The 57671-nt window shown below is 74.1% G+C and carries 52 protein-coding genes and 1 pseudogene (1 of these 53 running past the window's edge); 34 read left to right on the top strand and 19 right to left on the bottom strand.

All coding sequences use genetic code 11. The features are described from left to right. Positions 1 to 384, top strand: partial view of an SDR family NAD(P)-dependent oxidoreductase gene (locus P3H78_RS00265; RefSeq protein ID WP_276106638.1) — the 3' portion only. 363 nt of this gene lie to the left of the window's left edge; only the last 384 of its 747 coding nucleotides appear in the window; its start codon lies beyond the left edge, outside the window; the stop codon is at positions 382 to 384. Between the two features lie 56 nt (positions 385 to 440). Here P3H78_RS00265 and P3H78_RS00260 read toward each other — a convergent pair whose 3' ends face one another. Further along, positions 441 to 1556, bottom strand: a complete 1116-nt coding sequence (locus P3H78_RS00260) for a mechanosensitive ion channel family protein (protein ID WP_276106637.1) — start codon at positions 1554 to 1556, stop codon at positions 441 to 443. Positions 1557 to 1706: 150 nt separating this feature from the next. Between P3H78_RS00260 and P3H78_RS00255 the strand changes: the two genes are divergently transcribed. Beyond that, positions 1707 to 2282 (top strand): dienelactone hydrolase family protein, encoded by a 576-nt coding sequence (locus P3H78_RS00255; RefSeq protein WP_276106636.1) that lies wholly within the window; start codon positions 1707 to 1709, stop codon positions 2280 to 2282. Between the two features lie 533 nt (positions 2283 to 2815). Here P3H78_RS00255 and P3H78_RS00250 read toward each other — a convergent pair. From P3H78_RS00250 to P3H78_RS00230, 5 genes are all read right to left on the bottom strand, one after another. Further along, positions 2816 to 3154, bottom strand: a complete 339-nt coding sequence (locus P3H78_RS00250) for an STAS domain-containing protein (RefSeq protein WP_276106635.1) — start codon at positions 3152 to 3154, stop codon at positions 2816 to 2818. A gap of 370 nt (positions 3155 to 3524) precedes the next feature. After that, entirely contained in the window at positions 3525 to 5195 is a 1671-nt protein-coding gene (locus tag P3H78_RS00245) for an alkaline phosphatase D family protein (protein ID WP_276106634.1), read from the bottom strand. Positions 5196 to 5286: 91 nt separating this feature from the next. Then, positions 5287 to 6096, bottom strand: a complete 810-nt coding sequence (locus tag P3H78_RS00240) for a thioredoxin domain-containing protein (protein ID WP_276106633.1) — start codon at positions 6094 to 6096, stop codon at positions 5287 to 5289. Between the two features lie 70 nt (positions 6097 to 6166). Then, positions 6167 to 6862: a hypothetical protein gene (locus tag P3H78_RS00235; RefSeq protein ID WP_276106631.1), complete on the bottom strand. Its 696-nt coding sequence runs from the start codon at positions 6860 to 6862 to the stop codon at positions 6167 to 6169. A gap of 69 nt (positions 6863 to 6931) precedes the next feature. Next, a complete protein-coding gene (locus P3H78_RS00230; protein ID WP_276106630.1) occupies positions 6932 to 8257 on the bottom strand; it encodes a DUF2252 domain-containing protein in 1326 nt (441 codons plus the stop codon). Positions 8258 to 8525: 268 nt separating this feature from the next. On the opposite strand from P3H78_RS00230, the gene dnaE reads away from it, so the two are divergent. Beyond that, positions 8526 to 12065, top strand: coding sequence for a DNA polymerase III subunit alpha (gene dnaE / locus P3H78_RS00225; RefSeq protein WP_276106629.1), 3540 nt, complete (start codon positions 8526 to 8528; stop codon positions 12063 to 12065). 110 nt (positions 12066 to 12175) lie between these two features. On the opposite strand, the gene P3H78_RS00220 is transcribed toward dnaE, so the two are convergent. Further along, entirely contained in the window at positions 12176 to 12349 is a 174-nt protein-coding gene (locus P3H78_RS00220; RefSeq protein WP_276106628.1) for a hypothetical protein, read from the bottom strand. 224 nt (positions 12350 to 12573) lie between these two features. Here P3H78_RS00220 and P3H78_RS00215 point away from each other — a divergent pair, with 224 nt between their 5' ends. The 4 genes from P3H78_RS00215 to P3H78_RS00200 all read left to right on the top strand — a co-directional run bounded on the left by P3H78_RS00215 (position 12574) and on the right by P3H78_RS00200 (position 16589). Then, positions 12574 to 13818 carry an NYN domain-containing protein gene (locus tag P3H78_RS00215; RefSeq protein ID WP_276106627.1) on the top strand — a complete coding sequence of 415 codons (1245 nt, stop codon included), beginning with the start codon at positions 12574 to 12576 and terminating at the stop codon, positions 13816 to 13818. Positions 13819 to 13892: 74 nt separating this feature from the next. After that, complete coding sequence (locus tag P3H78_RS00210; protein ID WP_276107303.1) at positions 13893 to 14867, top strand: ABC transporter ATP-binding protein; 975 nt, start codon at positions 13893 to 13895, stop codon at positions 14865 to 14867. A 119-nt stretch (positions 14868 to 14986) separates the two neighbouring features. Then, positions 14987 to 15808, top strand: coding sequence for an ABC transporter permease (locus tag P3H78_RS00205; protein ID WP_276106626.1), 822 nt, complete (start codon positions 14987 to 14989; stop codon positions 15806 to 15808). Positions 15809 to 15842: 34 nt separating this feature from the next. Further along, entirely contained in the window at positions 15843 to 16589 is a 747-nt protein-coding gene (locus P3H78_RS00200; protein WP_276106625.1) for a hypothetical protein, read from the top strand. A 296-nt stretch (positions 16590 to 16885) separates the two neighbouring features. On the opposite strand, the gene ybaK is transcribed toward P3H78_RS00200, so the two are convergent. From ybaK to P3H78_RS00180, 4 genes are all read right to left on the bottom strand, one after another. Continuing rightward, the gene (ybaK, locus tag P3H78_RS00195) at positions 16886 to 17386 is read right to left on the bottom strand and encodes a Cys-tRNA(Pro) deacylase (protein ID WP_276106624.1); all 501 of its coding nucleotides are present in this window, start codon (positions 17384 to 17386) and stop codon (positions 16886 to 16888) included. A gap of 42 nt (positions 17387 to 17428) precedes the next feature. After that, the gene (locus tag P3H78_RS00190) at positions 17429 to 18169 is read right to left on the bottom strand and encodes an LON peptidase substrate-binding domain-containing protein (RefSeq protein ID WP_276106623.1); all 741 of its coding nucleotides are present in this window, start codon (positions 18167 to 18169) and stop codon (positions 17429 to 17431) included. 11 nt (positions 18170 to 18180) lie between these two features. Continuing rightward, entirely contained in the window at positions 18181 to 19194 is a 1014-nt protein-coding gene (locus P3H78_RS00185) for a hypothetical protein (RefSeq protein WP_276106622.1), read from the bottom strand. Between the two features lie 156 nt (positions 19195 to 19350). After that, positions 19351 to 20928, bottom strand: coding sequence for an oxidoreductase (locus P3H78_RS00180; protein ID WP_276106621.1), 1578 nt, complete (start codon positions 20926 to 20928; stop codon positions 19351 to 19353). Positions 20929 to 21123: 195 nt separating this feature from the next. On the opposite strand from P3H78_RS00180, the gene hisD reads away from it, so the two are divergent. The 10 genes from hisD (at position 21124) to P3H78_RS00130 (ending at position 29139) form a co-directional block, all read left to right on the top strand. Beyond that, a complete protein-coding gene (gene hisD, locus P3H78_RS00175; RefSeq protein ID WP_276106620.1) occupies positions 21124 to 22449 on the top strand; it encodes a histidinol dehydrogenase in 1326 nt (441 codons plus the stop codon). Then, positions 22446 to 23555, top strand: a complete 1110-nt coding sequence (locus P3H78_RS00170) for a histidinol-phosphate transaminase (protein ID WP_276106619.1) — start codon at positions 22446 to 22448, stop codon at positions 23553 to 23555. Before hisD ends, P3H78_RS00170 begins: the two co-directional genes overlap by 4 nt. Beyond that, positions 23552 to 24154, top strand: coding sequence for an imidazoleglycerol-phosphate dehydratase HisB (gene hisB / locus P3H78_RS00165; protein ID WP_276106618.1), 603 nt, complete (start codon positions 23552 to 23554; stop codon positions 24152 to 24154). Before P3H78_RS00170 ends, hisB begins: the two co-directional genes overlap by 4 nt. 4 nt (positions 24155 to 24158) lie before the next feature. Further along, a complete protein-coding gene (locus tag P3H78_RS00160) occupies positions 24159 to 24323 on the top strand; it encodes a CG2302 family histidine operon protein (RefSeq protein ID WP_276106617.1) in 165 nt (54 codons plus the stop codon). Continuing rightward, positions 24314 to 24961: an imidazole glycerol phosphate synthase subunit HisH gene (gene hisH, locus P3H78_RS00155; RefSeq protein ID WP_276106616.1), complete on the top strand. Its 648-nt coding sequence runs from the start codon at positions 24314 to 24316 to the stop codon at positions 24959 to 24961. Before P3H78_RS00160 ends, hisH begins: the two co-directional genes overlap by 10 nt. 4 nt (positions 24962 to 24965) lie before the next feature. After that, a complete protein-coding gene (gene priA, locus P3H78_RS00150) occupies positions 24966 to 25691 on the top strand; it encodes a bifunctional 1-(5-phosphoribosyl)-5-((5-phosphoribosylamino)methylideneamino)imidazole-4-carboxamide isomerase/phosphoribosylanthranilate isomerase PriA (protein ID WP_276106615.1) in 726 nt (241 codons plus the stop codon). After that, positions 25688 to 26098: a RidA family protein gene (locus P3H78_RS00145; protein ID WP_276106614.1), complete on the top strand. Its 411-nt coding sequence runs from the start codon at positions 25688 to 25690 to the stop codon at positions 26096 to 26098. Before priA ends, P3H78_RS00145 begins: the two co-directional genes overlap by 4 nt. Beyond that, on the top strand, positions 26095 to 26850 hold the full coding sequence (gene hisF, locus P3H78_RS00140) for an imidazole glycerol phosphate synthase subunit HisF (RefSeq protein WP_276106613.1): 756 nt from the start codon (positions 26095 to 26097) through the stop codon (positions 26848 to 26850). Before P3H78_RS00145 ends, hisF begins: the two co-directional genes overlap by 4 nt. 133 nt (positions 26851 to 26983) lie before the next feature. Beyond that, the gene (locus P3H78_RS00135) at positions 26984 to 27574 is read left to right on the top strand and encodes an ArsR/SmtB family transcription factor (protein ID WP_276106612.1); all 591 of its coding nucleotides are present in this window, start codon (positions 26984 to 26986) and stop codon (positions 27572 to 27574) included. Between the two features lie 320 nt (positions 27575 to 27894). After that, positions 27895 to 29139, top strand: a complete 1245-nt coding sequence (locus tag P3H78_RS00130) for an MFS transporter (protein ID WP_276106611.1) — start codon at positions 27895 to 27897, stop codon at positions 29137 to 29139. Between the two features lie 249 nt (positions 29140 to 29388). Here P3H78_RS00130 and P3H78_RS00125 read toward each other — a convergent pair whose 3' ends face one another. Continuing rightward, entirely contained in the window at positions 29389 to 30024 is a 636-nt protein-coding gene (locus P3H78_RS00125; protein WP_276106610.1) for a TIGR03085 family metal-binding protein, read from the bottom strand. A gap of 140 nt (positions 30025 to 30164) precedes the next feature. On the opposite strand from P3H78_RS00125, the gene hisI reads away from it, so the two are divergent. The 11 genes from hisI (at position 30165) to lgt (ending at position 39275) form a co-directional block, all read left to right on the top strand. Further along, positions 30165 to 30557, top strand: a complete 393-nt coding sequence (gene hisI / locus P3H78_RS00120) for a phosphoribosyl-AMP cyclohydrolase (RefSeq protein WP_276106609.1) — start codon at positions 30165 to 30167, stop codon at positions 30555 to 30557. A gap of 11 nt (positions 30558 to 30568) precedes the next feature. Beyond that, the gene (locus tag P3H78_RS00115; RefSeq protein WP_276106608.1) at positions 30569 to 32077 is read left to right on the top strand and encodes an anthranilate synthase component I; all 1509 of its coding nucleotides are present in this window, start codon (positions 30569 to 30571) and stop codon (positions 32075 to 32077) included. 75 nt (positions 32078 to 32152) lie between these two features. After that, positions 32153 to 32800: a TIGR02234 family membrane protein gene (locus P3H78_RS00110; RefSeq protein WP_276106607.1), complete on the top strand. Its 648-nt coding sequence runs from the start codon at positions 32153 to 32155 to the stop codon at positions 32798 to 32800. Between the two features lie 218 nt (positions 32801 to 33018). Next, positions 33019 to 33267, top strand: coding sequence for an HGxxPAAW family protein (locus tag P3H78_RS00105; protein WP_276106606.1), 249 nt, complete (start codon positions 33019 to 33021; stop codon positions 33265 to 33267). Positions 33268 to 33374: 107 nt separating this feature from the next. Next, positions 33375 to 33875: a DUF2752 domain-containing protein gene (locus P3H78_RS00100; RefSeq protein WP_276106605.1), complete on the top strand. Its 501-nt coding sequence runs from the start codon at positions 33375 to 33377 to the stop codon at positions 33873 to 33875. 174 nt (positions 33876 to 34049) lie between these two features. After that, positions 34050 to 34859 carry an indole-3-glycerol phosphate synthase TrpC gene (trpC, locus tag P3H78_RS00095; RefSeq protein WP_276106604.1) on the top strand — a complete coding sequence of 270 codons (810 nt, stop codon included), beginning with the start codon at positions 34050 to 34052 and terminating at the stop codon, positions 34857 to 34859. Between the two features lie 50 nt (positions 34860 to 34909). Then, complete coding sequence (gene trpM, locus P3H78_RS00090) at positions 34910 to 35116, top strand: tryptophan biosynthesis modulator TrpM (RefSeq protein WP_276106603.1); 207 nt, start codon at positions 34910 to 34912, stop codon at positions 35114 to 35116. Between the two features lie 79 nt (positions 35117 to 35195). Continuing rightward, on the top strand, positions 35196 to 36482 hold the full coding sequence (gene trpB / locus P3H78_RS00085; protein ID WP_276106602.1) for a tryptophan synthase subunit beta: 1287 nt from the start codon (positions 35196 to 35198) through the stop codon (positions 36480 to 36482). Further along, the gene (trpA, locus tag P3H78_RS00080) at positions 36479 to 37297 is read left to right on the top strand and encodes a tryptophan synthase subunit alpha (protein WP_276106601.1); all 819 of its coding nucleotides are present in this window, start codon (positions 36479 to 36481) and stop codon (positions 37295 to 37297) included. The genes trpB and trpA overlap by 4 nt, the downstream gene beginning before the upstream one ends. Before the next feature lie 100 nt (positions 37298 to 37397). Next, positions 37398 to 38168: a DsbA family protein gene (locus P3H78_RS00075; protein WP_276106600.1), complete on the top strand. Its 771-nt coding sequence runs from the start codon at positions 37398 to 37400 to the stop codon at positions 38166 to 38168. A gap of 102 nt (positions 38169 to 38270) precedes the next feature. After that, entirely contained in the window at positions 38271 to 39275 is a 1005-nt protein-coding gene (lgt, locus tag P3H78_RS00070) for a prolipoprotein diacylglyceryl transferase (protein ID WP_276106599.1), read from the top strand. Positions 39276 to 39377: 102 nt separating this feature from the next. Here lgt and P3H78_RS00065 read toward each other — a convergent pair whose 3' ends face one another. From P3H78_RS00065 to P3H78_RS33260, 6 genes and pseudogenes are all read right to left on the bottom strand, one after another. Next, positions 39378 to 40292, bottom strand: a complete 915-nt coding sequence (locus P3H78_RS00065; RefSeq protein ID WP_276106598.1) for an HpcH/HpaI aldolase/citrate lyase family protein — start codon at positions 40290 to 40292, stop codon at positions 39378 to 39380. Beyond that, positions 40289 to 41506, bottom strand: a complete 1218-nt coding sequence (locus tag P3H78_RS00060; RefSeq protein WP_276106597.1) for a CaiB/BaiF CoA transferase family protein — start codon at positions 41504 to 41506, stop codon at positions 40289 to 40291. The genes P3H78_RS00065 and P3H78_RS00060 overlap by 4 nt, the downstream gene beginning before the upstream one ends. A 37-nt stretch (positions 41507 to 41543) precedes the next feature. Further along, positions 41544 to 42908, bottom strand: a complete 1365-nt coding sequence (locus P3H78_RS00055; RefSeq protein ID WP_276106596.1) for an ADP-ribosylglycohydrolase family protein — start codon at positions 42906 to 42908, stop codon at positions 41544 to 41546. Continuing rightward, positions 42896 to 44071, bottom strand: coding sequence for an ADP-ribosylglycohydrolase family protein (locus P3H78_RS00050; RefSeq protein WP_276106595.1), 1176 nt, complete (start codon positions 44069 to 44071; stop codon positions 42896 to 42898). The genes P3H78_RS00055 and P3H78_RS00050 overlap by 13 nt, the downstream gene beginning before the upstream one ends. Before the next feature lie 8 nt (positions 44072 to 44079). Next, the gene (locus tag P3H78_RS00045) at positions 44080 to 45195 is read right to left on the bottom strand and encodes an ADP-ribosylglycohydrolase family protein (protein ID WP_276106594.1); all 1116 of its coding nucleotides are present in this window, start codon (positions 45193 to 45195) and stop codon (positions 44080 to 44082) included. Between the two features lie 782 nt (positions 45196 to 45977). Next, positions 45978 to 47018 (bottom strand): annotated as a pseudogene (locus P3H78_RS33260) (ADP-ribosylglycohydrolase family protein); the annotation flags it as partial. Between the two features lie 274 nt (positions 47019 to 47292). Here P3H78_RS33260 and P3H78_RS00035 point away from each other — a divergent pair. The 4 genes from P3H78_RS00035 to P3H78_RS00020 all read left to right on the top strand — a co-directional run bounded on the left by P3H78_RS00035 (position 47293) and on the right by P3H78_RS00020 (position 55388). Continuing rightward, entirely contained in the window at positions 47293 to 48024 is a 732-nt protein-coding gene (locus P3H78_RS00035; RefSeq protein ID WP_276106592.1) for a VIT1/CCC1 transporter family protein, read from the top strand. A 457-nt stretch (positions 48025 to 48481) separates the two neighbouring features. After that, on the top strand, positions 48482 to 52993 hold the full coding sequence (gltB, locus tag P3H78_RS00030; RefSeq protein ID WP_276107302.1) for a glutamate synthase large subunit: 4512 nt from the start codon (positions 48482 to 48484) through the stop codon (positions 52991 to 52993). After that, complete coding sequence (locus P3H78_RS00025; RefSeq protein ID WP_276106591.1) at positions 52986 to 54449, top strand: glutamate synthase subunit beta; 1464 nt, start codon at positions 52986 to 52988, stop codon at positions 54447 to 54449. Before gltB ends, P3H78_RS00025 begins: the two co-directional genes overlap by 8 nt. Positions 54450 to 54662: 213 nt before the next feature. Further along, positions 54663 to 55388, top strand: coding sequence for a vWA domain-containing protein (locus tag P3H78_RS00020; protein WP_276106590.1), 726 nt, complete (start codon positions 54663 to 54665; stop codon positions 55386 to 55388). Between the two features lie 67 nt (positions 55389 to 55455). Here the strand turns inward: P3H78_RS00020 and P3H78_RS00015 are convergent, their stop codons facing one another. Beyond that, complete coding sequence (locus tag P3H78_RS00015) at positions 55456 to 56355, bottom strand: hypothetical protein (protein WP_276106589.1); 900 nt, start codon at positions 56353 to 56355, stop codon at positions 55456 to 55458. A gap of 111 nt (positions 56356 to 56466) precedes the next feature. Here P3H78_RS00015 and P3H78_RS00010 point away from each other — a divergent pair, with 111 nt between their 5' ends. Beyond that, positions 56467 to 56817, top strand: coding sequence for a chorismate mutase (locus tag P3H78_RS00010; protein ID WP_276106588.1), 351 nt, complete (start codon positions 56467 to 56469; stop codon positions 56815 to 56817). Positions 56818 to 56952: 135 nt separating this feature from the next. Beyond that, positions 56953 to 57651, top strand: coding sequence for a response regulator (locus tag P3H78_RS33455; protein ID WP_438827884.1), 699 nt, complete (start codon positions 56953 to 56955; stop codon positions 57649 to 57651). Positions 57652 to 57671 lie beyond the last annotated feature (20 nt).

Raw genomic sequence — 57671 nt, 5'->3', positions numbered from 1 at the left:
GAGGCCCTGCGGCACCGGCTCGCCGAACCGGGCGGCCGGGTGCTCTTCCTCGGCTCGATCGCCGCCTACCGGGGCTCGGGCAGCGGCGCCTACGCGGCGTCCAAGGCCGCCCTGCACCCGTACGCCCACGACCTGGCCCGCCGGCTCGGGCCCCACGGCATCACCGTCAACGTCGTCGCGCCCGGGTACGTCGAGGACACCGAGTTCTTCGGGGAGACGATGTCCGAGGAGCGGCGCGCCCAGCGGATCGCGGAGACCTCCACCGGGCGCGCCGGGACGCCCGGCGACGTGGCCGCGACCCTGCACTGGCTCGCATCGCCGGGCGCGGGCCACATCACCTCGCAGATCATCCAGGTCAACGGCGGGGCCGAGCGCGGGCACTGAGCCGTCCGGCCGCGCCCCGGCCGGTCCGGGCGGCCCCGCGTGGCGGCCGGCAGGTGTCAGCCGCGGTCGGAGGCCGGCTTGTCGAAGGAGAGCCAGGCCGCCGCCTCGTCGGAGGAGCGGTGGCCGTCCCCGCGGCCCGGCGGCGGGACCGCCTCGGCGGTGTTGACCCGGGGCAGCGCGTACGGGTGCTCCGCGTACAGCCAGCGGATCATCTCCTCGCGCACCGCGACCCGGACCGTCCAGATGTCGTCCGCGTCCTTGGCGGTCACCAGCGCCCGCACCTGGAGGGTGTTGGGGGTCGCGTCGGTGACGACGAGCGAGTAGGAGCGGCCGTCCCAGGCCTGGCAGGAGCGCAGCACGTCGCGCAGCTTCTCCCGCATCGCCTCCACGGGGGCGCTGTGGTCGAGGTGCCAGAAGACGGTGCCGGTCATCTGCGGGGTGCCGCGGGACCAGTTCTCGAACGGCTTGGACGTGAAGTACGACACCGGCATGGTGAGCCGCCGCTCGTCCCAGGTCCGCACGGTCAGGAAGGTCAGGGTGATCTCCTCGACCGTGCCCCACTCGCCGTCCACGACGACCGTGTCCCCGATCCGCACCATGTCGCCGAAGGCGATCTGCAGCCCCGCGAACATGTTGCTGAGGGTCGACTGCGCGGCGACACCGGCGACGATGCCGAGCAGTCCGGCGGACGCCAGCAGCGAGGCGCCGGCCGCGCGCATCGCGGGGAAGGTCAGCAGCATCGACGCGATGGCCACCACGATGACGATCGCCGAGACCACCCGCATGATCAGCTCGACCTGGGTGCGCACCCGGCGCACCCGGGCCGGATCGCGGTGTATCCGGGCGTAGCGCGAGTACGACGTCTCGACCACGGCCGCCGCGATCCTGATCACCAGCCAGGCGGCCGACCCGATGAGCACCAGCGACAGGGTCCGGCCGACGCCGACCCGGTTCTCCTGCAGCAGGCGGGCCTCGGCGTAGGAGCCTCTCAGGAGGGCGGAGCACAGCACGAGTTGGTAGGGGACCCGGGCGCGGCGCAGCAGTCCCCACAAGGGTGTCTCGTGGTGCCGCTCGTCGGCCTTGCGCAGCAACAGGTCCGTGGCCCAGCCGACGACCAGCGTGAGGACGACCGAGCCGCCGAGCACGATCAGCGGGCGGAGTACGTTCTCCATGTCTGCGAACCTAACCAGCCGCGGGCCGGGATGAACATGAATGTTCAGGGCGTCAGTGGGAAGGGGCCCGCGCGGTGTGGCGAGGCTCTCGACGGCACCCGCTCCCGGCGGCGGCCGGGCGGTGCCGTACCCGCCTGGCACCATGGCCTCATGAACATCATGCTCTTTCACTCGGCCTACGGCCTCAGACCCGCCGTGCGCGCGGCCGCGGACCGGCTGCGCGCCGCCGGGCACGAGGTGTGGACCCCGGACCTCTTCGAGGGCCGCACGTTCGACACGGTCGAGGAGGGCATGGCCTTCAAGGACGAGGTCGGCAAGGACGAGCTGCTCAGGCGGGCCGTGCTCGCCGCCGCGCCCTACTCCGACCGCGGGCTGGTCTATGCCGGCTTCTCGCTCGGCGCCTCCGTCGCGCAGACCCTCGCTCTCGGCGACGAGAAGGCCCGCGGCCTGCTGCTCCTGCACGGCACGTCCGACATCGCGCCGAACGTCACCGCCGACGACCTCCCCGTGCAGCTGCACGTGGCCGAGCCCGACCCGTTCGAGACGGACGACTGGCTGAGCGCCTGGTACCTGCAGATGCGCCGGACCGGCGCCGACGTGGAGGTCCACCGGTACGCCGGGGCCGGGCACCTGTACACCGACCCCGACCTGCCGGACTGGGACGAGGAGGCCGCCGAGGCCACCTGGCGCGTCGCGCTCGGCTTCCTGGACGAGCTGCAGGCCTGAGCCTCACGCGACGCGGACACGGGGCGGCGACCATCGCCCCGACCGCCGCCGGCCTGATCGACACACGTGACGCCCGCCGCAGGGCGGTCGGCCGCCTCCGCACCGGGGAGGTGCGGTGCGGCACGGTTTCGTGCCGGGGACGTGCCGTACCGGACGGGACCGACTCGGTCGGGCCCGGCGCGTGCGGCCTCGGCGGCGTCGGTGAGGTCGTCGGGTCGGGCCACCGTCGCAGCGGCGCGCCGCAGCCTCGCGCGAGGCTGCGGGCAGTGGGAGCAGAGGCTGTTGTCGCCCGCGGCGCTGTGCGCCGGACGCCTGGCGAAAGTCCGGGAAGCCGGCGGCGTACGCGGGCCGACGCGGCGGTCGGCGGCGGTGCCGCGGCCGGGGGGACTGAGGGCCGGATCCGCCGTCGAGACTGTCTGCGGCACCGGCACCGGCACGGCACCGACACCCACCCTCCGGGCCTGTCGCCGTCGGGCACGTCACCGCGCGGAAGTCGCGGTGCGGGGCGCCGGTGCTCGGTTCGTCCTCAGCCGTCAGGCGGCCTGGTCGAGGGGTGCTCCGGGGAGCAGTTGGTCGAAGCCCATGGCGGGGAACAGGTCGGAGGCCAGGCGCAGGAGCCTGTCGGGCTGGGCGGTGAGACCCGTGACGGCTGCGGTGCGGTGCGGGTGCCCGGTCTCCGTGAGGTGGTCCGTGAGCAGGTGAAGGCCGGCGACGTCCATGAAGGCGGCGTCGTGCAGGTCCCAGGTCACCGTGGTGACCTCCGGCGGGAGGGCGGCGCGGCTGGCGCGCAGGTCGGCCAGTGCGGTGAAGTCGATGTCGCCGTGCGGGACGATCCGGGCGGTGCTGCCGTCGATGGTCGTGGTGCTGTGCATGGTGGGCGTGCCCCCTTCCAGGGGGTGATGAGCCCAAAGACGAAACGTCCCCGAGGGGTACGCGCCGACGATGGCGGAGCTGAATGCCCGAGGAAGGGGCGATGTCCAGCGTCCATGGGCGACCTCGAGGGTCGGCCAGTCTCTTCGTCCCCCTACTGTTGCACACCGACAACGGTATGCGCCACGGGCTGCCGGGGTGTGGTGCGTACCACCCGCAGGCCGGGCCCTCCGCCACAGGGGCCCACCCGGTGCCGGGCCGGCGAGTGAGCGCATCTCCTGACGCGGGCTCCGCCAGGTGGTGGCGAGCGGCAGACGCCGGCGGCGTCCGGGGCCGCCCGGCCCGGTGGCGCGGGCGGCCCCGGAGCGGGGCTCACACCGGGTCGTAGGTCCGCTCGACCTTCTGCGTGCCCGAGCGGGTGCGGTACGAACGCTCCCAGGACGAGGTCGCGTTCGGATGCGTGCGGTCGGAGAGCACGTAGTAGTCCATCTGCGCGCGCTCGGCGGTGATGTCCAGGACGCCGTAGCCGTGCCGGTCGGTGTCCACCCAGTGCACGTGCCGGTTGGCGGCGCGGATCACCGGGGCGGCGACCGCGGAGACGGTGCCCTCGGGGACCCTGACGATGTCGTCGAGGTTGTCCGAGGTCATGGAGGTCACCACGAACTCGGTGGCGGCCGACGCCGACAGCGGGTACGTGCCGGCGTCCACGGGCACGTCGTTGGCCCAGGCCATGTGGATGTCGCCGGTCAGGAAGACGGTGTTGCCGATCGCGTTCGACCGCAGGTGGGACAGGAGTTCGCGGCGGTCGTCCGTGTAGCCGTCCCACTGGTCGGTGTTGACGGCGAGTCCCTCCTGCGGCAGCCCGAGCAGCTTGGCCAGCGGCTTGAGCAGGTCCGCGGAGAGCGAGCCGACGACGAAGGGGGAGATCATCACCGAGTTGCCGATCAGCCGCCACGTGGTGTCGGAGGACTTCAGGCCCGCCTTCAGCCAGTCGAGCTGCGCGCGGCCGGTGATCGTGCGGTTCGGGTCGTCGACGGAGCCGCCGGCGCCGGACACCTGCTGGGAGCGGAAGGAGCGCAGGTCCAGCAGGGACAGGTCCGCGAGCCGGCCGAAGCGCAGCCGCCGGTACGTGGTGCCCGCGAGGGCCGGGCGGACCGGCATCCACTCGAAGTAGGCCTGCTTGGCGGCCGCCTGACGCGCGGTCCAGGTGCCCTCGGCGCCCTCGGTGTGGTTGACCGCGCCGCCCGACCAGGCGTTGTCGGCGAACTCGTGGTCGTCCCAGATCGCGACGACCGGCGCCTTGTGGTGCAGCGCCTGCAGGTCGGGGTCGGTCTTGTGCTCGGCGTGCCGCATCCGGTAGTCGGCGAGCGTGATGGTCTCGTTGGCGGGTGCGTGCGGGCGGACCACCGTGCCCCGCGCCGCGTACTCGCCGGACTTGTACTCGTAGATGTAGTCGCCGAGGTGCAACCACGCGTCGAGGTCGTTGCGGGCGGCCAGGTGGCGGTAGGCGGAGAAGTAGCCGGCCTCCCAGTTGGAGCAGGAGACCACGCCGAAGCGCAGGCCGGGCACGCGTGCGTCGGCCGCCGGTGCGGTGCGGGTGCGGGCCACCGGGGAGTCGACGCCGCCGGCCGTGAAGCGGAACCAGTAGTCGGTGGCCGGGGCGAGGCCGCGGATGTCGGCCTTCACGGTGTGGTCGGAGGCGGCCGTCGCGGTGGTGGAACCCCGTGAGGCGATGTCGGTGAACGCCTTGTCCCGGGCGACGACCCAGATCACCTCGGTGTCCGGGCCGGTCCCGGAGCCGGGTATCGCCTCCGGGACCGGCGTGACGCGGGTCCACAGCAGGATGCCGTCGGGCAGCGGGTCGCCGGAGGCGACGCCGTGCAGGAAGGCGGGGGTGTCCGAGGCGGCGCGGGCCGGAAGGGCGGCGGCGAGCGGGCCTGCCAGGACAGCGGTCGCCGCCGCGGCCTTGACGACCGTACGGCGGCGGGGCGGGAGGGAGCCGAGGCGCTGGAGTGCCTCGGACGATCTGATTCGACTGGTCACGACCGATCAGGTTACTGATCGGTATGCGCACGAGCGGGCGAACCCCGAAAGTTCGCCCGCTCTTCACGTGCACGCCGGAGGTGGCGCGGTGTCAGCCCTTGAGGGCTGCGCCGACCACCCGGTTGAAGTCGGCCACCGTCAGCAGCGGCTGACCCCCGTTGAGCTGCTTGCCGTCCATGACGAGGCCCGGAGTGCCCTTCACCCCGTCCTTGTTGGTGTCGAAGGTCTTCGACATGGCCATCGCCCAGGCGTCGTAGGTGCCCTTCTTCACCGCGTTCCGGAAGGCCGTGTCGCCCTTCAGCGCGGGCACGGTGTCCGCGACCTGGAGGAGGTACGCGTCGTCCTTGAACTTGTCGGTCGTCTCGTCCGGGTGCCACTTCGCCGAGTACAGCGCGGACTTGTACGCGAGGAACGCGTCGGGGCTGACGTTCAGCGCGGCGCCCAGGGCGCTCAGCGCGTTCTTGGAGCCCTCGCCGTTGTCGTGGTCGTCGATGAAGGTGGCGCCGACGTACTGGATCTTGAACGTGCCGTCGTCCAGGTCCTTCTTCACCGTCGTGCCGACCGACTGCTCGAACGCCGCGCACACGGGACAGCGCGGGTCCTCGTAGAGCTTGAGGGTCTTCTTGGCGGTGTCCTTGCCGAGGACGACGGTCGTGCCGTCGGTGCCCGTGGTGTGGGCGGGCGCGACGACCTTCTCGCTCTTCACGGCCTCCCAGTGGCCGGGCTTGTTGGCCTGGACGACGGCGTAGCCTATGCCGCCGGCCGCCGCCAGCACGGCGACGACCGCGCCGGCGACGACGAGCTGCCGCCGGGTCCTGGCCCGCTTGGCGTCGCGCTCGCGTTCGGCGCGCAGCCGCTCACGGGCCGCCGTCTTCGCCGACTGACTGTTCCGCTGGCTCATGGTGGTCTTCTCCTGTGGGACGCGCAGCTCTCGTGCGCGGGGGGTACGTGCGGGGGACGGGGCGTGCCGCTCAGACGAGGGCGGCGACGGGGCGGGGCGGTCCGCGGCGTCCCAGGGTGTGCACGAACAGGCGGGCGCGCAGAGCGGCGGCCCGCGGTGCGGGAGCGGCCGGCCGGCGGGTGGCGGGGGCGGGGCGCACGGCTCCGGCGGCGACCGCGAGCAGCAGCGGCCGGAAGGTGCTCGCGGCCACCGCGCGCAGCAGCTGGGCCAGCGCCCGCTCGCCGCGGCGCAGCCACGCGGCCGCGAGGAGGCCGACGCCCACGTGCGCGGCGAGCAGCAGCCAGGCGGTGGCCGGGGCGGCGTGGGCGAGGGTGGCGGCGAGCCGGTCGGTGTCCGTCCCGGTCACATGCGCCAGCGGCATGCCGACGTCCGGGCCCCCGCCGCACAGCACGTCGAATCCGACGGAGCGCAGCGGTCCCGCGACCGGGCCGCCCGCACGGCCGTAGCAGACGTGCTGGCCGGTGGTGAAGACGGTGTCGGCCGCCAGCTCCAGCGGGATCAGCAGGGCGGCGATCCGCCCGAAGCCGCGCTCGCGGCCCGCGAGGGCGAAGGCGAGCGCGAACACGGCGGCCGCGACGGCGGCCACCGTGTTCACCGGCAGGGGGACCCGGGACAGCAGTACGTGCGACGCGGTGCTGAGCGTCACGACCACGGCCGTGAACAGCGCCGCGCGCACGGCTCTGAGCTGGGTCCCGGATATGTCCATAGCGAGAGGAGAGTCTGTCACGGGCTGCGGTAAGGGGCCCTTAAAGGGTGCCCTGCGCGGCCCGTTCCGTCACAGACCCGGAATGCTGCCGTTGCGGAAGAGGTCCAGGAAGATCTGGTGGTCGGCCCGGGCGCGGGCGCCGTAGTCGTGCGCGAAGGCGACCAGCAGCGGCGCGAAGCCGTCCTCGTCGGCGGCGATCGCCGCGTCGATGGCCCGCTCGGTGGAGAAGGGCACCAGCGACTCGCCGGACTGGTCGTCGGCCGCCGCGTGCATCGTCGCCGTGGCCCGGCCGAGGTCCGCGACCACCTGCGCGATCTCCTCCGGGTCGTCGATGTCGCTCCAGTCCAGGTCGACCGCGTACGGCGAGACCTCGGCGACCAGCTGGCCGGAGCCGTCCAGCTCGGTCCAGCCGAGCCACGGGTCGGCGTGCGCCTGCAGCGCGCGCTGGGAGATCACCGTGCGGTGGCCCTCGTGCTGGAAGTAGCCCCTGATCGCCGGGTCGGTGATGTGCCGGGAGACCGCCGGGGTCTGGGCCTGCTTGATGTAGATGACGACGTCGTTCTCCAGGGCGTCGCTGTGGCCCTCCAGCAGGATGTTGTACGACGGCAGGCCGGCCGAGCCGATGCCGATGCCGCGGCGGCCCACGACGTCCTTCACACGGTAGGAGTCCGGGCGGGCCAGGGAGGTCTCGGGCAGCGTCTCCAGATAGCCGTCGAAGGCGGCGAGGACCTTGTACCGGGTGGCCGCGTCCAGCTCGATGGAGCCGCCGCCGCCCGCGAAGCGGCGCTCGAAGTCGCGGATCTCCGTCATCGAGTCCAGCAGCTCGAAGCGGGTCAGGGAGCGCGCGGCGCGCAGCGCGTCCAGCAGGGGGCCCTCGGCGGTCTCCAGGGTGAAGGGCGGCACCTCGTCGCTCTTGGCCCCGGTGGCCAGGGCGTGCACCCGCTCGCGGTAGGCGGCGGCGTAGACCGCGACCAGCTCGCCGATCTGCTCGTCGCTGAGCGCCTTGGCGTACCCGACGAGGGCGATCGAGGCGGCGAAGCGCTTCAGGTCCCAGGTGAAGGGGCCGACGTAGGCCTCGTCGAAGTCGTTGACGTTGAAGACCAGGCGCCCGTTCGAGTCCATGTAGGTGCCGAAGTTCTCCGCGTGCAGGTCGCCGTGGATCCACACGCGCGAGGTGCGCTCGTCCAGGTAGGGTCCGCCGCGCTTCTCGGCCTCCAGGTCGTGGTAGAAGAGGCAGGCCGTGCCGCGGTAGAACGCGAAGGCCGAGGCCGCCATCTTCCGGAACTTCACGCGGAACGCGGCCGGGTCGGCGGCCAGGAGCTCGCCGAAGGCGGTGTCGAGGACGGAGAGGATCTCCTCGCCGCGCTGCTCGTCGTTGAGCTGGGGTACCGACATCGCTGGGTGCCTCCTGGTACGGGGTGGTACGAGACGTTTCGAGACGTTGGGGCGGATCCGGCCGGACGCCTCCCCCACGCCCAACGTCCGGCGGCGCGGGGGAGTGCCCGCCGATTCCTCGCACCGAAGGTACGCGGCGGACGCCGCCGAGTGTCAGTGCCGGGGCATAGACTTCGACGCTGTCCCCCCGAGACCCGTCCGGAGCCCGTCGGCACCCGCCCTCCCGCCGCCCGAGCGCCGTGGCACCCGAACCCTGGAGGCCGCCACCGTGTCCAAGCCGCCGTTCACGCACCTGCACGTCCACACCCAGTACTCGCTGCTGGACGGTGCCGCGCGGCTGAAGGACATGTTCAACGCGTGCAATGAGATGGGCATGACGCACATCGCCATGTCCGACCACGGCAACCTCCACGGGGCGTACGACTTCTTCCACACCGCGCAGAAGGCCGGAGTCACCCCGATCATCGGGATCGAGGCCTATGTCGCCCCGGAGTCCCGGCGCAACAAGCGCAAGATCCAGTGGGGCCAGCCGCACCAGAAGCGGGACGACGTCTCCGGTTCCGGCGGCTACACGCACAAGACCATCTGGGCGGCCGACCGGACGGGCCTGCACAACATCTTCCGGCTCTCCTCGGACGCCTACGCCGAGGGCTGGCTGCAGAAGTGGCCGCGGATGGACAAGGAGACCATCGCCCAGTGGTCCGAGGGGCTCATCGCCTCCACCGGCTGTCCCTCGGGCGAGCTGCAGACCCGGCTGCGCCTCGGCCAGTACGACGAGGCGCTGAAGTCCGCCGCCGAGTACCAGGACATCTTCGGCAAGGACCGCTACTTCCTGGAGCTGATGGACCACGGCATCGACATCGAGCGCCGGGTGCGCGACGGGCTGCTGGAGATCGGGAAGAAGCTCGGCATCCCGCCCCTGGTCACCAACGACTCGCACTACACCTACGCGCACGAGGCGACCGCCCACGACGCCCTGCTGTGCATCCAGACCGGCAAGAACCTCTCCGACCCCGACCGCTTCAAGTTCGACGGCACCGGCTACTACCTGAAGTCCACGGACGAGATGTACGCCATCGACTCCTCGGACGCCTGGCAGGAAGGCTGCCGCAACACGCTCCTGGTGGCCGAGCAGATCGACACCACGGGCATGTTCGAGAAGCGCGACCTGATGCCGAAGTTCGACATCCCCGAGGGCTACACGGAGGTCACCTGGTTCCAGGAGGAGGTCCGCCGCGGCATGGAGCGCCGCTTCCCCGGCGGCGTCCCCGACGACCGCCAGCGGCAGGCCGAGTACGAGATGGACGTCATCATCCAGATGGGGTTCCCGGGCTACTTCCTCGTGGTCGCCGACTTCATCATGTGGGCCAAGAACAACGGCATCGCGGTCGGCCCCGGCCGAGGCTCCGCGGCCGGCTCGATCGTCGCGTACGCCATGGGCATCACCGACCTCGACCCGATCCCGCACGGCCTGATCTTCGAGCGGTTCCTCAACCCCGAGCGCGTCTCGATGCCCGACGTCGACATCGACTTCGACGAGCGCAGGCGCGTCGAGGTCATCCGGTACGTGACCGAGAAGTACGGCGCCGACAAGGTCGCCATGATCGGCACCTACGGCACCATCAAGGCGAAGAACGCGATCAAGGACTCCGCGCGCGTGCTGGGCTACCCGTACGCGATGGGCGACCGGATCACCAAGGCGATGCCGGCCGACGTCCTCGGCAAGGGCATCCCGCTGTCCGGCATCACCGACCCCGCGCACCCCCGGTACTCGGAGGCCGGCGAGGTCCGCGGCATGTACGAGAATGAGCCGGACGTGAAGAAGGTCATCGACACCGCGCGCGGTGTGGAGGGCCTGGTCCGGCAGATGGGCGTGCACGCCGCGGGCGTGATCATGTCCAGCGAGACCATCACCGAGCACGTCCCGGTCTGGGTGCGGCACACCGACGGCGTGACCATCACGCAGTGGGACTACCCGAGCTGCGAGTCGCTCGGCCTGCTGAAGATGGACTTCCTGGGCCTGCGCAACCTCACGATCATGGACGACGCCGTCAAGATGGTGAAGGCCAACAAGGGGATCGACATCGATCTCCTGAGCCTGCCGCTGGACGACCCCAAGACCTTCGAACTGCTCCAGCGCGGCGACACCCTCGGCGTCTTCCAGTTCGACGGCGGCCCCATGCGCTCGCTGCTGCGGCTGATGAAGCCCGACAACTTCGAGGACATCTCCGCCGTGTCGGCCCTGTACCGGCCGGGCCCGATGGGCATGAACTCCCACACCAACTACGCCCTGCGCAAGAACGGCCAGCAGGAGATCACCCCGATCCACCCCGAGCTGGAGGAGCCGCTCAGGGAGGTCCTGGACGTCACCCACGGCCTCATCGTCTACCAGGAGCAGGTGCAGAAGGCCGCCCAGATCATCGCGGGCTACTCGCTCGGCGAGGCCGACATCCTCCGCCGCGTGATGGGCAAGAAGAAGCCCGAGGAACTGGCGAAGAACTTCGTCCTCTTCCAGGAGGGCGCCCGGAAGAAGGAGTTCAGCGACGAGGCCATCCAGGCCCTGTGGGACGTGCTGGTCCCCTTCGCCGGCTACGCCTTCAACAAGGCGCACTCCGCCGCGTACGGCCTCGTCTCCTACTGGACCGCCTACCTGAAGGCGAACTACCCGGCCGAGTACATGGCCGGCCTCCTCACCTCCGTCAAGGACGACAAGGACAAGTCGGCGATCTACCTCAACGAGTGCCGCCGCATGGGCATCAAGGTGCTCCCGCCCAACGTCAACGAGTCCGAGTCCAACTTCGCCGCCCAGGGCGACGACGTGATCCTCTTCGGCCTCTCCGCCGTCCGCAACGTCGGCACCAACGTCGTCGAGTCGATCATCAGGTGCCGCAAGGCCAAGGGGAAGTACGCCTCCTTCCCCGACTACCTCGACAAGGTCGACGCCGTGGTCTGCAACAAGCGCACCACGGAGTCGCTGATCAAGGCCGGCGCCTTCGGCTCCATGGGCCACACCCGCAAGGGCCTCACCGCGCAGTACGAACCGATGATCGACAACGTGGTGGCGGTCAAGCGCAAGGAGGCCGAGGGGCAGTTCGACCTCTTCGGCGGGATGGGGGAGGAGGCCGCGGGCGAGCCCGGCTTCGGGCTCGACGTGGTCTTCGGCGAGGACGAGTGGGACAAGACCTACCTGCTCGCCCAGGAGCGGGAGATGCTCGGCCTGTACGTCTCCGACCACCCGCTCTTCGGCCTGGAGCACGTGCTGTCCGACAAGGCGGACGCGGGCATCGCCCAGCTGACCGGCGGCGAGCACGCGGACGGCGCGGTCGTCACCATCGGCGGCATCATCTCCGGCCTGCAGCGCAAGATGACCAAGCAGGGCAACGCCTGGGCCATCGCCACGGTCGAGGACCTCGCGGGCTCCATCGAGTGCATGTTCTTCCCGGCGACCTACCAGCTGATCTCCACGCAACTCGTCGAGGACGCGGTGGTGTTCGTCAAGGGCCGCCTGGACAAGCGGGAGGACGTGCCGCGCCTGGTCGCGATGGAGCTGATGGTCCCCGACCTGTCGAACGCCGGCACCAACGCGCCGGTGGTCCTCACCATCCCGGCCACCCGGGTCACCCCGCCCATGGTCAGCCGCCTCGGCGAGATCCTCGGCCACCACAAGGGCGACAGCGAGGTCCGCATCAAGCTCCAGGGCCCGCGCAAGACCACGGTGCTGCGCCTGGACCGGCACCGGGTCAAGCCGGACCCGGCGCTCTTCGGCGACCTGAAGGTGCTCCTCGGCCCGGCCTGCCTCGCGGGCTGACGGGCCTCCGCGGACCCCGCCAGGGGCCCCGCGGAGCGCACGAGGGGCGTGCCCGCAACCGGGTACGCCCCTCGCACCTGCCCCGGCCCACAACGGCCGGGGCGCCGCCGTCAGTTGTGGCCGAAGCGCTTCTGACGGCCCTTGCGCGCCATATCAGCGGGGGCCACCGGCCCGGCGTGGTGCTCGGGCTGCGGCTCCATCGCGGACCGCTCCGACTCGCGGGGGGCGCTCGCGCCCACCGACGCCTTCGGACGGGTGCGGTCCTGCTTGCGGTTCTTGGCCATGGTGATCAACCTCCTGGGGGGGATCTAGGGGCCAGGGCCGCGACCAGATTCACATAGCCCGACAAAGAACGCATGTCGGACAATTACCGTATGTGACAGGCATGCTCGGCCACGCCGGGCCCGGAAACGCCACGCCGAAGATCGAGTTCAGGCCCCAACCCCGGCGCCGTCGGGCAGACTCGAAGCAAGCCCGAAGCAAACCTCCCGGAGAGAGGGTGGAACGCGTGGACCGCTGCATCGTCCTGGTGGACGCCGGGTATCTGCTGGGGGCCGCCGCCAGTCTCCTCGCCGGGGAGCCGTCGAGGTCCCGGATCGCCGTCGACCACAACGCCCTCGTCCAGGGCCTGCGCGACCAGGCCGAGACCGACACGGAACGGCCCCTGCTGCGCATCTACTGGTTCGACGGCGCCCCCGACCGCGTCCCCCAGCCCGAGCACCGGCGGCTGCGCGTGATGCCCCGGGTCACCGTCCGGCTGGGCGCCCTGACCCGCAGCGACGGCCGCTGGGCGCAGAAGGGCGTCGACGCCGCCATGCACGCCGAGCTGACCGAACTGGCCCGCAACCGCGCCTGCTCCGACGTCGTCCTCGTCACCGGCGACGGCGACCTGCTGCCCGGGATGATGGCCGCCAAGGAACACGGCGTCGCCGTCCACCTCTGGGCCGTCCAGGCCGCCGACGGCGACTACAACCAGTCCGAGGACCTGGTGGCCGAGGCCGACGAGCGCCGCGTCCTGGACCGCACCTGGATCACCAAGGCCGTCCGGGCCAGGGAACTCACCGGCGTCTGCGCCCCGCCGCCCGCGCCCCGCCCCGAGATCGCCGCCATCCTCTCCGCACCCCTGCCCGAGTCCGCGCCCGGCTCCGCGGAGCGCCCCGCCGAGGAGCAGCACCACCCCGCCGGGGACGCCACCCGCAACGGCGTGGCGGAGCGGGCCCAGACCCCCAAGGGCGTCCCCACCCCCAAGGACCTCGCCGCCCTGCGCTCCCACGGCGTCCCGCCCGCCGCGCACCCCGCCACGGCCACCCTGCGCTGGTCCTCCGACCGCGGCTGGGTGGACCGCCCGGGGACGGCCGCCGAGCCGGCCGATGCGGCCTCGATGCCGACGCTGGCCCAGCTCACCACGGCCGAGCAGCGCTGGGCCGACCGCGAGGAGGACATCACCACGGTCGGCGGCGACCCCTACGAGGTCGGCCAGGTCTTCGCCCGCCGCTGGGTCGAACGGCTCGGCGAGCAGGCGCACCTCCAGAGGCTGTCGGCGATGTACCCGCGCGTCCCGCACCGCATCGACGGGGAGCTGCTGCGGTACGCGGCCCGCTTCGGGCTCCTCGCCCACAAGGACGACCAGATCGACGAGCACGACCGCTACGCCATCCGGGCCGGCTTCTGGCGCGAGATCGACGTCCGCACGGCGACCGAGCACGTCCCCGCCGGCGAGGCGGGCCCGACGGGACGCCCCAAGGACGAGTAAAGGCCCCGGACCCCGTAGTCTCGTCCTTTGTGAGTACGCGCGCGGCACAGGCACTTCGGCACCAGCACGACGTGGTGTGCGCGGTGCGCGGGCTGACCAAGACCTATCCCGCCCTGCGCGCCCGGCGCGGCACCCCCGGCGCCCCCGAGGTGCGGGCCACCGACGAGGTCGCCCTCGACGTCCGCCGCGGCGAGATCTTCGGCCTGCTCGGGCCGAACGGTGCCGGCAAGTCCACGGTCGTCCGCCAGCTCACCGGGCTGATGCGGCCGGACGGCGGCAGCATCGAGATCCTCGGTCACGACATCGTGGCGCACCCCGAGCGGGCCGCCCGCATCCTCGCCTACCTGGGCCAGGAGTCCACCGCCCTGGACGAGCTGACCGTCTCCCTGGCGGCCGAGACCACCGGCCGGCTGCGCGGCCTGGACGCCCGCAGCGCGCGGGCCGAGCGGGACGCCGTCCTCGACGAGCTGGGTCTCGCGCCGATCGCCGGGCGCCCGCTGAAGAAGCTCTCCGGCGGCCAGCGGCGGCTCGCCTGCTTCGCCGCGGCGCTGGTCGGCGAGCGCCCGCTGCTGGTCCTGGACGAGCCCACCACCGGCATGGACCCGGTGGCGCGCCGCGCGGTGTGGTCCGCGGTCGACCGCCGGCGCGCCGAGCGCGGCACCACGGTCCTGCTGGTCACCCACAACGTCATCGAGGCCGAGACCGTGCTGGACCGGGTCGCCGTGCTCGACCGAGGCCGGGTCATCGCCTGCGACAGCCCGGCCGGCCTGAAGGAGCGGGTCTCCGGCGAGGTGCGGGTCGAGCTGGTGTGGCGCGAGGGCGCCCCGCTGGACGTGGCCGAGGTCGCCGCGCTCCGGGAGCGGGCGGTGGAGTCCGGCCGGCGCTGGACCCTGCGGCTCGCCCCCGAGGAGGCCCGGGCGGCGGTCGCCACGGTCACCGGCGGCGCCGCCTTCGAGGCCCTGGACGACTTCACCCTCGCCACGCCCAGCCTGGAGGACGTCTACCTGGCGCTCGGCGGCGCGGCCCGGCAGGGTTTGGTGAAGGCATGAGCACGCGGGCCCGGGGATCCGTACGGGACGACGCGGGCGGCGGGGGTGAAGCCCCCGGCGCCGGGAACGCGACCGGGGTGCGGAACACGTTCGCCGCAGGGAATGAGGAGCAGTTCGACGTGAGTGCCGTACCCGCCGGTGTGCTGTCCGGCGCCAGGACCGCCGGGGGCGTTACCGGCCGGGACGCCGCCGTGCTCGCACCGCGGGCCCGGCTCTGGCCGTCCCTCGCGGCCGTGTACCGGGCCCAGCTGTCCCGGGCCCGCGTGGCGCGGATCCCGCTGCTGTTCGTGGCGACCTTCCAGTCCGTCGGCATCATGGTCATGATGCGCGGGGTGGTCGGCGGCGGCGGGGAGGCCCGCTCCGTGGTGGCCGGCGCCTCGATCGTGGTCGTCGCCTACGTGGCGCTGAACCTCCTCGCCCAGTACTTCGGGCATCTGCGGGCGAGCGGCGGCCTCGACCACTACGCGACGCTGCCGGTGCCGCCCGCCGCCGTGGTGCTGGGCGCCGCCGCCGCGTACGCGTCCTTCACGGTGCCGGGGACGGTCGTGACCGCCGTCTTCGGCTGCGTGCTGTTCGGGCTCCCGCTGGGCAACCTGTGGGTGCTGCTGGCCGTGGTCCCGCTCGCCGGTGCCGCGCTGTCCGGGCTCGGGGCCGCCTGCGGCCTGCTCGCGCCGCGTCCGGAACTGGCGACCCTGCTCGGCCAGCTCGGCATGTCCGCGGCGCTGCTGCTGGGCGTGCTGCCGCCCGACCGGATGCCCGAGGCCGTGCGCCTGGCCCGCGACCTGCTGCCCTCCACCTACGGCGTGGAGGCCTACGCCCGCTCCTTCTCCGCCCACCCCGACTGGGCGCTCGTGGCCGGTGACATGGCCGTGTGCGCCGCGGTCGGGGTGGTGTCCCTGGCCGCTGCCACCTGGGCGTACCGGCGGGCGGCCGTCCGGTGACGCGGCCGGCCGACGTACCTGGCACGATGACAGGGTGACCGCTCCGTTGACTCCACCTCCGCCGCCGCACCAGCGGCCCTCCCAGCCCTCCCCGTCCTCCGGGGCGTCCGAGTCCGACGGGGCCGCGCCGGCCGGGCAGGACCCCCGCGGACAGGCCTGGCAGATGCCGACCACCGGTGCCGCGATCCCCTCCTACGGACAGGACGGGCCGGGGATGCCGGCCGAGATCCGTGAGGGAGCCGTGGTCACGGCGGCCGTGACGCTGTCCGGGGCACTGCTGGGGCTGCTGTGGTGGTGGCTGGCCCCCCACGTGCCGCTGGTCGCGGACGTGGTGGACAACAGCTGGGTCGTCTACTTCAAGGACACCGAGGGCGAGCAGGCCATCGGCGTCGACGGAACGTTCACGCTGCTCGCGCTGGCGTTCGGCGCGGTCAGCGCTGCGGCGGTCTTCCTCGCCCGCCGGCGCGGGGGCGTGCCGCTCGTGGCGGGCCTGGGCGTCGGCGCGCTGCTCGGCTCGCTGCTGGCGTGGCGGCTGGGCGTCTGGCTCGGCCCCGGCCAGGACGTGATCGCCCACGCGAAGGCCGTCGGCAAGGGCGTCGTCTTCTCCGCCCCGCTGAAGCTCGGGGCCAAGGGCGCGCTGCTGGCGTGGCCGCTCGCCGCGCTGGTGGTCCACCTGGGCCTCACCGCCCTCTTCGGCCCCCGGGACCCCGATCCCCACGGCCACCTCTACGGCCACGACACCTCCTCCGACGGCCCCCACGAGGGCACCCCGGCGGCGTAGCACCTCCCCACGGCCCGCCGCGGGGACGGCTCCCGCCGGGCCGCGGGCGCATCGCCGCGCGCCCGGACCGCCGCGCGCCCTGCCTCGGCCGCAAGTGGCACCCGCCGCGCCGTGCCCGGGCCGCCGGCATCCGCCGCGTCCTGCCTCGGTCGTGCCCGGCCTCCGCCGCGTCCTGCCTCGGTCGTGCTCGGCCTCCGCCGTGCGCCGCCGTCGTCGGACGCCGCTCGGCCGGCGTCCGCGGACCCGGGGCGGGCGACCGCAGCCGGTGCTCCGGGCCGCTCCCGGCCGCTACGCGTTCACGCGCGCCCGATCGGGGCGAGGACCGCGTTCGTCAGACGGGCGAGGTCGTCCGGGGACAGCTCGACCTCCAGGCCGCGCCGGCCCGCCGAGACGCAGATCGTGGCGTGGGCGCGCGCCGACTCGTCGAGGACCGTCGGCAGCCGCCGGCGCTGGCCCAGCGGGGAGATGCCGCCCCGGACGTAGCCCGTCGTCCGCTCGGCCAGCGCCGGGTCCGCCATCGCCGCCCGCTTGCCGCCCACGGCGGCCGCCAGCGCCTTCAGGTCCAGGGAGCCGGCCACCGGGACCACGGCCACCGTCAGCGTGCCGTCGACGTCCGCCACCAGCGTCTTGAACACCCGCTCCGGGGAGACGCCCATGGCCTGCGCCGCCTCCTCGCCGTAGGACGGGTGGGAGGGATCGTGGTCGTAGGAGTGGATCGCGTGGTCCACGCCCGCCGTGCCGAGCGACACAGTCGCCGGGGTGCCCCCCGCCTGCTGCTTCTTCGCCTTCTTGGCCATGTGGGAGCTCCCCGCGCCTTCCTGCCGGTCCCGTCGGCGGTGTCAGTTCAGACTGGTCGGGCTGCGCGTCAGCTCCGACGCCGGGAGCGAGGGCAGATGACGGATGATCGCCGTCTCCGCGCGCAGCAGCTTCAGTTCGTCGCGCAGCCGGGACGAGATGTCGGGCGCCTGCAGCAGGCGCTGCTTCGTCGGCACGTCCAGCATCATCGCGGCCGCGACCAGGTACGACACCACGCTCGGCTCGTCCGGCAGCTCCGCACCGGTCGACAGCGACCGCTCCCGCGCCCCCGCCAGCCGCTTCTGGTACTGCCGGAAGGACCGCAGCACCCCCTCGGCCAGCGCGCCCGCCTCGTCGCCGGGCTCCTCGGGCAGCTCCTCCAGCTCGGCCGTCAGATACGGGCCGCTCGTGTCGACGGACAGCAGCCGCACCCGGGTCGTCCCGGTCGCCAGCACCTCGAAGGAGCCGTCCGCCCGCTCCCGGATCGTCGCCGCGTCCGCGATGCAGCCCACGCCGTGGAAGGCCCGCACGGGGTCGGGCCCGAACCCGGCGGTGGGCCCGCGTTCGGGCACGGCCGTCGGATCGGGCATGCCCGGGGCGGTCGTGGCGACCTCGTGGCCGTCGCGGATCGCCACCACGGCGAAACGGCGCGGTTCGTCCTCGGGCGTCTTGAGGAGCGTGCGCATCATGGCGCGGTAGCGCTCCTCGAAGATGTTCAGCGGGAGCACCAGCCCCGGGAACAGCACCGAGTTCAGGGGGAAGAGCGGGAGCCGGACGGTGGTCACGACGCAAAAGCCTAATGGTCGCCGGCGCGGGCCCGACCGCCGCGCCCTTCCCGGGGGTGCCCCGAGGGCGCCAGAGGGGCCGCACGGACGTCCTCGCGCAGCCGCAGGAACAGCCCGAGCGGGTCGTCGGACACCCGGTCCCAGGGGAAGGAGGTGGCGTGGGGGCCGATGAGCAGCAGCTGTCCCCGCGCGTCCTCCAGCCGCCCGAGCCGCGCCAGCACGTACGCCAGCAGGTTGCGCACCTCCGCCGGCCACGGGTCGGCGGCCGGGAACCGGGCGGACAGGGCGACGGCGCGGTCCGCCGCCGCGTCCAGCCGGGCGCGCGGCACCCGGGGGCCGCAGCCGTCGGTCAGGTAGGAGAAGGCCGTGCGCGCCGGGAGCGCCTGGACGAGCGAGTCGGGCGGCGCGTCCTGCGCGGCGAGGTCGGCGAAGTCGAAGCACTCGTGGTGCGAGCCGTGCCAGGAGGACGCCAGGTACCGCAGGGCCGCGACATGGCAGCCGTAGTGGTGCGGGGCGCGGCGGACCGCGGCCTCCCACAGCTCCTCGACGTAGCGGTGCCCGGCGCGCGAGCCCCGGGCGTGGTCCAGGGCCAGGCGCCACGGCACCGGGTCGCGGCCGTCGCCGCGTGCGGCCGCCGTGATCAGCGGGCTCACCCCGCGCAGCAGCTCGGCCCGCGCGGGGGAGGGCCAGGCCCGGTCCACTGCGAGCTGCGCGGCGACCAGCAGCGTGTCGGGGTCGTGCGGTGCGGCCGCGCGCCAGGTCTCCAGCCACTCGCTGCGGGAGCGGGCGAAGGCGGCGAGCCGGGTCACGTACCGGTCGCGGTCCTCCCACTCGGCCCGCCCCCGGGTCTCGGCGAGCAGCGCGGCGGCGGGCCCGTGGTCGCCTCGTGCCGCCGCGACCAGGACGGGGGCCAGGCGGGCGTCGGGCGCGTCGAGGAGCACCTCGTCGGCGACGTGGCGGGCGGCGGCGGACGGGGTCCGGGCCGCGCGGATGAACGGGGGCAGCAGAGCCATGGTGTCGACCATTGAAAGACCGCAGGTCGGGGACGCGCCAGGGGGAACGCCGAACCGGCGGAAAGTTGTGCGCCGACCGGTCAAGGGCTGGTAAAGGGTGACTGTTCCGCCCTGTCCTGACCCTGTGCCCGATGGGCGGAATCACAGGACAAATGCGGTACGCCGGGCTCAGCCGCGGCGCAGCAGCCGGGTCGCGCCCGCCGCCACCGTCGTCGCCAGGATCCAGCCGAGCAGGATCATCGCCGCGCTCAGCCACTGCCAGATCCCGCGCAGCTGCCACTGGCCCACCTGCCCGAGGTCGATCACGGGCAGGAGCAGGTCGAGGGCGAACAGGGCCGGGTTCCACTCCGGGTGCCCGTCGGGGTTGACCGGGGGGTGGGAGGCCCGGGCGAAGGCGAGCGTGCCGGCCGCCCACAGCACGGCCATCCACACCGCGGCCCGCCCCGGCCGGTACCCGTAGGCGACCGTCCAGTCCTGCACGTAACCCCAGGACTTCGCGGCGAGCGGCAGCGTCTCGCGGCGCCGGCGCTGCTTGGCCAGCAGCACCTCGCGCGCGTCCTCGTCCTCGCCCGCCGCGCGCAGTACCGCGGCCAGCCGCTCGTAGGGCTCCGGGTTGTACTCCGCGGTCGCCGCGGCCACCCAGTCGAGCCGCTCGGTCAGCGGGAAGGGGCCCTGCGGCACCAGGTTCTCGTAGGCGAAGCCGCCCATGTGCAGGCGGCCCGCGCCGGGCCAGCTGTCCGCCCGGTCGACCAGGTTCACGATCCGGGCGCCGGACAGCACCACCCGGCCGCGCTGCGGCCGCTCGCCGAGGAAGCGCAGCTCCGGCGTCTGCACCCGGCGCAGCGACAGCTCCTGGTCGTCGCCGAGGGCGAACCGGGCCCGCTCCAGGTCCACCGCGTCGCCGAAGCGCCCGTCGTCCAGCCGCACCCCGCCCCGGCTCTCGAACGGTTGGATCCGCGTCCCGCGGGCCGGGGTCACCCCGCTCAGCAGCGGATTGCCCACGCCCGCCGGGGTCAGGTACAGCGAGCGCTCCACGGTCAGCTGCGGCGCGTTCAGGGCCGGTCGGGCGGCCGGGCCGGCGAGCCGGGCGCCGCGCAGGCTGAGCGACACGCCGACCTTCGCGCTGCGCAGGCTCAGCTCGCCGTACGACTCCAGCAACTCCGCGGTGAGGTCCTGGCCGACGGTCATGCCGTCCGCCGCGATCGACCGGCCGTTGCGGTCCCGGTGCACGACGGCCTGGCTGAGCAGCAGGTCCGTGCCGATGTGCGCGTCGGTGAGCCGCACCCCGCCGTGGAACCGGCAGCGCGGCAGATGCAGGTCCCCCTCCGTGTGCACCCGGGCGGCCTCCAGCCGCGGCACCGAGCAGTCCACCAGCCGCACGGTCGTGAAGTGCGCCTCCGGCAGCAGCACCTCCTGCTCGAACCGGCAGCCGGTCAGCTCCACGTACGGCACGACCGCGCCGCCCGCGAGGTCCAGCACGCCGGCGATCTGCACCCCGGTCAGCTTCAGCGACGACACCCGCCCGGCCAGCGCCGGAGGGCCGTCCAGGAGCAGCCAGCACACGATGCGCGCCCGCACGGTCCGCTCCGGTCCCCAGGGATGCCCGCCGTGCGGATCGTCGACCACCCCGTCACCGCTGCGCAGGTCGTACACGCTGCCGTTGCGGAACGCCTGCCACATGCCCGCCTCGGCGGCGGTCAGGTCGTCCGGCAGGTCCCCGTCGCGGAAAGCGGCCTCCTCGGTCACGTCGCTTCCCTTCCTCCCCGGCTACCCGCCGGTTTCGTACAACCGTTCATGCCCGGTGCGTGACGGTCTGAACACAAGACGTGAAGGGGATCTTCCGGGTTGCGGCGCGGGGCCGTATCACGAACGGGCAGGGTTCTGTATCAGCCATTGATACGGGCGGACGGTGCCCGACGGCGGTCTGAGAGAATTGGAACCGTGATCTCCCGAATCGATCTGCGCGGCGACGCCCTCCCCGAGGGCCCCGCCCTGCGCGACCTGCTGCCCCGAGCCGACTTCGACGTCGCGGCCGCCCTGGAGAAGGTGCGCCCGATCTGCGAGGCCGTGCATCATCGTGGCGACGCGGCGCTGATCGACTTCGCCGAGCGCTTCGACGGCGTCCGCCTGGAGTCGGTGCGGGTCCCGGCCCACGCCCTGAAGGAGGCGCTGGAGCAGCTCGACCCGGCCGTGCGCGCTGCGATGGAGGAGTCCGTCCGGCGGGCCCGCCTGGTCCACCGCGAGCAGCGGCGCGCCCCGCACACCACCCAGGTGGTGCCCGGCGGCTCGGTGACCGAGAAGTGGGTGCCCGTCGACCGGGTCGGGCTCTACGCGCCCGGCGGCCGTTCGGTCTACCCCTCCTCCGTCATCATGAACGCGGTGCCCGCCCAGGAGGCCGGCGTCGCGTCGATCGCGCTCGCCTCGCCGCCCCAGGCCGAGTTCGGCGGCCTGCCGCACCCGACGATCCTCGCCGCCTGCGCCCTGCTCGGCGTCGACGAGGTGTACGCGGCGGGCGGCGCCCAGGCCGTCGCGATGTTCGCCCACGGCACCGAGTCCTGCCCGCCGGCGAACATGGTCACCGGCCCCGGCAACATCTGGGTCGCGGCCGCCAAGCGCCACTTCACCGGCCGCATCGGCATCGACGCCGAGGCCGGCCCCACCGAGATCGCGATCCTCGCCGACGCCACCGCCGACCCGGTGCACGTGGCCTCCGACCTGATCAGCCAGGCCGAGCACGACCCGCTGGCCGCCGCCGTCCTGGTCACCGACTCCGTGGACCTCGCGGACGCGGTGGAGAAGGAACTGGCCCCGCAGGTCGAGGCGACCAAGCACGTCGAGGACCGGATCCGCCCGGCGCTGGCCGGCCGGCAGTCCGCGATCGTCCTGGTCGACGGCGTCGACGAGGGCCTGCGCGTGGTCGACGCCTACGGCGCGGAGCACCTGGAGATCCAGACCGCCGACGCGGCCGCCGTCGCCGACCGGGTGCGCAACGCCGGCGCGGTCTTCATCGGCCCCTGGGCCCCCGTCTCCCTCGGCGACTACGCGGCCGGATCCAACCACGTCCTCCCGACCGGCGGCTGCGCCTGCCACTCCTCGGGCCTGTCCGTCCAGTCCTTCCTGCGCGGCATCCACATCGTGGACTACACCCGGGACGCGCTCGCCGAGGTCGCCCACCACGTGGTGACGCTGGCGGAGGCGGAGGACCTGCCGGCGCACGGCGCGGCGATCAAGGCCAGGTTCGGCTGGAAGGTACCGGCGAGCAAGTGAACTTCGGAATCGACGACCTCCCCGTACGGGACGAGCTGCGCGGCAAGTCCCCCTACGGAGCGCCCCAACTGGACGTCCCCGTACGGCTGAACACCAACGAGAACCCGTACCCGCTGCCCGAGCCGCTGGTCGAGCGGATCACCGAGCGGGTGCGCGAGGCGGCCCGCCACCTCAACCGCTACCCGGACCGGGACGCGGTGGAGCTGCGCACCCGGCTCGCCGAGTACCTGACGACGACCGGGAAGCACCCCCTCGGCCGGGAGAACGTCTGGGCGGCCAACGGCTCCAACGAGGTCATCCAGCAGCTGCTGCAGACCTTCGGCGGGCCCGGCCGCACGGCCATCGGCTTCGAGCCGTCGTACTCGATGCACGCGCTCATCGCGCGCGGCACCGGCACCGGCTGGATCTCCGGTCCCCGCAACGACGACTTCACCATCGACCTCGCCGCCGCCGAGCGGGCGATCGCCGAGCACCGCCCGGACGTCGTCTTCGTCACCACCCCCAACAACCCCACCGGCAACGCCGTCCCGGCCGGGACGGTCCTCGCCCTGTACGAGGCCGCGCAGGCGGCGAAGCCGTCGATGGTGGTCGTGGACGAGGCCTACGTCGAGTTCAGCCACGGCGCGTCGCTGCTGCCGCTGCTCGACGGCCGCCCGAACCTGGTGATCTCCCGCACCATGTCCAAGGCGTTCGGCGCCGCCGGCCTGCGCCTGGGCTACCTGGCCGCGCACCCGGCCGTGGTCGACGCCGTCCAGCTCGTCCGGCTGCCGTACCACCTCTCGGCGGTCACCCAGGCGACCGCGCTGGCCGCCCTGGAGCACACCGGCACGCTGCTGAAGTACGTCGAGCAGCTGAAGGCCGAGCGGGACCGCCTCGTCGGCGAGCTGCGCGGACTCGGCTACGACGTCACCGAGTCGGACGCGAACTTCGTCCAGTTCGGACGGTTCGCCGACTCCCACGCGGTCTGGCGGCAGATCCTCGACCGGGGCGTGCTGGTCCGCGACAACGGAGTGCCGGGATGGCTGCGGGTCACCGCCGGCACCCCGGAGGAGAACGACGCGTTCCTCGACGCGGTCCGTGAACTGAAGAAGGAGCAGAGCGCATGACTCGCGAGGGTCGCATCGGAAGAATCGAGCGCACCACCAAGGAGACCTCGGTCCTGGTCGAGATCGACCTCGACGGCACCGGGCGCACCGACATCGCCACCGGCGTCGGCTTCTACGACCACATGCTCGACCAGCTCGGCCGCCACGGCCTGTTCGACCTCACCGTGAAGACCGACGGCGACCTGCACATCGACTCCCACCACACCATCGAGGACACCGCCCTCGCGCTCGGCGCCGCCTTCCGGCAGGCGCTCGGCGACAAGGTGGGCATCTACCGCTTCGGCAACTGCACGGTCCCGCTGGACGAGTCCCTCGCCCAGGTCACCGTCGACCTCTCCGGCCGCCCCTACCTCGTGCACACCGAGCCCGAGCGGATGGCGCCGATGATCGGCGAGTACGACACCACGATGACCCGGCACATCCTGGAGTCCTTCGTCGCCCAGGCCCGGATCGCGCTCCACGTGCACGTGCCCTACGGGCGCAACGCGCACCACATCGTGGAGTGCCAGTTCAAGGCGCTCGCCCGGGCGCTCCGCTACGCCAGCGAGCGCGATCCGCGCGCCGCCGGCATCCTCCCGTCGACGAAGGGCGCCCTGTAGTCCCATGAACGGCCTGTCCACCGTACTGATCTTCGTCGGCCTCTTCCTGGTCGGCGGGATCGTCTCCTTCGCCAAGCAGAAGATGCCCACCAGCCTCATCGTGCTGCTCTCCATCGGCGCGGCCATGTGCCTCGTCGCCGGGGTCATGCGGCTGGAGGTGTGGAATTGAGCAGCGCGAAGAGCGTCGTCGTCTTCGACTACGGCTTCGGCAACGTCCGCTCCGCCGAGCGCGCCCTCGCCCGCGCGGGCGCCGACGTCGAGATCACCCGTGACTTCGACCGGGCCATGAACGCCGACGGGCTGCTGGTGCCCGGCGTCGGCGCCTTCGCCGCCTGCATGCAGGGCCTGAAGGCCGCCCGCGGCGACTGGGTGATCGACCGGCGGCTGGCCGGCGGGCGCCCTGTCATGGGCATCTGCGTCGGCATGCAGATCCTGTTCGCGCGGGGCATCGAGCACGGCGTCGAGGCGGAGGGCCTGGACGAGTGGCCCGGCACCGTCGGGCCGCTGCAGGCCGACGTCGTGCCCCACATGGGCTGGAACACCGTCGAGGCACCGGCCGACTCCGAGCTGTTCGCCGGCCTGGACGCCGACGCGCGCTACTACTTCGTGCACTCCTACGCCGTCCACGACTGGCAGCTCGACACCCACAACCCGACGCTGCGGGCCCCCCGGGTCACCTGGGCGACGCACGGCGAGCCCTTCGTCGCCGCCGTGGAGAACGGCGCCCTGTGGGCCACGCAGTTCCACCCCGAGAAGTCCGGCGACGCCGGCGCGCAGCTGCTCACCAACTGGATCGGAACCCTGTAGAGACATGGCCACGCTCGAACTCCTCCCCGCCGTCGACGTCCGTGACGGCCAGGCCGTCCGCCTCGTGCACGGCGAGTCCGGCACGGAGACCTCCTACGGCTCCCCGCTGGAGGCCGCCCTGGCCTGGCAGCGCTCCGGTGCCGAGTGGCTCCACCTGGTCGACCTGGACGCCGCGTTCGGCACCGGGGACAACCGCGCGCTGATCGCCGAGGTCGCCCGCGCCATGGACATCAAGGTGGAGCTGTCCGGCGGCATCCGCGACGACGCCACGCTGGCCGCCGCCCTCGCCACCGGCTGCACCCGGGTGAACCTCGGCACCGCCGCCCTGGAGACCCCGGAGTGGGTCGCCAAGGTCATCGCCGAGCACGGCGACCGGATCGCGGTCGGCCTCGACGTGCGGGGCACCACCCTGCGCGGCCGCGGCTGGACCCGCGACGGCGGCGACCTCTACGAGACGCTGGCCCGCCTCGACGCGGAGGGCTGCGCCCGCTACGTCGTCACCGACATCGCCAAGGACGGCACCCTCCAGGGCCCGAACCTGGAGCTGCTGCGCAACGTCTGCGCGGTCACCGACCGCCCGGTCGTGGCCTCCGGCGGCGTGTCGTCGCTGGACGACCTCCGCGCCATCGCCGAGCTGGTACCCCTCGGTGTCGAGGGCTCCATCGTCGGGAAGGCCCTCTACGCGAAGGCGTTCACCCTGGAAGAGGCCCTGGAGGCTGTGTCGTCATGACGTCCGAAGCCGTACGGCGCGTGCAGAGCGGAAGTCCCTGGGAGGAGAGTTTCGGGTTCGCGCGGGCCGTGGCGGCCGGGGACCGCGTGCTGGTGGGCGGCACGACGTCCTTCAAGGGCCGGGTGCTCTACGGCGAGGGCGACCCGTACGAACAGGCGAAGGTCGCCTTCACCAGTGCGCTGGAGGCGATCGCGGAGTTCGGACTCGGTCCCGGGTCGGTGCTCCGGACCAGGATGTACCTGACCCATCCGCGGGACGTCGACGCGGTGGGCCGGGCCCACAAGGAGATCTTCGACGCGGTGCGCCCGGCCGCGACCCTGCTGGTCGTGGAGGGCTTCGTCGACCCGCGCATCCTGGTCGAAGTGGAACTGGAAGCATTCAGAGGACCTGAGGAGCCGACTTCATGACCCTGGCGGTCCGAGTCATCCCCTGCCTGGACGTGGACGACGGCCGGGTCGTCAAGGGCGTCAACTTCGAGAACCTGCGCGACGCGGGCGACCCGGTCGAGATGGCCAAGGTCTACGACGCGGAGGGCGCCGACGAGCTGACGTTCCTCGACATCACCGCCTCCTCGGGGAACCGCGAGACCACCTACGACGTGGTGCGCCGCACCGCCGAGCAGGTGTTCATCCCGCTGACGGTCGGCGGCGGCGTCCGCACGGCCGACGACGTGGACCGGCTGCTGCGGGCGGGTGCCGACAAGGTGGGCGTGAACACCGCGGCGATCGCCCGCCCGGAGCTGATCCGGGAGATCGCCGAGCGCTTCGGCCGGCAGGTGCTGGTGCTGTCCGTCGACGCGCGGCGGACCGCTCCCGGCTCCTACGAGGTCACCACGCACGGCGGTCGCCGGGGCACCGGCATCGACGCGGTGGAGTGGGCGCACCGGGCGGCCGAGCTGGGCGCCGGCGAGATCCTGCTCAACTCCATGGACGCCGACGGCACCCGGGACGGCTACGACCTGGAGATGATCGCGGCGGTGCGCAAGCACGTCACCGTCCCGCTGATCGCCTCGGGCGGCGCCGGGAAGCTCGCCGACTTCCCGCCGGCCGTCGCCTCCGGCGCGGACGCGGTGCTGGCGGCCTCGGTGTTCCACTTCGGTGACCTGCGCATCGGCGAGGTGAAGCAGACCCTGCGGGAGGCGGGCCACCCCGTGCGCTGACCCCGCGCGCCTGTCCCGCGCCGTGACCGGCCCCGGCCGCCCCGAGCGACCGGGGCCTTTGCGCGGGCAGATGCACAAGGAAAGTTGCGCAAAAAATATTGTGCAACTTTTCCTGCGCATCTACGCTGACGGCATGAGCAGCAAGGAGCGGAACCGCCGCATCACCGACCTGGGCACCCTCAAGGCGCTGGCCCACCCCCTGCGGATGCGGCTGTACCGCGGGCTGCTCGTCGCGCGGGCCGCGACCGCCTCACAGCTCGCCGAGCAGGTCGACGAGGCTGTCTCCCTGGTCAGCTACCACCTGCGCAGGCTCGCCGAGTTCGGCCTCATCGAGGAGGCCGAACCGCGCAGCGCGGACAGCCGGGAGCGGTGGTGGGAGCCCGCCTCCGACGGCGTGAGCATCCGCGACGAGGACTTCCGCGACGCCCCGGAGAAGGCGGCCGCGCACACCGCGGCCAGTCGCCTCTTCTTCGAACAGCGCGCCGAGATGTACCGCAGCTTCCTGGACCAGCGGGCCCATTGGGGCCCCGAGTGGAACCGCTCCGCCGAGTCCATGGAGACCATGCTCCGCCTGACCCCGGAGGAACTGCTCGACATGGACCGGGAGATGCAGGCCCTGTTCCGCCGCTGGGAGGAGCGCGGCCGGGCGGCCGACGAGGCCGGCGACACCGACGGCCGGGAGAACGTCGCGGTGCACGCGTACGCCTTCCCGTTCCGCCTCTGACCCCTCCCTGCGCCTTTGCGCTCACGCCGCCCCGGCCGACGTCCGCGGGCGTGGCACCCGGTGGCGGCCGCACCCGCCCGGCACCCGGCTCCCGGGCCCTGCCTCCCGCCGCGTTCACCGGCCCGCGCACATCCGCGTGTACCACCGCACCACCCGGCGTGTACCACCGCACCACCACCGCACCACGGCGTCTCCATGCGTCCGCACCGCCGCACCTCCGCACCTCCGCACCTCCGCGCCACCGCACCTCCGCACCACCGCGCGTCCGCGCCTCCGCACGCCGCTCGATCCGAGATCCGCGCCCCGAGAGGACCGCCGCCATGACCGCCACCTCCCTGCATCCGGCGCCCGCCGGGGAGCGGCCCGCCCACCGCGACCCCAACGTGCTGCGCTGGCTCGGCGCCTACACCTCGTCCGCGATGGGCGACAGCGTCTGGTTCCTCGCCCTGTCCTGGGCCGCCGTGCAGGCCGGGACCCCCGCCGAGGCCGGGTTCGTGACGGCGGCCGGTGCCCTGCCGCGGGCCCTGCTGATGCTCGGCGGGGGAGTGGTCGCCGACCGGTACGGCCCGCGCCGGGTGGTCCTCGGCAGCAGCGCGGTCCGCTGTGCCCTCGTCCTCGCCGCGGCCCTGCTGCTGCTCGCCACCCGGCCCGGGCTGTGGACGCTGGGCGCCGCCGCGGTGGTCTTCGGGGTCGTCGACGCCGTCTTCCTGCCCGCCGCGGGGGCCCTGCCCGCCCGGATCGCCGCCCCCTCCCAGCTCGCCCGGGTCCAGGGGATGCGGGGTCTGGCCACCCGGCTCGCCACCGTCCTCGGCGGCCCCGTCGGCGGACTCGGCGTCGCCGTCGGCGGGACCGCCGGAGCCTTCGGGCTCGCCGCGCTGCTGATCGGCGGGTCGCTGCCGGTGCTGCTCACCCTCCGGGGCGCGGAGCCACCCCCGGCCGGCCTCGTCCGGCGTCCCGGCGTCCTGGCGGACCTGTGTGACGGCTTCCGCCGGATCGCGGGCAGCCCCGTGCTGCGGGTGCTGATCGCCGTCATCGCGCTCAGCGACCTCGGCTTCGTGGGGCCGATGAACCTCGGGCTGACGCTGCTCGCGCAGCAGCGGGGCTGGGGTTCGGCGGGGATGGGCTGGGTGCTCGCCGGGTTCGGCGCCGGCGCCGGGGCCGCGTCACTGCTGGTCGCGGTGCGCGGACGGGTGCCCCGCCCCGGTCTCGTGCTGGCCCTCGCCGAGGCCGCCGGTGCCGTGGCCATCGCCGGTCTCGCCCGGGTGCCGTCCGTCGCCGGCGCGACCTGTGTGGCCGCGCTGATCGGCCTGCTCGCCGGGCTCGGCGGGGCACTCGCCGGGGCCCTGGTGCAGGTGGCGGCCGGCCCCGCGCACGTCGGGCGGGTCACCTCGGTCTCCACCCTGGCCGGCTTCGGCGTCGCGCCGCTCACCTTCCCCCTGGTCGGGGCGGCTGTCGAACGCTGGGGGACCGGTCCCGTCTTCACCGCCTGCGCCACTCTCTGCGCCGCGGGCGCGGCCCTTGCCCTGAGCTCCGGGGCCCTGCGCCGGGCCGAACTGCCGGGCTGAGCACCGGACTTCGTGCCGGACCGAGGAGCGCCGGGGCATGATGCCGGGGCCGGGCGCCGCAGTGACGGCCGGGGCGATGCGCGGCCGGAGCGCCGAGGCGCCGAACCGCCGCCCCGAGCCGGGGCGTGGGGGCCGGGGAGCGTACCCGCCCCGGATCCGGACCGCACCCCCGGACCGGCGGGCGTCCTCGCGCCGGCCGCCGGGCACGGGGCCGGAGCCCGGCCCCGTGCGGGCCGCCCTCGGGCCCGGTCAGAACCCCAGTTGCCTGGTCTCGTGCAGCGTCGTGATCGCGTCCTGGTCGCCGTCCAGCTCGACCTTCGCCGCGTCCTGCCGGCCGAACGCGAACATCAGCAGCTCCGAGGGCTCACCCGTCACCGTCACCACGGGCGTGCCCTTGTGGGCGACCACCGTCTGGCCGTCGGGGCGGCGCAGCACCAGGCCCGTCGGCACGCCCCGGCCCAGCAGCCGGACGGCGCGCTCCAGGCGCGACCACAGCGCGTCCTGGAAGACGGAGTCGAGCTCGCGCGGCGCCCAGTCGGCCTGGGCGCGGCGCACGTCCTCCGCGTGCACGTAGAACTCGACGGTGTTCGCGGCCTCGTCGATCTGCTTGAGCTGGAAGGGGGAGAAGCGCGGCGGCCCGGTGCGGATCAGCCGGATCAGCTCGTCGTAGGGCTTGGCCGCGTACTCGTCCATCACCTTCTCGAGGCGCGGCGCGAGCTGCTTGATCAGTGAGCCGCCGGCCGCGTCCGGGCGGCGCTCGCGCACCACCACGTGCGCGGCGAGATCGCGGGTCCGCCACCCCTCGCAGAGGGTCTCCGCATCCGGGCCGGCGGTCTCCAGGAGGTCGGCGAGCAGCAGACGTTCACGCTGGGCAAAGGTCGACATGACGTCAGCCTACGACCACGTACCGCGTCCGCCCACCCGCGGCCCGGCCGGCCGCGCGCCGCCCGCCGGGGGCGGATCCGCCGGGCCGGTACCGCGGACGGGCGCGGGACCGGCGTGCCGCACGCGGCACAATGGCACCCATGAGCAGCACGCCTCCGCCCAGCAGCCTCGCCCCCGAGATCGCCGCGCGCCTCAAGCGCAGTGCCGACGGGCTCGTCCCCGCGATCGCCCAGCAGTACGACACGGGGGAGGTGCTGATGCTCGGCTGGATGGACGACGAGGCGCTGCACCGCACGCTGACCACCGGCCGCTGCACCTACTGGTCGCGCAGCCGCCGCGAGTACTGGGTCAAGGGCGACACCTCCGGGCACGTCCAGCACGTGAAGTCCGTCGCCCTCGACTGCGACGCCGACACCCTGCTCGTCCAGGTCGACCAGGTCGGCGCGGCCTGCCACACCGGCGCCCGCACCTGCTTCGACGCCGACGTGCTGCTCGGCGGCGCCGCCGAGCGCGTCTCCGGCACGGACCGGTGAGGCAGGCCGTGATGGACCTCGAGACCTTCCGCAAGCTGGCCGCCGACCGCCGGGTGGTCCCCGTCACCCGCAAGCTCCTCGCCGACGGCGACACCCCGGTCGGGCTGTACCGCAAGCTCGCCGCCGAGCGCCCCGGCACCTTCCTGCTGGAGTCCGCGGAGAACGGCCGCTCGTGGTCCCGCTACTCCTTCGTCGGCGTCCGGAGCGCCGCCACCCTCACCGAGCGGGACGGCCGCGCCCACTGGCTGGGCACCCCGCCGGTCGGCGTCCCCGTCGAGGGCGACCCGCTGGCCGCGCTGCGCGCCACCGTCGAAGCCCTGCACACCCCCCGCGACCTCGCGCAGGACCTCGGCCTGCCGCCCTTCACCGGCGGCATGGTCGGCTACCTCGGCTACGACATCGTGCGCCGCCTGGAGCGGATCGGCCCCGGCGAGCGCGACGACCTGGCGCTGCCCGAGCTGACCATGCTGCTCACCTCCGACCTCGCCGTCCTGGACCACTGGGAGGGCACGGTCCTGCTGATCGCCAACGCGATCAACCACAACGACCTCGACACCGGCGTCGACGAGGCGTACGCCGACGCCGTGGCCCGGCTGGACGCGATGGAGGCGGACCTGTCACGCCCGGTCGCGCAGCCCCCGGCCGTCCTGCCGCCGTCGGAGCTGCCCGAGTACACCGCACTGTGGGGCGGGCCCGACTTCCAGGAGGCCGTGGAGGACATCAAGGAGCGCATCCGCGCGGGCGAGGCCTTCCAGGTCGTCCCCTCGCAGCGCTTCGAGACGCCGCTGACGGCGAGTGCGCTGGACGTCTACCGCGTCCTGCGGGCCACCAACCCCTCGCCGTACATGTACCTGTTCCGCTTCCCGCACGGCGACGGGGCGGCCTTCGACGTCGTCGGCTCCTCGCCCGAGGCGCTGGTGAAGGTCGAGGACGGGCGGGCCATGGTGCACCCCATCGCGGGCACCCGGCCGCGGGGCGGCACGCCGCAGGAGGACCAGGCCCTCGCCGACGAGCTGCTCGCCGACCCCAAGGAGCGGGCCGAGCACCTCATGCTGGTCGACCTCGGACGCAACGACCTCGGCCGGGTCTGCGAACCGGGTTCGGTCGAGGTCGTCGACTTCATGTCCGTCGAGCGCTACTCGCACGTCATGCACATCGTCTCGACCGTGACCGGCCGGGTCGCGCCGGACCGCACCGCCTTCGACGTCCTGACGGCCTGCTTCCCGGCCGGCACCCTGTCCGGCGCGCCGAAGCCCCGGGCGATGCAGATCATCGACGAACTCGAGCCGTCCCGGCGCGGGTTGTACGGCGGCTGCGTCGGCTACCTCGACTTCGCCGGCGACTCCGACACCGCCATCGCCATCCGCACCGCCCTCCTGCGCGACGGCACCGCCTACGTGCAGGCCGGAGCGGGCATCGTCGCCGACTCCGACCCGGTCGCGGAGGACACCGAGTGCCGCAACAAGGCGGCGGCCGTGCTGCGCGCCGTGCACACCGCGAACCGGCTCGGCCGGGCATGAGCCACCGGGGCGGCCGCGCCTCCGCGGCCGCCCGGGCGAACCCCGGGTGAGGGTTCGCCCGGGGATCAGGCGATAGTGGAGTACGTGACTGCTGTTCCTCACCCCCGTTCCGAAGCCGCCGCACCCGCCGGGGCCGGCCGGCGGAGCCTCGCCCTCGCCCTGCTGTGCGGCGCGCTCGGCGCCGCCGTGGTGCTGCTGGCGTCCCGGCAGCGCTGGGCCGGCGGCACCGCGACGGTGGCCGGCGGCGCCTTCCCCCTGACCGCCAAGGGCAGCGAGGTCACCGGCGTGCCCGCGGCCCTCGCCGTGGTCGGCCTGGCCGCGCTCGTTGCGGTCTTCGCGGTCCGCCGGGCCGGCCGGGTCCTGGTCGCCGCGCTGCTCGCGCTGTCCGGCGGCGGCACGGTCGCGGCGGCCCTCATGGGCGCCACGGACGGGTCCGCCCTGGACGACAAGGCGGCCCAGGCGTCCGGCACGACGGACGCCACGGCGACCGCGCTCACCCACACCGGCTGGCCCTACGTGGCCGCCGTGGGCGGGGCCCTGATCCTGCTCGCCGGGCTGCTCGCGCTGCGCTACGGCGGCCGCTGGCCGGGCATGTCCGGCCGCTACGAGCGCACCGGGGCGCCCCGCGCCCGCACGCCCCGGCCGGTCGACCCCGACCGCCCGGAGGACCTGTGGAAGGCCCTCGACCGCGGCGAGGACCCCACGGGCCCCGACCCGGCCTAGGCCCGGACCGACCGGCTCCCCCCCCGGCCGTCCCACCCCGGGCCCCGCACACCACGCCCGCGTGCCGCTCCGCGCCTGCGCGCACCGGCCCGCGGCCGGGCGGCCCGCGGCCGGGCGGCTGCGGCGGGGAGAGACCCCCGCTCACGGGCGGCGGACGGGTACGGGACAATGGACGTGAGCGTCCGGCTCAGACACACCACAGCAACGAGGAGCAAGTCATGGCGGGCAGCAGCCACGGTCACACCCCGGCCGCCTGGACCGGTGTCATCATCGCCTTCATCGGTTTCTGCGTGGCCGGCGCCTTCATGGTGATGGCCCAGCCGCTCGGCTTCTGGGCCGGCATGGTGATCACCCTGCTGGGCGGTGTGGTCGGCGGCGTCATGCGCATGATGGGCCTCGGCCAGCCCAAGGACGTGCACCCGGTGCACGTCGTCGCGGACCGCGAGCCGGTCCACGCCGAGGGCTGACCGCGTCGTACCGGGCGGGAGCCGGCACCGGGCGGACGCCGTCCGGCGCCCGCCCACCGTCCGGCGGCACGCCCCCGCCCGTGCGCGTACGCGCCGCACCGGGCAGAATGCGAGGCGTGAACGCCGACAGCCAGAGGGTGACGCGCCGCCGGACCCCCGTCCCCCGTCCGGGGGGAACCCACCAGGTCCGGAGCGTGCCGACCGGAGCCGCGGCCGTCCTCGGACGGCTCGCCGCCCCCGCCGGGACGTTGGCCGCGGTCGCCGCGGCCTTCGCCTACGTCGGCGCCGTCGACCCCAACGAGCCGGGCCACTACCCCGTCTGCCCGCTGCTGCGCTACGCCGGCCTGTACTGCCCCGCCTGCGGCGGACTGCGCAGCGCGCACGCCTTCGTGCACGGCGACCTCCTCGGGGCCCTGCGCGACAACGCGCCCGCCACCGCGGGCTTCGTGGCCTTCGCCGTGTTCTGGGTCCTGTGGACGGCCGGCGCGGCCCGCGGACGGCCGCCGCGCTTCGAACCCGGGCCCGTCACCCTGTGGAGCCTCGGCGCCCTGCTGGTGGTCTTCACCGTGGTCCGGAACCTGCCCTTCGGCGGCTGGCTCCACCCTTGACCCCTTGATCGTCCGCCGAACGTCCAGGTGGTGGGACCGGCGTCAACCGGATGCGAGGCCATCGCCCTCCTCCGGATACCATCGCAGTGACCACCGGTTTCGTCCGCCTGAGGCGGCCGGCCGGCGGTGGCCCACCCGCTGGAACAGTCAACCGTCTGAAAGGGGGCCGCTCGCGTGAGTGTGCTCGACGAGATCATCGACGGAGTCCGTGCCGACCTCGCGGAGCGGCAGGCGCGCGTCAGCCTCGACGAGCTCAAGGAGCGCGCGGCGAAGGCTCCCGCGGCGAAGGACGGAGTCGCGGCCCTGCGCGGCGACGGCGTCAAGGTCATCTGCGAGGTCAAGCGCTCCAGCCCCTCCAAGGGCGCGCTGGCCGCCATCGCCGACCCGGCCGGGCTCGCCGCCGACTACGAGGCGGGCGGCGCGGCCGTCATCTCCGTGCTCACCGAGCAGCGCCGCTTCGGCGGTTCACTGGCCGACCTGGAGGCCGTGCGGGCCCGGGTCGACATCCCGGTGCTGCGCAAGGACTTCATCGTCACCTCGTACCAGCTGTGGGAGGCCCGCGCGTACGGCGCCGACCTCGTCCTGCTGATCGTCGCCGCGCTCGACCAGCCGGCCCTGGAGTCGCTGATCGAGCGCGCCGAGTCCATCGGCCTCACCCCGCTCGTCGAGGTCCACGACGAGGACGAGGTGGAGCGCGCGGTGGACGCGGGCGCCAAGGTCATCGGCGTCAACGCCCGCAACCTCAAGACCCTCGAGGTCGACCGCGACACCTTCGAGCGGGTCGCGCCGGAGATCCCGGACAGCATCGTCAAGATCGCCGAGTCGGGCGTCCGCGGCCCCCACGACCTCATCGCCTACGCCAACACCGGCGCCGACGCCGTCCTGGTCGGCGAGTCCCTCGTCACCGGCCGCGACCCCAAGGCGGCCGTCGCCGACCTGGTGGCCGCGGGCGCGCACCCGGCGCTGCGGCACGGACGGGACTGACCCCGCGTCGGCCGCGGCAGCGTCCGTGCGCCGGTACAGTGGTCCGCGAGATGACCTCCTCGATCACCGAGCCCGCCAGGGACCCGTACGCCCGCCTCGCGCGCGGCTGCCGGCCCCGCGGCTGCCGTGCGCCCGCGCGCCGGGTCCACGGCCGCCGGGTGCGGTACGTCATCGGTGACGAACCGGGCCAGGTGAACGGCATGCGATGGCAGCGGCCGACCCGCAGGGGCGCGGGGAACGGCGCGAGCGCCGCCTGACGGCCGCAGCCGGCCGACGACTCCCCGCCCCCCACGGCGATCCAGTGTCTTCTCCACGCACTCACCGTGAGGTTTCCGCATGCCCAGCGAGTTCTTCATCCCCGACCCCGAGGGTCGCGTCCCCACCGCCGAGGGCTACTTCGGCGCGTTCGGCGGCAAGTTCATCCCGGAGGCGCTCGTCGCCGCCGTGGACGAGGTCGCCGTCGAGTACGACAAGGCGAAGGCCGACCCCGAGTTCGCCCGCGAGCTCGACGACCTGCTCGCCCACTACACGGGGCGGCCCAGCGCGCTCACCGAGGTGCCCCGCTTCGCCGAGCACGCCGGCGGCGCCCGGGTGTTCCTCAAGCGCGAGGACCTGAACCACACCGGCTCGCACAAGATCAACAACGTGCTCGGCCAGGCCCTGCTCACCAAGCGCATGGGCAAGACCCGTGTCATCGCCGAGACCGGCGCCGGCCAGCACGGCGTCGCCACCGCCACCGCGTGCGCGCTCTTCGGCCTCGACTGCACCATCTACATGGGCGAGATCGACACCCGGCGCCAGGCTCTCAACGTGGCCCGGATGCGGATGCTCGGCGCCGAGGTCGTCGCCGTGAAGTCCGGCAGCCGCACCCTGAAGGACGCCATCAACGAGGCGTTCCGCGACTGGGTCGCCAACGTCGACCGCACGCACTACCTGTTCGGCACGGTGGCCGGCCCGCACCCCTTCCCGGCCATGGTCCGCGACTTCCACCGCGTCATCGGCGTGGAGGCCCGCCGCCAGATCCTGGAGCGCGCAGGCCGGCTGCCCGACGCCGCCGTCGCCTGCGTCGGCGGCGGCTCCAACGCCATCGGCCTCTTCCACGCCTTCATCCCGGACGCCGGGGTCCGCCTGATCGGCTGCGAGCCCGCCGGGCACGGCGTGGAGACCGGCGAGCACGCGGCGACGCTGACCGCAGGCGAGCCCGGCATCCTGCACGGCTCCCGGTCCTACGTGCTCCAGGACGATGAGGGCCAGATCACCGAGCCGTACTCGATCTCGGCCGGTCTGGACTACCCGGGCATCGGCCCCGAGCACTCCTACCTGAAGGACTCCGGTCGCGGCGAGTACCGGGCCGTCACCGACGACGCCGCCATGCAGGCGCTGCGGCTGCTGTCGCGCACCGAGGGCATCATCCCGGCCATCGAGAGCGCCCACGCCCTGGCCGGCGCCCTGGAGGTCGGCCGCGAGCTCGGCGCGGACGGGCTGATCGTGGTCAACCTCTCCGGCCGCGGCGACAAGGACATGGACACCGCCGCCCGCTACTTCGGCCTGTACGACACCGACGCCACCGTGGCCGCGGACGCCGACACCGAGGCCGCCGAGATCGAGGGGGACGCCCAGTGAGCGGCACCATCCAGCTGCTGACGGACACCCTGGCCGCCGCGAGGGCGGAGGGGCGCTCCGCGCTCATCGCGTACCTGCCCGCCGGGTTCCCCACCGTGGACGGCGGCATCGAGGCGGTCAAGGCCGCCTTCGACGGCGGCGCCGACGTCGTCGAGGTCGGCCTGCCGCACAGCGACCCGGTCCTCGACGGCCCCGTCATCCAGACCGCCGACGACATCGCCCTGCGCGGCGGCGTCCGCATCGCCGACGTGCTGCGCACCGTCCGCGAGGCGCACGCGGCCACCGGCAAGCCGGTCCTGGTCATGACGTACTGGAACCCGATCGACCGCTACGGCGTCGAGCGCTTCACCGCCGAGCTCGCCGAGGCGGGCGGGGCCGGCTGCATCCTGCCGGACCTCCCGGTCCAGGAGTCCGCCCTGTGGCGGGAGCACGCCGAGAAGCACGGGCTGGCCACGGTCTTCGTCGTGGCGCCCAGCAGCAGGGACGAGCGGCTCGCGGAGATCACCGCCGCGGGCTCCGGCTTCGTCTACGCGGCCTCGCTGATGGGGGTCACCGGCACGCGCGCGTCGGTGGGCGCGCAGGCCCGGGACCTGGTGCGGCGGACCCGCGACACCGGCACCGGCCTGCCGGTCTGCGTCGGGCTCGGCGTCTCCGACCCGGCTCAGGCCGCCGAGGTCGCCGGCTTCGCCGACGGCGTGATCGTCGGCTCCGCCTTCGTCAAGCGCATGCTCGACGCCCCCGACGCGGCGACCGGCGTGGCGGAGGTCCGCGCGCTCGCGGCCGACCTGGCCCGGGGCGTGCGCGGGCAGGCGTAGCGCCCGGCCCGGGCGGCGGGACCGGCGGGACCGGTCATCCGAACGGGTGGACCTGGGACCGGGGAGGCGCAACGCGCCTCCCCGGTTCGTTTTCGGGGGTGTGAGCGAGAAGAACCATGAGTCGAAGCACGCCGCCCGGGACCGGCTGGCGGCCGAGCGACAGAAGCAGAAGTCCGCGGACAAGCGACGTCGTGCGCTGGTCGTGGGAGCCGCCGTGGTCGGCGTCCTGGGCCTGGCGACGGTGATCGGAGTGGTCGCGGCGAATTCCGGCAAGCACAAGAGCACCGGGTCCGGCCCGGTCGTCGCACCCTCCGGGGCGCAGGGCAAGGACGCCCTCGCGATCCCGGTCGGCAAGGACGGCGCCGGAACGACGCTCACCGTGTGGGAGGACTTCCGCTGCCCTGCCTGCCAGGTCTTCGAGACGGTGTACCGGCCGACACTCCACCAGCTCACCGACTCCGGCAAGCTGCGGGTGGAGTACCACCTGGCCCGCCTCATCGACGGCAATCTCGGCGGCACCGGCTCCCTGCACGCGGCGAACGCGGCCGCCTGCGCCCAGGACGCCGGCACGTTCCGCGCCTTCCACGACGTGCTCTACGAGAACCAGCCGAAGGAGACCGACGACGCCTTCGCGGACAACGACAAGCTGATCGCCCTCGCCGGCAAGGTGGACGGCCTGGACACCCCGGCGTTCCGCGCCTGCGTCACCAAGGGCACGCACGACGCCTGGGTCGACAAGTCGCACCAGGCGTTCCAGGCCGGCGGCTTCACCGGCACCCCCACCGTCCTGCTGAACGGCAAGAACATCCTCCAGGACCGGACGATGACCCCGGCCAAGCTGAAGCAGATGGTGGAGGCCGCCCAGCGATGAACGCACCGGGCGGCGACCGCCCGGTGCGCCCGGCCCGTTACGCAGCCGTTGCCGGGCCGCCCGACGTGGGCCCGGCCCGGCTGCGGTAGCGTCGACCTTGCCATGGAACTTGCCTACATTCCCAGCCCGTCGCGCGGTGTGCTGTACCTCGGCCCGATCCCGTTGCGCGGCTACGCGTTCTGCATCATCATCGGCGTCTTCGTCGCCGTCTGGCTCGGCAACAGGCGCTGGATCGCCCGCGGCGGGCTGTCCGGCACGGTGGCCGACATCGCGGTGTGGGCCGTGCCGTTCGGCCTGGTCGGCGGTCGCCTCTACCACGTGATCACGGACTACGAGCTGTACTTCAGCAAGGGCCGCGACTGGGTCGACGCGTTCAAGGTGTGGGAGGGCGGCCTCGGCATCTGGGGCGCGGTCGCGCTCGGCGCGGTCGGCGCGTGGATCGGCGCCCGCCGCCGGGGCATCCCGCTGCCCGCCTACGCCGACGCGGTCGCCCCGGGCATCGCCTTCGCCCAGGCGATCGGCCGCTGGGGCAACTGGTTCAACCAGGAGCTGTACGGCCGGGAGACGCACGTTCCGTGGGCGCTGCACATCACCTCGTCGGCCGACGGCCGCATCCCCGGGTACTACCACCCGACGTTCCTCTACGAGTCCCTGTGGTGCGTCGGGGTCGGGTTCCTGGTCATCTGGGCCGACCGCCGCTTCCGCCTGGGCCACGGCCGGGCGTTCGCGCTGTACGTCGCCGCGTACTGCGTGGGCCGCGGCTGGATCGAGTACATGCGCGTCGACGACGCCCACCACATCCTCGGCCTGCGGCTCAACGACTGGACCGCGCTGATCGTCTTCCTGCTCGCCGTGACGTACATCGTGGTGTCCGCCCGCAGGCGTCCCGGCCGGGAGGCCGTGGTGGAACCGGCGGCCGTCGCCGCCCGCGCCGAGGCCGGCGAGGGCGAGGGCACGGACGCGGAGGCCCAGGACGCCCCGCAGGACGGCACCGCGGAGCACGGCACGGCCGAGGGCGCGTCCGGCACCGCCGACCGGGACGGCCCGTCCGGCGGGGACCGGCCGGACGCCGTGAAGGACGGCGCCGAGTCGGCGAAGAAGAGCTGACGGCGGGGCCGCGCCCCGCCACGGCCGACGAGGGCGCCCGGAGCACTCCGGGCGCCCTCGTCGCATCCCGGGGGCCCGGCCGCCCGCCGCCAGGGCGTGTCGTCACATCCCCGTCTGCCCCGCGGCGCCGGGCACGCACTCTCCATGGACCCGGGGGACGGAGCGGTGGCGCCGCGCCAGGCTCAGGGTGCGCCGGGCCGCCGCCACGACCGCGGCGTCCACGAACCGGCCGTCCGGCAGGGCCTGGGCGCCCTGTTCCATGGTGGCCGCCTTCACCACCGTCTCGGCTTCCTCCAGCTCCCGGTCGGTCGGCAGGTAGGCCCGCTCGATGATCGGCAGCTGCCGGGGGTGGATCGCGGCCCGGCCGAGGAAGCCCAGAGTGCGGCCGTGCGCGCAGGAGGCGGCCAGCCCCTCCAGGTCCCGGATGTCGGGATGCACGGACTGGGCCGGCGGAGCCAGTCCCGCCGCCCGCGCCGCGACCACGACCCGGGCGCGCGCCCAGTCGAGCCCCGCGTCGGCCCGGACGCCCAGGTCCGCCCGCAGGTCGGACTCGCCGATCGACACGCCCCGCAGGGCCGGGTGCGCGGCGGCGATGGCGTAGGCGTGCTCGATGGCCAGCGCCGTCTCCAGCAGGGCGTACAGCGGCGGCCCCGCGCAGCCGCCCGGCGGCACCGGGCCCGCCGGGCGGGTGCGCCGGGCGATGCGCAGCACCTGTGCGGCCGACGTCACCTTCGGCAGCCGCAGCCCGGCCAGTCCCGGCTGCGGCACGACCGCCGCGAGATCGGCGGCCGCGAGCGGCCCGTCGACGGCGTTGACGCGGACGTGCACGGGGACCGGCTGACGCTCGGCGAGCAGTTCGGCGGTGGCCGCGCGCGCGTACTCCTTGCGGTCCGGGGCGACCGCGTCCTCCAGGTCGACGACCACCACGTCCGCGCCCGAGGACAGCGCCTTGACGACCACGTGCGGACGGTCGCCCGGCGCGTACAGCCAGGTCAGCGGGAAGGGCGCGGCCGTCACAGGGCGCCCTCCGCGCGCAGCGCGGCCAGCTCCCCGGGGGTCAGTCCCAGCTCGGTCAGCACCGCGTCGGTGTCGGCGCCGTGCGGGCGGCCCGCCCAGCGGATCGCGCCGGGCGTCGCGGACAGCCGGAACAGCACGTTCTGCATCCGCAGCGGACCCAGCTCCGGGTCGTCGAGCGCGGTGATGGTGCCGAGCGCCCGGTACTGCGGGTCGTCCATCACGTCCCGCACGTCCTGGATCGGGGCGACGGCCGCCTCCGCCTTCTCGAAGGCGGCCAGCACGTCGGCGCGGGAGTGCCGGGCGATCCAGCCGCCGACCGCCTCGTCCAGGACGTCGGCGTGCGCGGCCCGGCCCCCGCCGGTGCCGAACCACGGCTCGTCGACCAGCTCGGGCCGGCCGACCAGCCGCAGCACGCGCTCCGCCACCGACTGCGCCGACGTGGAGACGGCGACCCAGGTGCCGTCGGCCGTGCGGTAGGTGTTGCGGGGCGCGTTGTTCTGGGTGCGGTTGCCGGTCCGCGGCTGGACGTAGCCGAGCTGGTCGTACCAGGTCGGCTGGGGCCCCAGCACGGTCAGGATCGGCTCGATGATCGCCAGGTCGACGACCTGGCCCGCCCCGGTGCGCTCCCGGGCCGCCAGCGCGGTCATCACCGCGTACGCCGTGGCGAGTCCGGCGATGGAGTCGGCCAGGCCGAACGGCGGCAGCATCGGCGGGGTGTCCGGCTCCCCGGTGATCGCGGCGAAGCCGCTCATCGCCTCGGCGAGGGTGCCGAAGCCGGGGCGGCGCGCGTACGGCCCGTACTGGCCGAAGCCGGTGACCCGGGCGAGGACCAGGCGCGGGTTGACCGCCGACAGCTCCGGCCAGCCGAGGTCCCACCGCTCCAGGGTGCCGGGGCGGAAGTTCTCGACGATCACGTCCGCGCCCTCGGCCAGCCGCAGCAGGGTGGAGCGGCCGCCGGGCCGCGACAGGTCAAGGGTGATGGTGCGCTTGTTGCGGCCGAGGAGCTTCCACCACAGCCCGACGCCGTTCTTGGCCGGGCCGTGGCCGCGGGCCGGGTCGGGCTTGGCCGGGTGCTCGACCTTGATCACCTCGGCGCCGAAGTCGCCGAGCATGGTGGCGGCGATCGGCCCGGCGAACAGGGTGGCGAGATCGAGGACGCGCAGCCCGGCGAGCGGGGCGGGCGGCTCGGCGCCGCCGGCGCGGGGCGTGCTCATGAGGCGGGCCGGGGGCGGCCGGGCCGGGCGACGTCGGTCATGGGCGGGACGCCTCCAGGTGCGTGAGACGGGCCAGGTGGTCGAAGCCGGTGCCGTCGAAGTCGCCCACCGTCGTCGTCAGCCGGTTCTTCAGCGGGGCGGTCCACCGGTCGGGCAGGGCGCCGGGGGAGCCGGCGAGGAGGCCGGCGACGGCGCCCGCGGTCGCGCCGTCGGAGTCGGTGTCCCAGCCGCCGGACACGGCCCGGCAGACCGACCCGGTGAAGTCGCCGTCCGCGTGGGTGAGCGCGGCCGCGATCAGGGCGGTGTTGGGCACCGCGTGCACCCAGTGGTACAGCGGGCCGTAGGCGGCGTGCAGTTCGTCGACGACGGTGTCGAAGTCGGGGTGCGTACGGGCGAGTTGCACGCCGTGGCGGACCGCGCGGGCCAGCCGGGAGCCGGGCGGGACGACCGTCAGGCCGGTGGCCAGGCAGGCGTGCACGTCGTCGGTGCCGCCCGCCGCCGCCGCGGTGACGGCGGCGGCGAACATCGCCGCGTAGACCCCGTTCGCGGTGTGGCTGAGGACCGCGTCCCGGTGGGCCTGCGCGGCGGCCGCCGCCGGGTCGCCGGGGTTGGTCCAGCCGTGCACGTCGGCGCGGATCAGCGCGCCGATCCACTCGCGGAACGGGTTGCGGTGGCGGGCGGTGTGCGGGGGCTCGACGCCTTCGAGGAGGTTGCGGTAGGCGACGCGTTCGGCGGTGAAGGTGCGGCCCGCGGGCAGTTCCTCCAGCCACAGCCGGGCCACGTCGGCGGTGGTGAAGGCGCGGCCGTGGCGGTGCAGCAGGAGCAGGTTGACCAGCGCGTAGTCGAGGTCGTCGTCGGCGGGCATGCCGTCGATGTTCTCGGCGAGGGACGTGGCCGCCGAACGCCGGTTCCACGGGTACGCCGCCGCGAGGTCCTCGGGCACCCCGCGGGCCGTGAACCAGGTGGACAGCGGCCAGTTGCCGGTGGCCTGCGCCAGCCGGCGGATCCCTTCCAGGGGGAGCCGCTCGACGGGCTTGCCGAGCAGGCAGCCGGCGGCCCGGCCCAGCCAGGCCGCCTCCAGCGCGGGCAGCGGCACCGGCACGGGGCGCTGCGGCCGGGCGGGCCAGCGCGGGCACAGCGCCCTGATCCCGGCGAGGTCCGTCGGCTCGGCGTCCGCCAGCGAGCTGGGCAGCCCGGCGAGTTCGTCCAGCAGGTCCTCCGCAAGCAGCCGCAGATAGCGCGATGCCGGCTGCGGCGAGGCGCCCGCGCGGTCCGGGGCCTCGGGACCGCCCGCCGCGGCCCACCGGGCGGCGACCGCCTTAGGCTCGCGCCCGTCGTGCCGCGCCTGACGCAACTCGTGGCCGAGGAGGTCCTCCGGCTGGACCCAGGTCAGTCGGAGCACGCGGTGCCTCCCATCCCGGCGAACGCCCGCTCGTGGGCGCGCCGCCGTGTCACGTCCTGTGCGAACACCTCGCGGGTCACCCCGGCCAGCACGCGGGCCGGCTCCCACAGGTCCAGGCGGCTCGCCTCCGCCACCGTCTTGGCCCAGTCCTCCGGCACCGGCGAGCCCAGCGCCCCGGCGAGCGCCCCGGCCATGGTGGCGATGGAGTCGCAGTCGCGGCCGTAGTTCACCGCGCCGAGGACCGCGTGCCGCCCGTCGCCGCGCGCGACCACCAGCATCCCCAGCGCGACGGGGAGTTCCTCGATCGCGTGCAGCCGCGAGGGGCGGCGGGCGCCCAGCGAGGGGGCGCGGTAGTCGGGTCCCACCGTGTCGAACGGCGCCACCGCCGTGCGCAGCGGGGCCAGCGCCGACTCGAAGTCGGTGTACCGGGCCGCCGCCTCGCACACCGCCTCGATCGCCGTGCGGGTGCCGTCCTTCGCGGTCGCCAGGCACGCCGCGACCACCGAGTCGCAGGTCGCGCCCGGCGAGCAGGCGGCCGCGACCCCGGCGGCCAGCACACCGGCCGCCTCCCGGCCGTACGACGACTGGTGGGCGCCCGCGATGTCGAGGGCCTCCGCGTAGGCGGCCGCGGGGTTCGCCGCGTTGACCAGGCCGACCGGAGCCGTGTACATCGCGGCCCCGCAGTTCACGATGTTGCCGACGCCGGCCTCGCGCGGGTCCGCGTGGCCGTAGTGCAGCCGCGTCACCAGCCACTTCTCGGCGAGGAAGACCCGGTGCAGCGGCAGCGCCTCGGCCTCCAGTTCGGGGATCCACCGCGGGTTCGTCATCATGTCCGGCACCAGCCGGTCGGCGATCGCGTAGGCGTCGAGGTGGTCGCGGACCTGCGCGTAGACCCGGACCAGGGCGTGCGTCATCAAGGTGTCGTCGGTGACGTGGCCGTCACCCTTGTGGTACGGCGCGAGGGGGCGGGCGGTGCGCCAGGCGTCGCCGTGCCAGGGGCCGACGACGCCGTGGACGCGGCCTCCGTGGCGTTCGAGGATCTGGTCGGGGGAGTAGCCCTCGACCGGGCCGCCGAGGGCGTCGCCGACGGCGGCGCCGACCAGGGCGCCGGTGATCCGGTCGTCGAGGCTCGCGCCGCGGCACTTCTCTCCTGTGGGCGTCATGTCCCGAATCATCCCCCCGGTGTCGCCGGTTGCGCGGCTTCGAGGAGCTCGGCGAGTTCCACCAGGTCGGTGCCGGTGAGGCGGGGCAGCACACACCCCGGGAGGGTGCGGCAGGCCGCCCGCCACGCGGCCGGGATCGCCTCCCGGCCGCCGAGGGCGCCGGTCAGGGCACCCACCAGGGCCGGCGCCGAGTCCGCGACCCGGGACAGGCACACCGCGGCCGGCACCGCCTCCGCGATCCGGCCGCCCGCCGCCGTGGCCAGGGCGAGGGCGACCGGCACGGTCTCGGCGGCGGCGATCCCGTAGCTGTAGACGTGGTCGACGATCTCGTGCTCCAGCAGCGGCACGGCGGCGAACGCGCCGCCGGCGTCCCGGGCCAGCCGCAGGGCGTGCCGGGCGTTGCGGCCGATCTCGGTCCCCTCGGGCAGTTCGGCGAGGGCGGCGGTGACGCAGTGCTCCACCTCCGCCCCGCCCAGGGCCGTGGCGAGCGCCGCGGCGACGGCGCGGGCTCCGTGCACACCGTCGCCGTCCTGGGTGTAGCGGGCGTCGAACTCGGCCAGCCCGGCCGCGCGCCGGGGATCGCCCGGGTGGGCGACGGCGAGCACGCAGGCGCGCACGCACGCGGCGTCGTCGAAGTAGTGCGGGTTGTCGTGCCCGCTGGCGGGCGGGCGCAGCCCGGCGGCGAGGTTGCCGAGACCGGCCCGCACCGAGATGCGGGCGCGCAGCGGCAGCACCGCCGACTCGATCTCGGGGGCGCGTTCGGCGGCCGCGGCGACCTCGGCCGCCAGGGCGCTCCAGGCCAGGTCGATCGCGGCCCGGGTACGGCGCTCCCGGCCGAGGTCGCCGAGGGCGCGGTCGTCCCCGGCGCCGAGCACGGCCTCCGCCGCGAACGCCGCCCATTCCGCGTCGTCGGAGGGGCCGAGCCGCAGTGGCTCCGGGGGCTGGTTCAGGGCGATGGGGACCGGGAGCGTGGTCGTGGCGTTCTGCTCGGCGAAGGTGTCCAGCTCGCGGGTGAGGCGGCGGGTCCACTCGGGCATCCGGGCGGCCCGGTGCCGGGCGGCGGGCCAGCCGGCGGCGTCCCCGGCGGCCAGCCCCAGCAGCAGCCCCTCCACCCGCCGCGTCACGACCGCACCCCGTCCCGCCCGGCCACGCCCGCACCCCGTCCCCGCGACCCGTCCGGCCCGGGGCCCCGCGCCCCCTCCGTCCCGCCGCTCTCCCCGGCCGCTGCGTCCGGGCCCCCGCCCACCGCCCCACGCCGGCCGACTCCGCGCCCGGGTTCCGCGTGGTGCGGGGCGGGCTCGGTCCCGGGGGCCGCCTCACGGGAGGCGGTTCCGGCCCGGGCGGGTGCCTCGGCCGCCCTGTCCCCGTCCCCGGCGGGTGCGCCGCGTGGTGCGGCCGCGTTCCTGGCGGGCGCCGCGGACGCGGCGGTTCCGGCCCGGGCGGGTTCCCCGCGCGGCGGGGTACCGCCTGAGGAGGGTGTGTCGCGCGTCCCGGTTCCTGCCCCCGTGCGTGTGCCGCGCGGTGCGGATGCGGCGGGTGTCCCGTCTGCCGCGTCTGCGGCTCCGGCGGGTGCTTCGGCCGGCGCAGCGGCGTCGTGGGCGGGTGTGTCGGCCGAAGCGGCCGGGGTCCTGGTGGGGCCGTCGCAGGGGGCGGTTCCGTCCCGGGCGGGTGTGCCGCCCGAGTCGGCCGCGGCCCCCGTGCATGCGCCGCGCGGCGCGGCCCCGCCCGCGCAGAGCGCGCCGCCCGTCCGGGCTCCGGCCACGGCGGACGTCCCGTCCGTCACGGCTGCGGCCCCGGCGGCTCCCCTGCGGTCCGGCGCGGGGTCGGTGGGGGGCTCGGGGGCGGGGGAGGTGGTGTTCAGGTGGGTGCACCGGGGGACCGTGCGGGTGCGCGGGGGTTCGCGCGGCGGGGCTTCCGGAGCCGCCGCGGGAGCCGTGTCCGTCGCCCGTTCCGCGGCCGCCGCCTCCCGGCGGGCCGCGGAGACCAGGGCGTCCGCCACGTCCAGGACGTGGTGACCCGCCATCGACGGCAGGCAGGTGCCGCGGGCCGGGCCGATGGCCGCCGCCCACTCCCCGGGGATCGCGGACGCGCCCCGGGTCGCGCCCGCGAGGGCGCCGGCCACCGCGGCCGTGGTGTCGGCGTCGCGGCCCATGTTCACGGCGGTCAGGACCGCGTCCCGGAAGTCCCCGTCGGCGGCCGCGTACGCGCCGAAGGCGAGGGCGACCGCCTCGGGGGCCAGGTCGGTCCACGGGTAGCCGCCGACGACGACGGCCGAGCGGACGGCGCGCTCGCCGCGTCGGGCGGCGGCCGCGGCACGGCGCAGGGACCGGGCCGTCCAGGAGTCGTCCGGGACCGCGGCCAGTGCCGCGGCCACCACCGCCACCGGGGTCGCGCCCGCCATGGCCGCCGCGACCCCGGCGGCCACCGCCCGGCCGCCGTGGATGCCTTCGCCCTCGTGGCTGACCGAGCCGTCGATCGCCGCGAGCCGTGCCGCCTCGGCGGGCCGGCCGGCGGCGAACACCCCGAAGGGTGCCGCGCGCATGGCCAGGCCGTCGCTCCAGGCGTGCCGGTGCTGCGCGGAGATGGGTGCGGCGAGGCCCCGGCGCAGGTTCTCCAGCGTGCCCCGCTCGCTGAAGCCGGCGCCCCGGAAGGGGCCCTCGGCGCGGCCGGCGATCCACTCGTGCCAGGCCGCCTCCACGTGCGCCGGGGTCAGCGCCGAGCCGTGCCGGGCGAGCAGCAGCCCGGAGAACACGGCGTACTCGGTGTCGTCGGTCCCCGCGGGGCGCTCGGAGACGTAACCGGTGATGCGGCCCCAGCGGGCCCGGATCTCGGACGGCCGGAGGTTCTCCGCGGGCGCGCCGAGCGCGTCGCCGACGGCGAGGCCGAGCAGTGCGCCGCGGGCCCGGTCGCGCAGCACGGCCGGGGGGACGCTGTCGGGCGGTGCCATCGCGGGCTCTCCTCTCCGGGCGCCGTACGGGGCGCGCGACCCTGTTGCGGAACTGTCCCCGGCCCGGTCCCCGGTGCAGCCCGATGGGCCTCAGCGTCACCCGGTCGACGGCCGCACGGCGGCCTCGCACGAAGCGGCAAGGAACGGTAAACGTGCAGGTTAGCCGAGCCTTTCCTTGCTGGCGGGCGCGGAATGGACAACGTAGATTCAGGGTTGTCGAAAAGTAGAACTCGTCCAAAAGACAGCCTTACCTAAGCTCCCCGGGGGGATCTCCATGGCCATCATCGACACCGAGGCGACGCTGCACGAGGCGCACCGCGACAACCACACCCACCGCGACGTGAACGGTGGCTGGCTGCGCCCGGCGGTCTTCGGCGCGATGGACGGCCTGGTGTCCAACCTCGCCCTGATGACCGGTGTCGCGGGCGGCGCGGTCGCCCAGCAGACCCTGGTCCTCACCGGCCTCGCGGGTCTGGCCGCCGGCGCCTTCTCGATGGCGGCCGGCGAGTACACCTCCGTCGCCTCCCAGCGCGAGCTGGTCGAGGCCGAGCTGGACGTGGAGCGGCGCGAGCTGCGCAAGCACCCCCAGGACGAGGAGGACGAGCTGGCCGCGCTCTACGTCGCGCGGGGCGTCGAGCCGGAACTGGCCCGCGAGGTCGCCCGCCAGCTGTCGAAGGACCCCGAGCAGGCCCTGGAGATCCACGCCCGCGAGGAACTGGGCATCGACCCCTCCGACCTGCCCTCGCCCCTGGTCGCCGCGGTGTCCTCCTTCGGCTCCTTCGCGCTCGGGGCGCTGCTCCCCGTCCTGCCGTACCTGCTGGGCGCGTCCGTGCTGTGGCCCGCGGTGCTGCTCGCCCTCGTCGGCCTCTTCGCCTGCGGTGCGGTGGTGGCCAGGGTGACGGCGCGCACCTGGTGGTTCAGCGGCCTGCGCCAGCTCGCCCTCGGCGGTGCCGCCGCCGGTGTGACGTACGCCCTGGGAGCCCTGTTCGGCACCGCCGTAGGGTGACCCCGCCGGGGGCCTGTGCGCCGGCCTGCGCAAGTAGTTGTTACTCGCTGGTTTCGAGGGTGTGACCACCGGGCATGAGCCGTAAGCGCTGTCGGCAATGACGCCTGCCGCGCACCGGCGGGGCGGGCGATGCCGCCCCTCCCGCACATCCGGGCCGAGGGACACCGATCTGTCCCGACGGTCCTCCACGGCTTCCACCGCCGGGCCGCGGTCACCCCGCCGTCGCCCCCACAGGTGTCCGCATGTTGGAACGGGGTATCCGGTTCCCGAGAACCGCTCCATCATGTAACCTGCACGAAATTTTGCACCACGCAGAGGGCCAACGTCGTCCCTCGGCACCAGCAGTTGCCACCTGACGACGACGGGAGAGCCGATGCGTACGCCGCGCCAGCCGTCCCAGCACTCCGCGAATGGCCAGAACTGGTCGTTCATGGATGCTCGCCCTGCTGCGCAGGGTATGTACGACCCCCGCAACGAGCACGACGCCTGCGGCGTCGGATTCGTGGCCACCCTCACCGGTGTGGCGAGTCATGCGCTGGTCGAGCAGGCGCTCACCGTGCTGCGCAACCTGGAGCACCGGGGCGCCACCGGCTCCGAGCCCGACTCCGGCGACGGTGCGGGCCTGCTCGCCCAGGTCCCCGACGCCTTCCTGCGCGAGGTGGCCGGATTCGAACTGCCCGAGGCGGGCGCCTACGCCGTCGGCATCGCCTTCCTGCCCGAGGACGGCACCGACGACGCCGTCTCACGGATCGAGACGATCGCGGCCGACGAGGGCCTGACCGTGCTCGGCTGGCGCACCGTCCCGGTCGCCCCCGAACTGCTCGGCGCCACCGCCCGCTCCACCATGCCGGCCTTCCGCCAGCTCTTCGTCGCCGACGGCAGCAGCACCGGGATCGCCCTGGACCGCAAGGCGTTCGTGCTGCGCAAGCGCGCCGAGCGCGAGGCGGGCGTCTACTTCCCGTCCCTGTCGGCCCGCACCCTCGTCTACAAGGGCATGCTGACCACCGGCCAGCTGGAGCCCTTCTTCCCCGACCTGTCCGACCGCCGCTTCGCCTCGGCGATCGCGCTCGTCCACTCGCGCTTCTCGACGAACACCTTCCCGAGCTGGCCGCTCGCCCACCCCTACCGCTTCGTCGCGCACAACGGTGAGATCAACACCGTCAGGGGCAACCGCAACTGGATGGTCGCCCGCGAGTCCCAGCTCGCCTCCGAGCTCTTCGGCGACCGCGACGACCTCACGCGCATCTTCCCGATCTGCACCCCGGACGCCTCCGACTCCGCGTCCTTCGACGAGGTCCTCGAACTGCTGCACCTCGGCGGCCGCTCGCTGCCGCACTCCGTGCTCATGATGATCCCGGAGGCGTGGGAGAACCACGACTCCATGGACCCGGCCCGGCGCGCCTTCTACCAGTACCACTCCACGATGATGGAGCCCTGGGACGGCCCCGCCTGCGTCACCTTCACCGACGGCACCCAGGTCGGCGCCGTCCTCGACCGCAACGGCCTGCGCCCCGGCCGCTACTGGGTCACCGACGACGGCCTCGTCGTCCTCGGCTCCGAGGTCGGCGTCCTCGACATCGACCCCGCCCGGGTCGTCCGCAAGGGCCGGCTGCAGCCCGGCCGGATGTTCCTCGTGGACACCGCCGAGCACCGCATCATCGAGGACGACGAGATCAAGGCGTCCCTCGCCGCCGAGCAGCCCTACGGCGACTGGGTGGAGACCGGCGAGATCGAACTCGGCGACCTGCCCGAGCGCGAGCACATCGTCCACACCCACGCCTCCGTCACCCGCCGCCAGCAGACCTTCGGCTACACCGAGGAGGAACTGCGCGTCCTCCTGGCGCCGATGGCCAAGACCGGCGCCGAGCCGATCGGCTCCATGGGCACCGACTCGCCCATCGCCGCGCTGAGCGAGCGCCCGCGCCTCCTCTTCGACTACTTCACCCAGCTGTTCGCGCAGGTCACCAACCCGCCGCTGGACGCGATCCGCGAGGAACTGGTCACCTCCCTGCGCTCCTCCCTCGGCCCGCAGGGCAACCTGCTCGAGCCGAGCGCGGCCTCCTGTCGCAGCGTCCTGCTGCCCTTCCCGGTCATCGACAACGACGAGCTGGCCAAGCTCATCCACATCAACGCCGACGGCGACATGCCCGGCTTCAAGGCCGCCACCCTCTCCGGCCTCTACCGGGTCTCCGGCGGCGGCGACGCGCTCGCCGCCCGGATCGAGGAGATCTGCGCCGAGGCCGACGCCGCCATCGGCAACGGCGCCCGCCTGATCGTCCTGTCCGACCGCCACTCCGACGCCGAGCACGCGCCGATCCCGTCGCTGCTGCTCACCGCGGCCGTCCACCACCACCTCATCCGCACCAAGCAGCGCACCCACGTGGGCCTGCTGGTCGAGGCCGGCGACGTCCGCGAGGTCCACCACGTCGCCCTCCTCATCGGCTTCGGCGCCGCCGCCGTCAACCCGTACCTGGCGATGGAGTCCGTGGAGGACCTGGTCCGCGCCGGCACCTTCCTGCCCGGCGCCGAACCCGAGCAGGCGATCCGCCACCTCATCCACGCCCTCGGCAAGGGCGTCCTGAAGGTCATGTCCAAGATGGGCATCTCCACCGTGGCCTCCTACCGAGGCGCCCAGGTCTTCGAGGCCGTCGGCCTCGACGAGGACTTCGTCGCGAAGTACTTCAACGGCACCACCACCAAGATCGGCGGCGTCGGCATCGACGTCGTCGCCAAGGAGGTCGCCGCCCGCCACGCCAAGGCCTACCCGGCCACCGGCATCGCCCCCGCGCACCGCGCGCTGGACATCGGCGGCGAGTACCAGTGGCGCCGCGAGGGCGAACCGCACCTCTTCGACCCGGAGACGGTCTTCCGCCTCCAGCACTCCACCCGCACCGGCCGCTACGACGTCTTCAAGAAGTACACCGACCGCGTCAACGAGCAGTCCGAGCGGCTGATGACGCTGCGCGGCCTGTTCGGCTTCGCCGCCGGCCGGCAGCCCGTCCCGCTCGACGAGGTCGAGCCGGCCTCCGAGATCGTCAAGCGCTTCTCCACCGGCGCCATGTCGTACGGCTCCATCTCCCAGGAGGCGCACGAGACGCTCGCCGTCGCCATGAACCAGCTGGGCGGCAAGTCCAACACCGGCGAGGGCGGCGAGGACCCGGAGCGCCTGTACGACCCGGCGCGCCGCTCCGCGATCAAGCAGGTCGCCTCCGGCCGCTTCGGCGTCACCAGCGAGTACCTGGTCAACGCGGACGACATCCAGATCAAGATGGCCCAGGGCGCCAAGCCCGGCGAGGGCGGCCAGCTTCCCGGCCACAAGGTGTACCCGTGGGTGGCGAAGACCCGGCACTCCACGCCGGGCGTGGGCCTCATCTCCCCGCCGCCGCACCACGACATCTACTCCATCGAGGACCTGGCCCAGCTGATCCACGACCTCAAGAACGCCAACCCGCAGGCCCGCATCCACGTGAAGCTGGTCTCCGAAGTCGGCGTCGGCACGGTCGCGGCCGGCGTGTCCAAGGCCCACGCGGACGTGGTGCTGATCTCCGGCCACGACGGCGGCACCGGCGCCTCCCCGCTCACCTCGCTCAAGCACGCGGGCGGCCCCTGGGAGCTCGGCCTCGCCGAGACCCAGCAGACCTTGCTGCTCAACGGCCTGCGCGACCGGATCGTGGTGCAGACCGACGGCCAGCTGAAGACCGGCCGCGACGTCGTCATCGCCGCGCTGCTCGGCGCCGAGGAGTTCGGCTTCGCGACCGCGCCGCTCGTCGTCTCCGGCTGCATCATGATGCGCGTGTGCCACCTGGACACCTGCCCGGTCGGCATCGCCACCCAGAACCCGGTGCTGCGCGAACGCTTCGCCGGCAAGGCCGAGTTCGTCGTGAACTTCTTCCAGTTCATCGCCGAGGAGGTCCGCGAGCTCCTCGCCGAGCTGGGCTTCCGCTCCATCGAGGAGGCCGTCGGCCACGCCGAGGTCCTCGACGTGGCCCGCGCCGTCGACCACTGGAAGGCGCAGGGCCTGGACCTGGAGCCCCTGTTCCACGTGCCCGAGCTGCCCGAGGGCGCCGTCCGCCACCAGGCCGTCGCCCAGGACCACGGCCTGGAGAAGGCGCTCGACAACGAGCTGATCAGGCTCTCCGCGGACGCCCTGTCCGCGGCCGGTGCCACCGACGCCCAGCCGGTGCGCGCCCAGGTCGCCATCCGCAACATCAACCGCACCGTCGGCACCATGCTGGGCCACGAGGTGACGAAGAAGTTCGGCGGCGCGGGCCTGCCCGACGACACCGTCGACATCACCTTCACCGGGTCCGCCGGCCAGTCCTTCGGCGCCTTCGTGCCGCGCGGGGTGACCCTGCGGCTGGAGGGCGACGCCAACGACTACGTCGGCAAGGGCCTGTCCGGCGGCCGCATCGTGGTCCGCCCCGACCGCGACGCCGACCACCTCGCCGAGTACAGCGTCATCGCCGGCAACACCCTCGCCTACGGCGCCACCGGCGGCGAGATGTTCCTGCGCGGCCGGACCGGCGAGCGGTTCTGCGTCCGCAACTCCGGCGCCCTGGTGGTCTCCGAGGGCGTCGGCGACCACGGCTGCGAGTACATGACCGGCGGGCGCGCGGTGGTGCTCGGCGAGACCGGCCGCAACTTCGCGGCCGGCATGTCCGGCGGCATCGCCTACGTCGTCGACCTCGACCGCAACAACGTCAACGCCGGCAACGCGGAATCCGTCGAACCGCTGGACGACGCGGACCGCACGTGGCTGCACGAGGTGGTGCGCCGGCACCAGGAGGAGACGGGCTCCACCGTCGCCGAGAAGCTGCTCGCCGACTGGGACACCGCCGTCACCCGCTTCAGCAAGATCATCCCCAGTACGTACAAGGCAGTGCTCGCCGCCAAGGACGCCGCCGAGCGAGCCGGTCTGTCCGAGACCGAGATCACCGAGAAGATGATGGAGGCGGCGGTCAATGGCTGATCCGAAGGGCTTTCTGAACCACGGCCGCGAAGTCGCCGAGTCCCGCCCGGTCCAGGAGCGCGTCCAGGACTGGAACGAGGTCTACGTCCCCGGCTCCCTGTTGCCGATCATCAGCAAGCAGGCCAGCCGGTGCATGGACTGCGGCATCCCGTTCTGCCACAACGGCTGCCCGCTCGGGAACCTGATCCCCGAGTGGAACGACTACGCGTACCGCGAGGACTGGGCGGCCGCCTCCGACCGGCTGCACGCGACCAACAACTTCCCGGAGTTCACCGGCCGCCTGTGCCCGGCTCCGTGCGAGTCGGCCTGCGTGCTCGGCATCAACCAGTCGCCGGTCACCATCAAGAACGTCGAGGTCTCCATCATCGACAAGGCGTGGGAGACCGGTGACGTCGCCCCGCAGGCCCCCGAGCGGCTCTCGGGCAAGACCGTCGCGGTCGTCGGCTCGGGCCCCGCGGGCCTGGCCGCCGCCCAGCAGCTGACCCGGGCCGGCCACACCGTCGCCGTCTACGAGCGCGCGGACCGCGTCGGCGGCCTGCTGCGGTACGGCATCCCCGAGTTCAAGATGGAGAAGCGGCACATCAACCGCCGCATCGAGCAGATGCGCGCGGAGGGCACCCGCTTCCGCACCGGCATCGAGATCGGCCGCGACCTGAAGGCCACCGACCTGAAGAAGCGGTACGACGCGGTCGTCCTGGCCGTCGGCGCGACCGCCGCCCGCGACCTGCCGGTGCCCGGCCGCGAACTGGCCGGCATCCACCAGGCGATGGAGTACCTGCCGCTGTCGAACAAGGTCCAGGAGGGCGACTACGTCGCCCCCCCGATCTCCGCCGAGGGCAAGCACGTCGTCGTCATCGGCGGCGGCGACACCGGCGCCGACTGCGTGGGCACCGCCCACCGCCAGGGCGCGGCCTCCGTCACCCAGCTGGAGATCATGCCCCGCCCGAACGACGACCGGCACCCCACCGACCAGCCCTGGCCGACCTTCCCGATCCTCTACAAGGTCACCTCGGCCCACGAGGAGGGCGGCGAACGCATCTACTCCGCGTCCACCACCCGCTTCGAGGGCGACGAGGACGGCAACGTGCAGTGGCTGCACCTCGCCGAGGTCGAGTTCGTCGACGGCCGGCCCACGCAGAAGCCCGGCACCGACCGCCGCATCCCGGCCCAACTGGTCACCCTCGCCATGGGCTTCACCGGTACCGACCGGGAGAACGGCCTGGTCGAGCAGTTCGGCCTGGAGCTCGACGAGCGCGGCAACATCGCCCGCGACGCCGACTTCCGGACCAACGTGCCCGGCGTGTTCGTCGCCGGCGACGCCGGCCGCGGCCAGTCCCTCATCGTGTGGGCGATCGCCGAGGGCCGCTCCGCCGCCCGCGGCGTCGACCACCACCTCGCGGGCGCCAGCGCACTGCCCGCCCCGATCCGCCCGACGGACCGTTCCCTGACGGCCTGACGGGTCCCGTGACCGGGACGGCGGCCCCCGGGCCGCCGCGACGGTCACCCGGCACACGTCCCGTACAACGGCGTACGGAACACCGACGGCGTCCGCCCACCAGTCCCCGACCGGACACGGGCGGGCGCCGTCACCCTTGCCGCCCCCCTGTGCGGCCGCCCCGGATCACGTAGCCTCGGCGCTCCGACGTCCTCGGCCGAAGGGGGAGCCGCCATGGCCGCGATCAGCCTGAGCAAGCTGGAGGAGACCGCGCCCGCGCTGGTCGCCCCGTACCGGAGCGCCGGGGTCTCGCTGCGCAAGCACGGCCTGGACGGACTGCGGGCCGCCGTCTACCTCGTACTCGACCGCTCCGGGTCCATGCGGCCGTACTACCGCGACGGCACCGTGCAGGCGCTCGCCGACCGGGTCCTGGGCCTGTCGGCGCACCTCGACGACGACGGGCGGGTGCCGGTGGTGTTCTTCTCCACCGACGTCGACGCGGTCGCCGACCTCTCCCTCGCCGGCCACGAGGGCCGCATCGCGCGCATCGCCGCCGGCCTCGGGCACATGGGCAGGACCAGCTACCACGCGGCGATGGACGCCGTCATCGACCACTACCTCGACAGCGGCGCCACCGACCCCGCCCTGGTGGTCTTCCAGACCGACGGCGGCCCCGCCGAGAAGCTCGCCGCGGAACGCTACCTGTGCAAGGCGGCCAGGCTGCCGCTGTTCTGGCAGTTCATCGGCTTCGGCGACCCCGGCAGCCGCCAGTTCGACTTCCTGCGCCGGCTCGACGACCTCGCGGTGCCCGGCCGGCGGATCGTCGACAACGCCGGCTTCTTCCACGCCGGGCCCGCCCCGGACCGCATGCCCGACGCGGACCTGTACGACCGCCTCGTGGGCGACTTCCCGGCCTGGCTGACGGCGGCACGGTCCCACGGCATCGTGGCACCGGCCTGACCGCACACCGCACCACCGCCCGTGTCCGGCCCGCCCCGGCTCCCGCCGCCGCCCCTCCCGCCCCCGCTCAGGTGTCGCACTCCAGCACCGTCCGGCACAGCGCGCACCGGGCCCGCACCCGGCCCTGCACCGGCACCCGGATCCGCTGGTGGCACGTCGGACAGGGGAACGACACCCGCAGCGGGCCGCGGCGGTCCGGAGTGAAGGAGTACGACACCGCCGGCTGCCCGCCCGGCGGCGGCGCATGCCCCTCGGCGTGCCGCCGGTCCCGGGCGTACCGGCGGCGGCCCGCCCAGCCCGCCGCCGTCAGCGGCGGCTGCCGCCCGTCGTCGCGGGCACGCGCCAGACCCGCGGAGTACGCCTCGTACGCCTGCGGGCTGGTGAACCACGGAGCCGGGTCCTCGCCGAAGAACAGCGCCCGCTTGGCCAGCACGTACCCGAACTCCTCCGGCGTCAGATAGCCGAGCTTCTGCGACGACACCCCGTCCTGCCGGAAGGCGTCCAGCAGCAGCCACCCCGCACCCAGGTAGGTGGCGGCCGTGTCGGTGAGGATCTCGTTCTCGCGGGTGGTCGGGAACGACAGGCCCAGGCGGTGCAGATAGACGTGCATCACCTCGTGCGCCAGCGCCGCGCCGATGTCCCGGCGATGTGTGCGGAACCGGTCGTTCAGCTCGATGAAGTACTCCGGGCCCGCGGCCAGTTCGACGTTCGCCGCGTGGGTCATGCGCCGGAAGGACACGATCAGCCGGGCATCCGGCAGACGGTAGTGCCGCACCAGCTCCCGGGCCACCCGCTGCGCCCCGAGATGCAGGTCGTCGGTGTCGCAGAAGGCGACGTCGGCGGGCGCCACACTGGTCCCGAAGGTCTCCACCGTCTCGTACGTCAACCGCCGGTACAGCGCCGTGATCGCGGCCCGCACCGTCTCCAGATGCGGGTATCCGCGCTCGACCGGTCCGTCGTCCGCCACGTCGCCCCCAAGGACGCTCTGCCCGTCCTCCCACTGTAGGCGCGCACGGCACGATTCCCCCGCCCGTCCACCCATGATCGACCGGCCGCGCACACCGTAGGGTGGACGCCCATGACCACCAGCACCACCGGTACCGATGACGTCGACCCCGCCGTCCGCGAGGAACTCGCGCGGCTGCGCAACAGCATCGACAACATCGACGCAGCCGTCGTCCACATGCTCGCCGAGCGCTTCAAGGCGACCCAGCAGGTCGGCCACCTCAAGGCCGCCCACCAGCTGCCGCCCGCCGACCCGGCCCGCGAGGCCCGCCAGATCGCCCGGCTGCGGGCCCTCGCCGAGGACGCCAAGCTGGACCCGGCCTTCGCCGAGAAGTTCCTCAACTTCATCATCGCCGAGGTGATCCGCCACCACGAGCGCATCGCCGAGGACTCCGGCAACGGCGAACCCCCGGCGGCGGACTGACCCCCTCGGCGCCCGCAGGACGTGACACCGCGACCCGGTGCACGCTGCGCCGTGCACCGCCCGTCAGCCCGGGACCACGCAGTGTCAGACCCCGGACGTACGCTGGTGGTCCCCACGCGGGAGGGACGTCGCGCCATGCCGTCGGACACCGGGATCCTGATCGTCGACGACCACCAGCACACCCTGTACGCCCTGGAGAGCGCCCTCGCCCCCCTCGGCCACCGCATCACCGTCGCCACCAGCGGGGACGAAGCCCTCAAGCAGGCGCTGCGCGGCCGGGTCGGCCTCCTGCTGCTGGACGTGCGCATGCCCGGCACCGGCGGCCTGGAGGTCGTACGCCACCTGCGCCGCCTGGAGCAGACCCGGCACATCCCCGTCGTCCTCCTCACCGGCTTCGGCCACGACCACGCCCTGGCCGTCACCGCCTTCCGGCTCGGCGTCGCCGACCTGCTCACCACACCCGTCGACCCCTGGACGCTGCGCACCAAGGTCCGCTACCTCTACGACGCCCACCGCCGCCAGCAGGCACTCCAGGACGAGGTCCGCGCGCTGCGCGCCCTGGCCGCCGGCCACCCCCGGCCCGCGGACACCGCCCCGCCCGCGCGGCACCCCCCGCGCCCCGACCGGCCCCGCCCCGCCCCCGGCGACCACCGGCCCGCCCCCGAGGACCACCACCCGGAGCCCGGCACCCGCCCCGCGGACCCCGGAGGCCACCCCGGCGACCCCGGCGGCGACCGCCCCGAACCGGGCACCCCCCACCCCGACGACGGCACCCCGCACCCCGCCCCCCGCGTCCCCCCCCCCCGCGACCGCCACCGGGCCGCGTCCGCCTAGGCGGATTTACCAGAAGCGTC

This window comes from Streptomyces tropicalis (genome assembly GCF_029269835.1).
Taxonomy (GTDB): domain Bacteria; phylum Actinomycetota; class Actinomycetes; order Streptomycetales; family Streptomycetaceae; genus Streptomyces; species Streptomyces tropicalis.
This window is presented reverse-complemented; position numbering and strand designations above follow the sequence as displayed.

Coding starts and splice junctions, on each gene's coding strand:
- gltB (WP_276107302.1), top strand. CDS start 48,482: ATGTACGACCCCCGCAACGAGCACGACGCCTGCGGCGTCGGATTCGTG.
- P3H78_RS00105 (WP_276106606.1), top strand. CDS start 33,019: ATGGCGGGCAGCAGCCACGGTCACACCCCGGCCGCCTGGACCGGTGTC.
- P3H78_RS00100 (WP_276106605.1), top strand. CDS start 33,375: ATGCGAGGCGTGAACGCCGACAGCCAGAGGGTGACGCGCCGCCGGACC.
- ybaK (WP_276106624.1), bottom strand. CDS start 17,386: ATGGCCAAGAAGGCGAAGAAGCAGCAGGCGGGGGGCACCCCGGCGACT.
- trpB (WP_276106602.1), top strand. CDS start 35,196: ATGCCCAGCGAGTTCTTCATCCCCGACCCCGAGGGTCGCGTCCCCACC.
- P3H78_RS00230 (WP_276106630.1), bottom strand. CDS start 8,257: ATGTCGGTACCCCAGCTCAACGACGAGCAGCGCGGCGAGGAGATCCTC.
- P3H78_RS00010 (WP_276106588.1), top strand. CDS start 56,467: ATGACCACCAGCACCACCGGTACCGATGACGTCGACCCCGCCGTCCGC.
- P3H78_RS00035 (WP_276106592.1), top strand. CDS start 47,293: ATGGCCATCATCGACACCGAGGCGACGCTGCACGAGGCGCACCGCGAC.
- P3H78_RS33455 (WP_438827884.1), top strand. CDS start 56,953: ATGCCGTCGGACACCGGGATCCTGATCGTCGACGACCACCAGCACACC.
- hisB (WP_276106618.1), top strand. CDS start 23,552: ATGACTCGCGAGGGTCGCATCGGAAGAATCGAGCGCACCACCAAGGAG.
- P3H78_RS00020 (WP_276106590.1), top strand. CDS start 54,663: ATGGCCGCGATCAGCCTGAGCAAGCTGGAGGAGACCGCGCCCGCGCTG.
- P3H78_RS00125 (WP_276106610.1), bottom strand. CDS start 30,024: ATGTCGACCTTTGCCCAGCGTGAACGTCTGCTGCTCGCCGACCTCCTG.
- P3H78_RS00160 (WP_276106617.1), top strand. CDS start 24,159: ATGAACGGCCTGTCCACCGTACTGATCTTCGTCGGCCTCTTCCTGGTC.
- priA (WP_276106615.1), top strand. CDS start 24,966: ATGGCCACGCTCGAACTCCTCCCCGCCGTCGACGTCCGTGACGGCCAG.
- hisF (WP_276106613.1), top strand. CDS start 26,095: ATGACCCTGGCGGTCCGAGTCATCCCCTGCCTGGACGTGGACGACGGC.
- P3H78_RS00025 (WP_276106591.1), top strand. CDS start 52,986: ATGGCTGATCCGAAGGGCTTTCTGAACCACGGCCGCGAAGTCGCCGAG.
- P3H78_RS00185 (WP_276106622.1), bottom strand. CDS start 19,194: ATGGTCGACACCATGGCTCTGCTGCCCCCGTTCATCCGCGCGGCCCGG.
- hisI (WP_276106609.1), top strand. CDS start 30,165: ATGAGCAGCACGCCTCCGCCCAGCAGCCTCGCCCCCGAGATCGCCGCG.
- P3H78_RS00145 (WP_276106614.1), top strand. CDS start 25,688: ATGACGTCCGAAGCCGTACGGCGCGTGCAGAGCGGAAGTCCCTGGGAG.
- P3H78_RS00060 (WP_276106597.1), bottom strand. CDS start 41,506: ATGAGCACGCCCCGCGCCGGCGGCGCCGAGCCGCCCGCCCCGCTCGCC.
- P3H78_RS00220 (WP_276106628.1), bottom strand. CDS start 12,349: ATGGCCAAGAACCGCAAGCAGGACCGCACCCGTCCGAAGGCGTCGGTG.
- P3H78_RS00255 (WP_276106636.1), top strand. CDS start 1,707: ATGAACATCATGCTCTTTCACTCGGCCTACGGCCTCAGACCCGCCGTG.
- P3H78_RS00130 (WP_276106611.1), top strand. CDS start 27,895: ATGACCGCCACCTCCCTGCATCCGGCGCCCGCCGGGGAGCGGCCCGCC.
- P3H78_RS00250 (WP_276106635.1), bottom strand. CDS start 3,154: ATGCACAGCACCACGACCATCGACGGCAGCACCGCCCGGATCGTCCCG.
- P3H78_RS00235 (WP_276106631.1), bottom strand. CDS start 6,862: ATGGACATATCCGGGACCCAGCTCAGAGCCGTGCGCGCGGCGCTGTTC.
- P3H78_RS00135 (WP_276106612.1), top strand. CDS start 26,984: ATGAGCAGCAAGGAGCGGAACCGCCGCATCACCGACCTGGGCACCCTC.
- P3H78_RS00050 (WP_276106595.1), bottom strand. CDS start 44,071: ATGACGCCCACAGGAGAGAAGTGCCGCGGCGCGAGCCTCGACGACCGG.
- P3H78_RS00115 (WP_276106608.1), top strand. CDS start 30,569: ATGGACCTCGAGACCTTCCGCAAGCTGGCCGCCGACCGCCGGGTGGTC.
- trpM (WP_276106603.1), top strand. CDS start 34,910: ATGACCTCCTCGATCACCGAGCCCGCCAGGGACCCGTACGCCCGCCTC.
- lgt (WP_276106599.1), top strand. CDS start 38,271: ATGGAACTTGCCTACATTCCCAGCCCGTCGCGCGGTGTGCTGTACCTC.
- P3H78_RS00240 (WP_276106633.1), bottom strand. CDS start 6,096: ATGAGCCAGCGGAACAGTCAGTCGGCGAAGACGGCGGCCCGTGAGCGG.
- P3H78_RS00260 (WP_276106637.1), bottom strand. CDS start 1,556: ATGGAGAACGTACTCCGCCCGCTGATCGTGCTCGGCGGCTCGGTCGTC.